The sequence below is a fragment of the Acidobacteriota bacterium genome (assembly GCA_029861955.1).
Taxonomy (GTDB): Bacteria; Acidobacteriota; Polarisedimenticolia; order Polarisedimenticolales; family Polarisedimenticolaceae; genus JAOTYK01.
Genome location: JAOTYK010000015.1, coordinates 57672 through 111556, shown reverse-complemented (window position 1 = coordinate 111556; position 53885 = coordinate 57672). Strand labels below are relative to the sequence as shown.

42 protein-coding genes and 1 pseudogene (1 of these 43 only partly in view) are annotated in these 53885 nt (G+C 63.1%); 5 read left to right on the top strand and 38 right to left on the bottom strand.

Annotated elements, in window-relative coordinates; translation table 11 throughout:
• The 4 genes from OES25_09595 to OES25_09580 form a co-directional block, all read left to right on the top strand.
• The coding region (locus OES25_09595; GenBank protein MDH3627894.1) for a GMP synthase (glutamine-hydrolyzing) at positions 1 to 336 on the top strand (336 nt) is incomplete at its 5' end.
• A 9-nt stretch (positions 337 to 345) separates the two neighbouring features.
• Positions 346 to 3855: a DNA polymerase III subunit alpha gene (gene dnaE, locus OES25_09590; protein ID MDH3627893.1), complete on the top strand. Its 3510-nt coding sequence runs from the start codon at positions 346 to 348 to the stop codon at positions 3853 to 3855.
• A gap of 78 nt (positions 3856 to 3933) precedes the next feature.
• The gene (metK, locus tag OES25_09585; protein MDH3627892.1) at positions 3934 to 5079 is read left to right on the top strand and encodes a methionine adenosyltransferase; all 1146 of its coding nucleotides are present in this window, start codon (positions 3934 to 3936) and stop codon (positions 5077 to 5079) included.
• Between the two features lie 22 nt (positions 5080 to 5101).
• Positions 5102 to 8068, top strand: a complete 2967-nt coding sequence (locus tag OES25_09580; protein MDH3627891.1) for an alkaline phosphatase family protein — start codon at positions 5102 to 5104, stop codon at positions 8066 to 8068.
• Positions 8069 to 8072: 4 nt separating this feature from the next.
• Here the strand turns inward: OES25_09580 and OES25_09575 are convergent, their stop codons facing one another.
• The 16 genes and pseudogenes from OES25_09575 to der form a co-directional block, all read right to left on the bottom strand.
• Positions 8073 to 10541 (bottom strand): LptF/LptG family permease, encoded by a 2469-nt coding sequence (locus OES25_09575; protein MDH3627890.1) that lies wholly within the window; start codon positions 10539 to 10541, stop codon positions 8073 to 8075.
• A gap of 126 nt (positions 10542 to 10667) precedes the next feature.
• Positions 10668 to 11555, bottom strand: a complete 888-nt coding sequence (locus OES25_09570; protein ID MDH3627889.1) for a ParB/RepB/Spo0J family partition protein — start codon at positions 11553 to 11555, stop codon at positions 10668 to 10670.
• Position 11556: 1 nt separating this feature from the next.
• Positions 11557 to 12321: a ParA family protein gene (locus OES25_09565; protein ID MDH3627888.1), complete on the bottom strand. Its 765-nt coding sequence runs from the start codon at positions 12319 to 12321 to the stop codon at positions 11557 to 11559.
• Positions 12322 to 12532: 211 nt separating this feature from the next.
• Entirely contained in the window at positions 12533 to 13021 is a 489-nt protein-coding gene (locus tag OES25_09560; protein MDH3627887.1) for a bifunctional nuclease family protein, read from the bottom strand.
• 67 nt (positions 13022 to 13088) lie between these two features.
• Entirely contained in the window at positions 13089 to 14444 is a 1356-nt protein-coding gene (gene miaB, locus OES25_09555; protein ID MDH3627886.1) for a tRNA (N6-isopentenyl adenosine(37)-C2)-methylthiotransferase MiaB, read from the bottom strand.
• The gene (locus OES25_09550) at positions 14422 to 14745 is read right to left on the bottom strand and encodes an integration host factor subunit beta (protein MDH3627885.1); all 324 of its coding nucleotides are present in this window, start codon (positions 14743 to 14745) and stop codon (positions 14422 to 14424) included. The genes miaB and OES25_09550 overlap by 23 nt, the downstream gene beginning before the upstream one ends.
• A gap of 39 nt (positions 14746 to 14784) precedes the next feature.
• Positions 14785 to 16785, bottom strand: a complete 2001-nt coding sequence (locus OES25_09545) for a 30S ribosomal protein S1 (GenBank protein ID MDH3627884.1) — start codon at positions 16783 to 16785, stop codon at positions 14785 to 14787.
• 70 nt (positions 16786 to 16855) lie between these two features.
• Positions 16856 to 17638 carry an rRNA pseudouridine synthase gene (locus tag OES25_09540; protein MDH3627883.1) on the bottom strand — a complete coding sequence of 261 codons (783 nt, stop codon included), beginning with the start codon at positions 17636 to 17638 and terminating at the stop codon, positions 16856 to 16858.
• 11 nt (positions 17639 to 17649) lie between these two features.
• Positions 17650 to 18300 (bottom strand): SMC-Scp complex subunit ScpB, encoded by a 651-nt coding sequence (scpB, locus tag OES25_09535; GenBank protein ID MDH3627882.1) that lies wholly within the window; start codon positions 18298 to 18300, stop codon positions 17650 to 17652.
• A complete protein-coding gene (locus tag OES25_09530) occupies positions 18297 to 19115 on the bottom strand; it encodes a segregation/condensation protein A (protein ID MDH3627881.1) in 819 nt (272 codons plus the stop codon). Before OES25_09530 ends, scpB begins: the two co-directional genes overlap by 4 nt.
• Positions 19112 to 20110: a tryptophan--tRNA ligase gene (gene trpS, locus OES25_09525; protein MDH3627880.1), complete on the bottom strand. Its 999-nt coding sequence runs from the start codon at positions 20108 to 20110 to the stop codon at positions 19112 to 19114. Before trpS ends, OES25_09530 begins: the two co-directional genes overlap by 4 nt.
• A gap of 63 nt (positions 20111 to 20173) precedes the next feature.
• A complete protein-coding gene (locus OES25_09520; GenBank protein MDH3627879.1) occupies positions 20174 to 20758 on the bottom strand; it encodes a hypothetical protein in 585 nt (194 codons plus the stop codon).
• A complete protein-coding gene (locus OES25_09515) occupies positions 20758 to 21513 on the bottom strand; it encodes a cyclic nucleotide-binding domain-containing protein (GenBank protein MDH3627878.1) in 756 nt (251 codons plus the stop codon). Before OES25_09515 ends, OES25_09520 begins: the two co-directional genes overlap by 1 nt.
• 80 nt (positions 21514 to 21593) lie before the next feature.
• Entirely contained in the window at positions 21594 to 22457 is an 864-nt protein-coding gene (locus tag OES25_09510; protein MDH3627877.1) for a HEAT repeat domain-containing protein, read from the bottom strand.
• Positions 22458 to 23340: 883 nt separating this feature from the next.
• A pseudogene (locus OES25_09505) lies at positions 23341 to 23904 on the bottom strand (GTPase domain-containing protein).
• 91 nt (positions 23905 to 23995) lie between these two features.
• Complete coding sequence (gene der, locus OES25_09500) at positions 23996 to 25348, bottom strand: ribosome biogenesis GTPase Der (protein MDH3627876.1); 1353 nt, start codon at positions 25346 to 25348, stop codon at positions 23996 to 23998.
• A 140-nt stretch (positions 25349 to 25488) separates the two neighbouring features.
• Here der and OES25_09495 point away from each other — a divergent pair, with 140 nt between their 5' ends.
• Positions 25489 to 25773 carry an integration host factor subunit beta gene (locus OES25_09495; protein MDH3627875.1) on the top strand — a complete coding sequence of 95 codons (285 nt, stop codon included), beginning with the start codon at positions 25489 to 25491 and terminating at the stop codon, positions 25771 to 25773.
• 434 nt (positions 25774 to 26207) lie between these two features.
• Here the strand turns inward: OES25_09495 and OES25_09490 are convergent, their stop codons facing one another.
• The 22 genes from OES25_09490 to dnaK all read right to left on the bottom strand — a co-directional run.
• Positions 26208 to 28925 (bottom strand): ComEC/Rec2 family competence protein, encoded by a 2718-nt coding sequence (locus tag OES25_09490; GenBank protein ID MDH3627874.1) that lies wholly within the window; start codon positions 28923 to 28925, stop codon positions 26208 to 26210.
• A gap of 68 nt (positions 28926 to 28993) precedes the next feature.
• The gene (locus tag OES25_09485) at positions 28994 to 32092 is read right to left on the bottom strand and encodes an efflux RND transporter permease subunit (GenBank protein MDH3627873.1); all 3099 of its coding nucleotides are present in this window, start codon (positions 32090 to 32092) and stop codon (positions 28994 to 28996) included.
• Entirely contained in the window at positions 32089 to 35379 is a 3291-nt protein-coding gene (locus OES25_09480; protein ID MDH3627872.1) for an efflux RND transporter permease subunit, read from the bottom strand. The genes OES25_09485 and OES25_09480 overlap by 4 nt, the downstream gene beginning before the upstream one ends.
• Entirely contained in the window at positions 35366 to 36493 is a 1128-nt protein-coding gene (locus OES25_09475; GenBank protein MDH3627871.1) for an efflux RND transporter periplasmic adaptor subunit, read from the bottom strand. Before OES25_09475 ends, OES25_09480 begins: the two co-directional genes overlap by 14 nt.
• 103 nt (positions 36494 to 36596) lie before the next feature.
• On the bottom strand, positions 36597 to 37193 hold the full coding sequence (locus OES25_09470) for a hypothetical protein (GenBank protein ID MDH3627870.1): 597 nt from the start codon (positions 37191 to 37193) through the stop codon (positions 36597 to 36599).
• Entirely contained in the window at positions 37174 to 37653 is a 480-nt protein-coding gene (locus tag OES25_09465) for a hypothetical protein (GenBank protein MDH3627869.1), read from the bottom strand. The genes OES25_09470 and OES25_09465 overlap by 20 nt, the downstream gene beginning before the upstream one ends.
• On the bottom strand, positions 37650 to 38417 hold the full coding sequence (locus OES25_09460; GenBank protein MDH3627868.1) for a type III pantothenate kinase: 768 nt from the start codon (positions 38415 to 38417) through the stop codon (positions 37650 to 37652). Before OES25_09460 ends, OES25_09465 begins: the two co-directional genes overlap by 4 nt.
• A 1-nt stretch (position 38418) precedes the next feature.
• A complete protein-coding gene (locus tag OES25_09455; GenBank protein ID MDH3627867.1) occupies positions 38419 to 39246 on the bottom strand; it encodes a biotin--[acetyl-CoA-carboxylase] ligase in 828 nt (275 codons plus the stop codon).
• A gap of 3 nt (positions 39247 to 39249) precedes the next feature.
• A complete protein-coding gene (gene nadC / locus OES25_09450; protein ID MDH3627866.1) occupies positions 39250 to 40101 on the bottom strand; it encodes a carboxylating nicotinate-nucleotide diphosphorylase in 852 nt (283 codons plus the stop codon).
• Positions 40101 to 42758 carry a valine--tRNA ligase gene (locus OES25_09445; protein ID MDH3627865.1) on the bottom strand — a complete coding sequence of 886 codons (2658 nt, stop codon included), beginning with the start codon at positions 42756 to 42758 and terminating at the stop codon, positions 40101 to 40103. Before OES25_09445 ends, nadC begins: the two co-directional genes overlap by 1 nt.
• A 21-nt stretch (positions 42759 to 42779) precedes the next feature.
• Positions 42780 to 43373, bottom strand: a complete 594-nt coding sequence (locus OES25_09440) for a response regulator (protein MDH3627864.1) — start codon at positions 43371 to 43373, stop codon at positions 42780 to 42782.
• Between the two features lie 15 nt (positions 43374 to 43388).
• On the bottom strand, positions 43389 to 43787 hold the full coding sequence (locus OES25_09435) for a cobalamin B12-binding domain-containing protein (GenBank protein MDH3627863.1): 399 nt from the start codon (positions 43785 to 43787) through the stop codon (positions 43389 to 43391).
• 30 nt (positions 43788 to 43817) lie between these two features.
• Positions 43818 to 45512, bottom strand: coding sequence for a methylmalonyl-CoA mutase family protein (locus tag OES25_09430; protein MDH3627862.1), 1695 nt, complete (start codon positions 45510 to 45512; stop codon positions 43818 to 43820).
• A gap of 132 nt (positions 45513 to 45644) precedes the next feature.
• The gene (gene raiA / locus OES25_09425) at positions 45645 to 46208 is read right to left on the bottom strand and encodes a ribosome-associated translation inhibitor RaiA (GenBank protein ID MDH3627861.1); all 564 of its coding nucleotides are present in this window, start codon (positions 46206 to 46208) and stop codon (positions 45645 to 45647) included.
• Positions 46209 to 46233: 25 nt separating this feature from the next.
• On the bottom strand, positions 46234 to 47673 hold the full coding sequence (gene rpoN, locus OES25_09420) for an RNA polymerase factor sigma-54 (GenBank protein ID MDH3627860.1): 1440 nt from the start codon (positions 47671 to 47673) through the stop codon (positions 46234 to 46236).
• 23 nt (positions 47674 to 47696) lie between these two features.
• Positions 47697 to 48422 (bottom strand): LPS export ABC transporter ATP-binding protein, encoded by a 726-nt coding sequence (gene lptB, locus OES25_09415; GenBank protein MDH3627859.1) that lies wholly within the window; start codon positions 48420 to 48422, stop codon positions 47697 to 47699.
• Positions 48422 to 50380 (bottom strand): hypothetical protein, encoded by a 1959-nt coding sequence (locus OES25_09410; protein ID MDH3627858.1) that lies wholly within the window; start codon positions 50378 to 50380, stop codon positions 48422 to 48424. Before OES25_09410 ends, lptB begins: the two co-directional genes overlap by 1 nt.
• A gap of 3 nt (positions 50381 to 50383) precedes the next feature.
• A complete protein-coding gene (locus OES25_09405) occupies positions 50384 to 51175 on the bottom strand; it encodes an enoyl-CoA hydratase-related protein (GenBank protein ID MDH3627857.1) in 792 nt (263 codons plus the stop codon).
• Complete coding sequence (locus OES25_09400) at positions 51168 to 51860, bottom strand: ATP-binding protein (protein ID MDH3627856.1); 693 nt, start codon at positions 51858 to 51860, stop codon at positions 51168 to 51170. Before OES25_09400 ends, OES25_09405 begins: the two co-directional genes overlap by 8 nt.
• 75 nt (positions 51861 to 51935) lie before the next feature.
• Complete coding sequence (locus OES25_09395) at positions 51936 to 52793, bottom strand: RNA polymerase sigma factor RpoD/SigA (protein MDH3627855.1); 858 nt, start codon at positions 52791 to 52793, stop codon at positions 51936 to 51938.
• 72 nt (positions 52794 to 52865) lie between these two features.
• Positions 52866 to 53312, bottom strand: a complete 447-nt coding sequence (locus OES25_09390; GenBank protein ID MDH3627854.1) for an Hsp20/alpha crystallin family protein — start codon at positions 53310 to 53312, stop codon at positions 52866 to 52868.
• Between the two features lie 122 nt (positions 53313 to 53434).
• Positions 53435 to 53885 carry the end of a molecular chaperone DnaK gene (gene dnaK / locus OES25_09385; protein MDH3627853.1) on the bottom strand. It continues 1469 nt past the right edge of the window, so 451 of the gene's 1920 nt are visible here — the last part of the coding sequence; its start codon lies off the right edge, out of view; it ends in the stop codon at positions 53435 to 53437.

Below are 53885 nucleotides of genomic sequence, written 5' to 3'. Positions count from 1 at the left end.
GAGGTCACGGCAGAGCGCGTTGAACTCCTGCAGGTGGCCGACGCGATCTTCATGGACGAACTCCGCGAGTCCGGATTGTACGAGAAGACGGCGCAGGCGTTCGTCGTCCTGCTGCCGGTCAAGTCGGTCGGGGTCATGGGGGACTTCAGGACGTACGAGAATGTCGTTGCGCTTCGAGCCGTCGAGACTTCCGACTTCATGACCGCCGATTGGGCGCGTCTTCCCCCGGAGTTCCTGTCGAAGGTATCGGGGCGGATCGTCAACGAGGTCAACGGGATCAATCGAGTGGTCTACGACATCACCAGCAAGCCACCCGGAACGATCGAATGGGAGTAGGGGAGCGACGTGGCGGATAACGCGCCGGGTTTTGTGCATCTGCACAACCACACGACCTATTCGTTGCTCGACGGCGCGCAGCGGGTTAGCGAGATGTGTCAACGGGCAGCCGATGACGGGCAGCCGGCGATTGCCATTACCGATCATGGCAATCTCTTCGGCGTTCTGGAGTTCGGCAAGAAGGCCGCCAAGGCGGGCATCAAACCGATCATCGGCGTCGAGGCCTACATCGCCCCCGGGTCGTGCACGGACAAGTCGCCGGTCGCCGTGCCCGGTGTCGGCAAGAAGAACTACTACCACCTTCTGCTCCTGGCCGAAAACTACGTCGGCTACAAGAATCTGATCCAACTCTCCAGCAAGGGGTTCCTGGATGGGTTCTACTATCGCCCGCGCATCGACAAGGAACTGCTGGCTCAGCATTCCGAGGGCATCCTCGGGTTATCGGCGTGTCTCGCGGGGGAGGTCGCGACCTTCCTCCGGCACGGCCAGTACGATCAGGCTCGTGATTCCGCAGGGGAGTTTCGCGAGCTGTTCGGCGAGGATCGCTTCTGGTTGGAGATCCAGGATCATGGCATCCCCGAGCAGCAGCTGGTCAACGACGGACTGTTCAAACTCTCCAAAGAGTTGAACATCCCGCTGGCGGCCAGCAACGATACCCACTACCTCCTGCAGGACGACCATACGGCTCACGACGTCCTGGTCTGTATCCAGACGGGAAAGACGGTCCAGGGTAAGGACCGGATGACCTACACGAAGCAGCACTATCTCAAGTCGCGTGCGGAGATGGCAGGCGTGTTTCCGGACCATCCAGCGGCCCTCGAGAACACCCTCGACATCGCCGAACGCTGCCAGTTTGCGTTCGAGAAGCAGCCGCTTCATCTACCGGAGTTCCCGGTGCCCGCGGGCACGAATCTCGATGACTACTTCGAGAAGATCGCAAGGGACGGCCTGGAGCGCAGGCTTCACGAACGTGCGAACAGTCCCGTCTCTCGTGGTTCCGCCATCCTCCCGGAGGCGTATCGTGAACGACTGCAACGAGAGGTCGGGATCATCCGGCAGATGGGGTTTGCGGGTTACTTCCTGATCACCTGGGACTTCATCCGTTATGCCCGCGAGAGCGACATTCCCGTGGGTCCCGGACGTGGGTCGGCGGCCGGCTCTGTGGTCGCCTGGGCGATGCGGATCACCGATATCGATCCGCTCGAGTACAACTTGCTGTTCGAACGATTCCTCAACCCGGAACGGGTCTCGATGCCGGACATCGACATCGATTTCTGTTTCCGAAAGCGCGAGAAGGTGATCGATTACGTCACCGAGAAATACGGTCGACCCAACGTCGCGCAGATCATCACGTTTGGAACGATGGCGGCACGCGCCGTCATCCGCGACGTCGGCCGTGCCCTCGAGGTGCCGTACTCCGAGGTCGACAAGATTGCGAAACTTGTCCCAGCGCAACCCGGTGCGGACATCACGATCGCCAAGGCGATGGACGAAGTCCCTAAACTCAAGCAGCTCTACAACACCGATGCCCAGGTTCGCGAGTTGCTGGACATCGCGCAGCGACTCGAAGGCCTGACGCGTCACGCATCGACCCATGCGGCCGGTGTCGTCATCACCCCGAAACCGATTGTCGAATTCGCACCGCTGTACCGCGGTACCAAGTCCGGCGACGAGGTGACGACCCAGTGGGCCAAGGACGAGGTCGAGGAGATGGGTCTCCTCAAACTCGATTTCCTGGGTCTGAAGACGCTGACGTTGATCGACGATGCCCTGGATTCGATCGAGGCCGCGACCGGGGAGCGGCCGGATCTGGCGACCCTACCTCTGGACGACCCGAAGGTCTACGAACTGTTCACCGCCGCCGGCACCGGTGGCGTGTTTCAGTTCGAATCCGAGGGGATGAAAGGGATCCTTCGACGCCTCAAGCCCGAGCGTTTCGAGGATCTCATCGCACTGAACGCTCTCTACCGACCGGGGCCGATCGGTGGGGGCCTGATCGACGATTTCATTCAGCGTCGACACGGGAAGGTGCAGGTCGAGTATCCGCACCCGTTGCTCGAGGAGATTCTTCGCGAGACCTATGGCGTCATCGTCTACCAGGAACAGGTGATGCAGATCGCATCGGTGATGGCCGGCTACTCGCTGGGCGAGGCCGACATCCTGCGGCGAGCCATGGGCAAGAAGAAGATCGAGGTGATGGAGCAGGAGGAGAAGAAGTTCCGGGCGCAGGCGGAGGCTCGTGATATCGATCCCGAGACAGCCAAGAAGGTCTTCGAGTTGATGGCTTTCTTCGCCGGTTACGGCTTCAACAAGTCGCACTCCGCCGCCTACGCGTTAGTGGCTTACCACACCGCGTGGCTCAAGACGCACCACCCGGTCCACTTCATGGCCGCCGTTCTTACCAACGACAAGGGCAACACCGACAAACTCGTGCGCTACATCAAGGAATGTCGTGACATGAAGATCGAGGTTTCGCCGCCGACGATCAACGCATCGGATCTGGACTTTACGCCGGACGGTGAGCGGATACGCTTCGGCCTATCGGCCATCAAGAACGTCGGCGAGGGGGCGATCCGGTCGGTCCTCGAGGCCCGCAAGGAGAATGGATCCTTCGAGTCGCTCCACGATCTATGTGGCTCGATCGACGCGAAGAGCGTGAACAAGCGTGTGATCGAGGCCCTGATTCAGGCGGGCGCCGTCGATGAGTTCGGTGGGCGCGCCGCGCTGACCGCAGGGGTCGACGCGGCACTGGAATACGGTCAGAAGATGCGCGCGGATCGCGAGTCCGGGCAGGGCAGCCTGTTCGGAGGCGACGGCGCCGAAGATGCGGAGGATGCCAAGCCATTGCTCCCCGACGTTCCGGAGTGGGACGAGAAGACACGGCTCAGTCACGAGAAGGCCTCGCTGGGTTTCTACGTCTCCGGTCATCCCCTCGAGAGTCACGCCGAGCTACTCGGCGACTTCGCATCCCATCGCGTCGGCATGCTGCAACAGCTACCGTCGGGGACGGAGGTCGCGGTCGGCGGTATCGTCGGGGACCTTCGCAGGCGGAAGTCGAAGCGAGGCGATTGGTGGGCCTCATTGACCCTCGACGACATGGACGGGCAGGTGGACGTCCTGGTCTTTCCGAAGGCCTATCAGGCGGCCCAGGAAGAGATCGATGACGAACGCGCCATCATGGTCTTCGGGCGTTATGAGGTCGACGAAGGTCGCGTGCGAGTGATCGCCGACTCGGTCTGTCCGCTCGAGGACCTACGGGAACGGCGGGTCGAGGCCGTGCAGGTCAAGATCCACGCGGCCGACCTCGACGAGACGACGGTCGCGTCGATTCTGAGCATTGTCGAGGAGCATCGGGGGGAAACGCAACTCTATCTCGAGCTGGCCAGGCCCGGGAGTTACCGGCTCGTGGCCCGCGTCGAGAGCCAACTACGTGTCCAACCGTCCAGGGAGTTTTCGGCGGCAATGGAGCGGATTCTGGGGCCGAACACGGTGCGTTACCGCGCGCGACCCCAGGTGTGACATAGTCGGCGCAACTTCCCTCCGAGTGATAGGATGCCGTCTCCGAAAGACCCCAAGAATTCAGGAGTATTTGCCGATATGGGATCGAACAACCGACACCTCTTTACCTCCGAGTCCGTGACCGAGGGCCATCCAGATAAGGTCGCCGATCAGATCTCCGATGCGATCCTGGACGCGATCCTGACGGTCGACCCCCAGTGTCGCGTGGCCTGCGAGACGTTGGTCACGACGGGTCTCTGTCTCATCGCCGGAGAGATCACGACGACCGGTTATGTCGATCTCCCCAATGTCGCCCGTCGCACCATCGCCGAGATCGGTTACACCGATCCGGGCTACGGATTCGATCACGACACCTGTGCGGTTCTATCCACGATCGACGAGCAGAGTCCGGATATCGCCATGGGCGTGGACCCGGGCGGTGCCGGAGATCAGGGTTTGATGTTCGGCTACGCATGTCGTGAGACGAAAGAGCTGATGCCGCTCCCGATCAGCCTCTCGCATAAACTGGTGCGACAGATGGCCGCCGTTCGCAAGAGTGGCGACGTCAAGTTCCTACGTCCCGACGGCAAGTCGCAGGTGACCGTCGAGTATGACGGCCAGCGGCCGGTCCGCATCGACGCGATCCTCCTATCGACCCAGCACGACGAGGGCGTGACCGGTGCACAGATCACCGAGGCGCTTCGCGAGACGGTGATCGGTCCGGTGATGCCGAAGGACCTGGTGGACGATAAGACCCGCATCCTGGTCAACCCGACCGGCAACTTCGTGGTCGGTGGTCCCAAGGGTGACGCCGGCCTCACGGGTCGCAAGATCATCGTCGATACCTACGGCGGGATGGGGCACCACGGCGGCGGAGCGTTCTCCGGCAAGGACTCGACCAAGGTCGACCGTTCTGCGTCCTACATGGGCCGCTACATTGCGAAGAACATCGTCGCCGCCGGCCTCGCCGATCGTATCGAAGTCCAACTGGCCTACGCCATCGGCATCGCCGATCCGGTTTCCGTGATGGTCGACACCTTTGGCACCGGCACCGTCGACGACGCACGACTGTCCGATCTCGTTCGAGAGCACTTCCCGTTGCAGCCCAAGGGGATCATCGATCATCTGCAGCTGCGTCGACCGGTGTTCCGCCAGACTGCCGCCTACGGCCACTTCGGACGGGACGAAGAAGGCTTCACCTGGGAGAAGACCGACGTCGCCGATCGACTCAAGGACGCCGGTTAGCCGCCAGCGGCTTCGGCTGATCGTGGTCGCCGGCGGATTCGCGCTGGCGCTATTGGCCTGGGCCGGCGCGTTCCGTGTCGACGCCGACGAGTTCGTCGTCGTCGAGTCCCGGGTCGGTCTCGGGCTGCGCAAGGTCGAAACCGGCCTGCGTTGGTCGATCCCGCTCCTGACTCGCCGAGACCGCTATCCGTCCCAGGGGGTCGAGCTTCCGCTTCCCCAGGCGGAGGCGCTGCAGCTTCAGGCGCGGGACGGGTCGCGCTACGGATTTCGAGGTTGGATCACGGTCCGCGCACGCCCCGAGTCGTGGCGGGAACTCCACGCTTCGTCCGGGGGCGAGGGGCTTCCGGGAGTACTGCGGGATGCGATCACGGAGTCTGCGGGGGTCTACACCCTGGGAGAGGGGCGCCCGAGCCTGACCGGGAGTCAGGTGCGCGACTTCGAACGGGAGCTCGGCCGCCAACTCCTCGAACGGGGCGTCGATCTTCGGCGGCTCGAACTCGATTCCATCGATCTGCTCCGAAGCGTCGACAACCAGAGCGTGGCTCGCGACGACGTGAAGGTTCTCGTGATCGGCCTGGACGGCGCGGATTGGGCGGTCATCGATCCCCTCATCGAGCAGGGGAGACTTCCCCATCTGCGGGGGCTGGTCGATCGTGGCGTCCGCGCGAAGCTGCTCTCGATCTCGCCGATGCTGTCGCCGGTGATCTGGACCAGCATCGCCACCGGCGTTGAGCCGAGCCGTCACGGCATCCTGGACTTCCTGGTCGACGACCCATCGGGTGGCGCACGTCAGCCGGTCACGTCGGCCCAGCGATTGTCGCCGGCGGTCTGGGAGCTCCTCTCCGCCGCCGATGTCGAGGTCGGCGTGGTGGGCTGGTGGGCGTCGTGGCCCGCAGACCCGGTACGCGGCTACATGGTCTCGGATCGGATCGCCTACCAACTCTTCGATTGGGAGACGGACCTGGACGACGCCGAGGGAAAGACCTGGCCTCCCGAACTGTACGGCCAATTGCGGGACTCGATGGTGACTCCGGAGAGCGTCGGTTGGGACCAGGTGCAGCCCTATCTTGCCGGCGAGCGGAAGGATGCCTCGGCGTACGACGAACAGGAGCGGGAGCTGCTGGACGAGTTCCGAACCCTGCTGGCCTCCGGGGAGACCTACCGCGGGATTCACAGGGTCCTCCATGCCGATCGTCCGGTGCGACTCCAGATGGTCTATTTCGAGGGCACCGATACGGTCGGCCATCTCTTCATGCCTTATCGAAATCCCCCCTTGCCCGGAGTGGACGCGTCTGGAATCGAGAGCTTCGGGGAGATCGTGGATCGGTACTACGAGACCGTCGACGGTTACATCGGCGAACTCCTCGCCGAACGTGACGAGTCCTGGACCGTGATGGTTGTCTCCGATCATGGCTTCGCCAGCGACAGCACCCGGCCCCAGACCACCGATTCCCGGATCGGGCATGGGGCCGCGGCGGACTGGCATCGGCGCTTCGGGATCCTGCTCCTCTCTGGGGCTCACGTCGATCCGGACGCACGGCTGGAGGAGACCAGCATCTACGACGTCGCGCCGACGTTGATGGCACTCTTCGGTCAACCGATTCCCGAATCGTGGCCCGGTCGAGTCCTGGCCGGCGCCCTGGAGGCGGACTTCTTCTCCCGGCATCCGGTGCTCTATCGCGACGACGAGCCGCGGCGACAGGAACCCCGACACCAGGTGGGTCTCGACCCGTCGGCGCAGGATCTTCTCGTGAAGCTGGAGAGCCTCGGCTATATCTCGGCCGGTGGCGGCGATGCCGGAGATTCGTTGACGGCACGGAACAACGCCGGCGTCGCATTCCTCTCCGAGGGGCGCTACGCCGACGCGGAGGAGGAGTTTCGTCAGGGGCTCGTCGTGCAGCCCTCGGCGCCGATGCTGATCTTCAATCTAGGCCTGGCCCAACGGTTCCAGGGGAAGCTGGATCAGGCGCGACAACAGTTCCGGCAGGCGCAGGGCCACGAGACCACTCGCAGGATCGCGGGCCATCAGTTGGCGATCCTGGACCTGGCCGACGGCGATCTCGAGTCCGCAGAGGCCGAGGCCCGTCGGGTCCTGGAGTTCGAGCCGGACGCCGCGGAGGTACGCAACACCCTTGGTTTGATCCTGGAGCAGGCCGGTCGGATCGACGAGGCGTGGGACGCCTACCTCACCGCGTCCAATCTGGATCCCGACGCCGCGTTGGCTCGCAACAATCTCGGCAACATCTCGAAGCGACGGGGGAGTCTGGACGACGCGGAGCGCTGGTACCTGGCGGCCATCGAGGCGGACCCCTACTTCATGGGGGCGTACAACAATCTGGCGTTGGTCTATCAGGCTCGTGGAGCCGTCGATCGAGCCATCGATCTCTACGGACGCGCCCTGGGCAAGGCACCCAACAACGCGACGGTGTTGAACAACCTGGCCTCACTCTATTATCAGGTCGAGGAGCTGGACCGGGCTCGGGAGATGTGGCGTCGGGCCGTCGACGCGGACCCCGCGTATCCGTCTCCGCTGAACAACCTGGCGAGCCTCGCCATTCGGGACGGGGACCCGCTCACCGCCGAGCGATTGCTTCGACGAGCCCTGGAGCTGGAGCCCGGCTATGGCGATGCGCAGATGAACCTGGCGATCGTGCTTCACGGTCGGGGAGACCGGGCCGGGGCGCTGGATGCGATGCGGAAGGCGACCGAGGATCCACGAACCGGCGCCAACGCATGGCTCCAATACGGCGTACTGCAACTTGATGGTGGCACCCCGGAATCCCATGCGGCCGCCGTCGAGATCCTCGTTCAGGCGTCTGGAATCTATCCGGATCGGGTGGAGCTTCTCAATGCCCTCGGTGGCGCGTATCAGAGATCGGGGCAGGGGCCACAGGCCCTCGAGAGTTGGAGGCGATCGCTGGAGCTCCAACCGCAGCAGCCGCAGCTTCGGCAGTTCGTCGAGCGGCTGGAGGCTGCGGAGACGCCGTAACCGGTCAGCTGGGAACGTAGAGCAACATCCACAGGCCGGTCAGGCTGAAGAGAACGTTGGGTGCCCACGCGGCCAGCACCGGCTCAAGAACCCCCGTGCTACCCAGGGATCGAAAGACCGCGAAGACCGCCCAGTAGACCAGCACCAGGATGAACGCGACGCCGATCCCGTAGAGCGACCCGCGTCTGCCCACGCGAAACGCGAAGGGGAGTGCAAGCACGACCATCACGAACGGTGTGAGGGCCAACGAGAGTTTGACGTGGTAGGCCATCCTTAGCTGCGTGGTGTCATAGCCCGACGCGTCCAGCGCCGTGGACTCGGCCTTCAGTTCCTGCCGGCTCATCTGCTCGCTCATCTCCAGTGATGGGATCGCCGAGAGCGCGCCGGACTCGAAGTTATCGGGAGGGTCCAGCGTGACCCGTAGTCCCGGTTCGTGTGCGGTGAAGCGCTCGCCTCCATGCTCGTCGAAGACCCTCAGCCAACCGCCCTCGATCTCCCACTGCTCGCCGTTCCAGCGGGCGCTCTCGGCGAAGCGATGCTCGCGGATCGTCAGGGTCTTTCGATCGAGGCCGAACACCCGCAGGCCCTGGAACTCCTCGGCCCGAGCGTCATAGACCCGGTAGTGGTAGAGCCGTTTTCCCTCGGAGCCGAAGGCCCAGCTGCCATGGGCTCGCAGCTGTCCGATCTTCTGTTGACGCCCGCTGATCTCGGCCTTGATGGCGCCGGCGCGACGGTTGGCCTGAGGACTGATGTAGTCCTGAACCAGGAACGAAGCCAGGCAGGAAAGCAACGTCAGCCCAAGGACCGGCATCGTCGCCCGACGCATGCTGATCCCCACCGACTTCATGGCCGTCAACTCGCCGGTGCGGGCGAGGAGCGTGAAGGTGACGACGGCGGCGCAGAGACTGCCGATGGGGAGGACCAGCGAGAGCCGGCCGGCGAGAAACAGCGGGAAGTACTCGATCATCGGTGCGAAGGAGAGGTTTCTCCGCATCAATCCTTCCGCCAGAGTCTTGAACTCCACCAGTCCGAAGATCAAATAGGCCGACGCCAGGGTGAGGCCCAGGACCTTCAGGTACTGGACGGCGACATACTGATCGGTCCGCCGGACGAAGCGACTGGAGGTCCCACCCAGGTTGGTCAACTCGACGAGCTCGGTCTCGGCACGTCCGACGATCGACTTGGCGGCCTCGGTCCGACGGGCTTCGGCCCGACGCTGCAGGAAGGCGCGGAACTTCCGTGCGAGCCGTCGCAACAGACCGACGTTCTGCCCCCCGGGCCAGCGTAGGCGCCAGAGACCCCAGCTACACCAGATCAGGATCACGCCGTTGGCGATCCAGATCAGGGAGGGATCGATCTGACCCCGCAGGGCCGCATTCCGTAACGATGTGTAGATCGTCCAGTAGATGAGGATCACCATCAGGCTCATGGCAAACCCGGCACCTTTCCCGGATCGGATACGACGGACCCCGAGGGGGACGGCCAACAGCGCGAAGAAGAACGAGGCGAAGGGGAGGGCCAGCCGACTATGAAACTCGACGTTGAAGTCCCGGAACCGTTTTCCCGCTTCCAGGTAGGGGAGTGACGGGGGAGCCGGCGCGATGTCACCGAACTTGGCTCTCACCTCCCGCCAGCGCTCGGAGGCCTCCCGGGCGCCGCTCCACAGCTCTCTCGTGTCGTAGTTGGCGATGGCCTTCTCGGTGGGCTGTTCGTAGATCTTCTGCACCACGGAGGGTTCGATCTTCTCCCGAAGGGACGCGAAGGCCCGGATCCGCCGGATCGACTCGGGCTGCCGGTCGTCATAGAGCTGCCCCACGCCGTCGAACAGATCGAGGATCAGTCCGCCGCTGCCGTCAGGTGAGGGGTAGACATCGCCCCCACGGGCGAGGAGCAGTTGGTGTCTTTGGGTATTGGGCTCGGTGGAGATCACCAACACGTCCTGCAGCCGACCTTCCCCGTCGGTCTTGATCTCATCCACGAACAGGACGAAATTGGGGATCCGGGTGAAGAAGACCCTCGGCGTGAGATTGGACGCCAGGTTGGAGCTCCGCAGGGTCATCCGTTGCAGCTCTCGGACCTTGAAGCTGGAGGCCGGATAGAGCTCGGCCAGGACGTAGGCACCTGCGAGGCTGGCCAGCAACCCGAAGATCGCCAGCGGAAACATGAGCGCCCCCGGGCCGCGACCGGCGCCCTGGAGGGCGATGTACTCGTGATCGCTGGAGAGCCGACCGACGGCGATCAAGCCGCCTAGAAGCGTCGCCATCGGGATACAGAGCGCCAGGACCTTGGGGATCCCCAGCGCGACCATCTTGAGGGCCACCAGGAAACCGAAGTCCAACCGGAGGGCCTGCTCGGCAACCTGGAAGAAATGATTGGTCAGCAGCAGGAACAGATAAACCATCAGCGCCAGGAGCGTCGGGGTCCAGAGCTCCATCAAGACGTAGCGACTAACTCGGCCGGGATAGGGGCGCATCAGAGGGGCAGTCTAGGCAGTGTGGGAGATCGAGGCAAGACCGTCCCTACGTCCGATAATGCATATTATGTCAACTAGACTGTGGAAAAGTTCCCAGGATCCTGTGGATAACGACTCTGAGCGACTCTAGTGGTCCTGGGGCCCGGCGGCTGCCTTGTCGCCTCTCTGTCGGCCTGTCGACGCCGGCTGGACCAATGCGTCGGGTTCGTTGGACAGCTGCTCCAGAAGCCCCTGAAGCGCTGCGATCATCTCGTCCCTCTGAACCTCGGGCTTCTTGAAGGTCAGCGTGAACTGAAAGTCACGACCCTCGGGTTTGTAACGATAGGTGAAGTTCCGTGGCCGTCGAGCCGAGCTCTCTTCACGCTTGTACTGTCTGGCGTCCTCTCGAGTGAGACCCTCGCCGGCGATCTTGTCGATCAGTCGGTGCATCTCCTCGGCGGTCTCCATCCGTACGATCTGCAGCAGCATCGACTTGCTCGTAATGTCGGCCTGCCGACATCGGTCTTGAATCTCCTCCGGCAGCCGATTGAGGCTGAGGATCTCCGTCACGACCGTCCGGGACTTGCCCAGCTTGCGGGCGATCTCTTCGTGGGTGTAACGGAACTGCTCGCATAGCCGTTGGATGGCGGCGGCCTCCTCAAACGCGGTCAGGTCTCGTCGTTGAAGATTCTCGATCAGCGAAATCTCGAGCATGCCCCGGCTGTCTACGTCGACCTCGATACAGGGCACCCGCTGGAGCCCCGACAGCTTGGCCGCCTGGTAGCGTCGCTCGCCGGCGATGATCTGGTATTTGCCCTCGTGCTGGCGGACAAGGATCGGTTCCAGGATGCCCTTCTCTTTGACCGACGCTACCATCTCCGAAAGGTCGCCGAACTCTTTTCGCGGCTGATGGGGGTTCGGTTCGACCCGGCGGATGTCGATCATCCGTCCGATGGACTCGCTTCTTTGAGAGGTGATCTCCTCGACGAAGTGGCTGTCATGCCGCATGCGTCGAGCTTCCGGAAGGCCAGTCATCTTAGACACGTTTAATAACCTCCTCCGACAGGCTGTAGTACTCCACAGCGCCGGACGACTGGGGGGCGAAGCTGAAGATGCTTTGCTTGTATGCGGGGCTCTCCTCGAGACGCACGCTCTTGGAGATGGTGGTCGCGAAGACCTTCTCGCCGAAGACATCCTGGATCTGACTGCGGACGTCTTTGGCCAGGTTGGTCCGCTTGTCGTGGAGGGTGATGACGACCCCCAGAAACTTCAGCTCCGGATTGGGGCGTGCTCGAATCTTCTCGAAGGTGTCCAGGAGGTCGTCGGTCCCCTCCAGCGCGTAATACGAAGACTGAATCGGAACCAGGAGATGGGTCCCGGCGACCATGGCGTTGACGGTCAGGATGCCCAGGGTCGGTGGGGTGTCGATGACGATGTAGTCATAGAGATCCCGGACCGATGCCAGCTTGTCCTTGAGGCGGAAGTGGCTGTCGAACTCCCCCACCAATTTCGCCTCGGCCTTGGCCAGTGAGATGTTGGAGCCCAACACATCCAGGGCGTCATACTCCGAAACCTGGACGATGTTCTCCACGGTCACCGCGGGATCCACCAAGAGGTCGTAGACCGTCTGCTCCATCTTGTGAGGATCGATGAAGGAGATCGTCGCATTGCCCTGAGGATCCAGATCGACGATCAGCGTCTTCTTTCCCTTTTGGGCCATCGCCGCGGCGAGGTTGATGGACGTCGTGGTCTTGCCGACGCCGCCTTTCTGGTTAGCGACGATGATCGTCATGCAGGCCATGTTGCCTCCGTCTTCGGGGTCGATGAGGTCAATGTGTGGATAGCTGGCGACACCACAGGATATTGGGGTAGGACGGACCCTCACCGCAGTATCTCGCAGGGAAACCGCAGCGGCGTCGAGTCTAACGACGGGAGGGACGAGTGTCAATAACGGAGGAAGCTGTAGAGGCGAAAGTAAGGCGCAGGCGCGATCGGAATCGAACGGGGCGAGACTACATCTCGTACTTGCCCAACTCCTCCGGGTCGACGGTCTCCAGCCAGCGGCGAAGCCGCTCGGTCTCCTGGGCGCTGGTGCTGTCGTCGGTCGTGGACTTGTCTAGGACCGTCTCCTCGACCTGGATGACCGCGTTCGCGCGCAGGGCCAGGGCCATCGCATCCGAGGGGCGGGCGTCGACAAGCAGCGACCCCTCACCGTTCCGGTTGCGGATGTGGATGGTCGCGTAGAAGGTGTTTTCCTTCAGGTCGGTGATGACCACCCGCTCGATCTCCGCATCCAGGCCGTCGATCACGTTCTTCAGGAGATCGTGGGTCATCGGTCGCGGGGAAACGATGTTCTCCATCTGGATCGCGATGGCGTTGGCCTCGAAAATCCCGACCCAGATTGGCAGGACCGTGTTCCCGTCCTCGCTCCGGAGAACGATGATGGGCATGTTGGAGACCGGGTCAATCATCAGACCCTTGATTTTCATCTCGATCGACATCGTTTTGTTTCCTCTGAGGGGCCCGTGCACCCGATAACTAGACTATAGCGAGGGCGGTTCGCCCCGGTCAAGCGCCGCCAGGCGCTGCGACCCCATAAAGTGAAAACGCCGTGGCTCGTTGGATCTCCACCGGGCGGATCGATCCTTCCTGTCCGGCACCGGTGAAGTTCACCACACGATGCTGTTCCGTGCGACCCGTCCAGCGATCCGAGAATCGTCGGCTACGACCCTCGATGAGGACGGGCTGGGTCGTGCCGACCCAATCCTGGTTCCGTTGCTCCTGAATCTGGTTCTGCATCGATTGAAGTCGATGCAACCGTTCCATCTTTTCGCCCAGTGGGACCGGGTCGCCGAACTCCAGGGCACGGGTTCCCGGCCGCTCCGAATAGGTGAATGAGTAGACCGTGTCGAAGGGAACCGTCTGCATCAGCGAGAGGGTCTCCTGGAACTGCGCCTCGGTCTCACCGGGGAAGCCCACGATGATGTCGGTACCGAATCGCATGTCGGGGATCCGTCGACGGATGGCCGCGATCTTCTCGAGATAGGTCTCGCGGTCATAGCCGCGTTTCATCTGCTTCAGGACATCGCTGCTACCGGACTGCACGGGAAGATGCAGGTAGCGACAGAGGGACGGTCGAGCTTCCCCCATCGCGTCCATCAGACGATCCGTCATCTGCGCCGGGTGCGAGGTGGTGAATCGAATACGGTGGATGCCCGTTCTGCGGGCCGTCGCGATCAGGAGTTCCGCTAGCGTGTTCCCTTCCGCGTCCCGATAGGCGTTGACCGTCTGACCGAGAAATTCGATCTCGTGGACGCCCTGGTCGGCGAGCATCGAGACCTCCGCGATCACCTCGCTCATCGGTCGGCAGATCTCGCGGCCGCGGGTCGTGGGGACGATGCAGTAAGTACAGCGATGGTTACAACCCTCGATCACCGTGACATAGGCTTTCGAGCGAGTCAGCCCCTCCCGTCGGATGGCGTCGTAGGGAAACTGTATCGAGTCTTTTCGGTACTCGGTATCGACGACGCGTGGTTTCAGGGTCGCCTTGCCGTGGTCGGCCAGGACTCGATCCAACGTCGACGTGGCCCGCGGTCCCAGGACGAAGTCGACGTACGGCGCACGGCCGAAGATCTTCTCGCCCTCCTGCTGGGCCACACAACCGCAGACCCCCAGCAACAGGTTGGGGTTGCCGTCCTTGAGTTGCTTGAGTCGACCCAGTTCGGAGAAGACCTTCTCGGCGGCCTTCTCCCGGATCGAGCAGGTGTTCAGCAGGATGACGTCGGCATCCTCGGCCGAGCCGGCCCGCACATAGCCGTTCCGCTCGAGAGCGCCGGCCAGCTTCTCCGAGTCGTGGAGGTTCATCTGACACCCCCACGTCTCGATGTGGTACCGACCGGAGTCAGCTCTGTGGAGAGTCGTCATGTTCCGTCGCCACTGCGGCGTCCTCATCGTGATTGATGAGATCCTTCAGTTCCTTACCGGGCTTGAAGTACGGAATCCGCTTCTCCGGAACTTCCACCCGATCCCCGGTCTTGGGATTCCGGCCCTGTCGAGAACGACGCCGTCGCACCCGAAAGCTACCGAAGCCACGCAGCTCGATCTTGTCTTCCCGGTGGAGCGCTTCCACGATGGAAGAGAAGACGGTGTTGACGATAATCTCGGCGTGTTTCTTACTGACCCGGGATACCCGGACCACCTCGTCCACAAGGTCCGCCTTCGTCATGCAACCCTCTCAAAGCTCAACGGATCTAGACCGTTCGAATCAGGCGTCACCCTCGGCGGGAGTCTTTGTTTTCTTGTCGTCGTCGTCGCCGTCGTCGCCGTCGTCGCTGGGCGTCTCGTCCGCAGCGTCGTCGGTCGTCTCCGCGGGTGTCTCCGCCGTCTCCCCGCTCTTGGCGAAGAGGGTCGGATCCATCAGGTCACCCAGGGTGGCGCTGCCGTCGCTCGGCTGAGCCTCGAAGTAGGCCTGGACCGATTCCGTCTCGGGCTCGCCGACGGCTGCCTTCACGGAGAGACCGATCTTCTTCTCGACGGGATCCAGCTTGATGACCTTGACCCGTACTTCCTGGCCGACCGAGAAGCTGTCCTCGGGGTTCTCGACACGCTCCGTCGAAAGCTCCGACACGTGGACCAGCCCCTCGACCCCTTCGAAGACTTCGACGAACGCGCCGAATTCTGCGAGCCGGGTGACCTTGCCGCGCAGGATGCTACCGATCCCGTGGTGCTGGAAGAACTCGTCCAGGACGTTGGGCTGGGTCTGCTTGACCCCCAGGGAGAGCCGTTGGTTCTCGGAGTCGATCTTGAGGACGACGGCATCGACGCTGTCGCCCTTGTTGAGGACCTCGCTGGGATGCTTGACGCGTGTGGTCCACGACAGGTCGGAGATATGCACCAGCCCGTCGATGCCATCCTCGACCTCGATGAATGCGCCGAAGTCGGTGATGTTGCGAACCGTGCCGGTGATCCGATCGCCGATGCGGTACTTGGAGCCGATGAGATCCCACGGGTTGGGTTCCGTCTGCTTGAGGCCGAGGGAGAGACGACGTCCCTCCTGATCGATTTCCAGGACGACACACTCGACCCAGTCGCTGATGTTCAGGACCTTCGACGGATGCTTGACCCGCTTGGTCCAGGACATCTCGGAGACATGGATCAGACCCTCGATCCCCTCTTCGACCTCGACGAAAGCGCCGTAGTCCGTGAGGCTGACAACCTTGCCGCGGATTCGGGACCGCGGCGGGTAGTTCATCGGTGCGTTCTCCCAGGGATCTTCCTGGAGCTGCTTGAAGCCAAGCGAGACGCGTTCTTTCTCGCGATCGAATTTAAGGACGATGACGTCCAACTCGTCGCCGATCTGGAACTTCTCCGACGGGTGATTGATACGACCCCAGGAGATGTCGGTGATGTGAAGGAGTCCGTCGATCCCGCCGAGGTCGATGAAGGCACCGTACTCGGTCAGGTTCTTGACGACGCCACGAAGGATCTTGCCCTCTTCGAGATCCTCGAGGGTCTTCTTCTTCTTCGAAGCGTTCTCGACCTCCAGGACCGCCTTGCGGGAGAGGACGATGTTGCCACGTCGTTTGTTGACCTTGATGACCTTCATCGGGTAGGTGTTCCCGATCATGGACTCGAGGTTGCGGACCGGGCGAACGTCGACCAGCGAGCCCGGCAGGAATGCCGGCAAGCCGATGTCGACCTTGAGGCCGCCCTTGATGCGATCGATGACCCGTCCATCGACAGGTTCGTCTTTCTCGTACGCCTTCTCGACGGCATCCCAGACCTTGAGCTTCTCGGCCTTCTCCTTCGAGAGGACCACGTAGCCGTCGTTGTTCTCCGTCTTCTCGAGGAGGACGTCGACCTTGTCTCCGATGTCGACTTTGATGCTGCCATCGACCTGCCGGAACTCGTCGAGATCGATGACCCCTTCCGACTTGTAGCCGACATCGACCACGACTTCTTTCTCAAGGACGCGGAGCACGGTGCCGATCACCACGTCCCCTTCCTTGACCGCCTTGGCGCCTGCCTCGAACTCGGCAAGGACGGCGGCGAAGTCGTCGATCTCCTCGACGTGGATGCCGTGGGCACCCTCGGGGTTTTCGGGCTCGGCCGCAGGGGCCTCGGCCGCTTCGACGATCTCGGTGGGTTTCAATTCAGAATCGTTCGGTGTTTCCATGACGCTTACTTCAGCCTCCACGTGGACCATGACCCGCAGACACGGGCTCTGGATCCCGTCCCCATCGGTTTCTTCTGGGGTGCTGGACACGACGATGGCGCCAGCGAACCGTCACTCTAGAGAAGGGCGGCGAGACTGTCAAGAAGCTCCGCGCTGTCAGTCAATTACGGCGATGCGGGGTATCTCTGGGCGGCTTCCCGGAGGGCTGCTTGGACGCCCCCTTGGGGACGACGGATCGGCGCAGTCGGGAGACCTCGGCCGCGGACAGCTCTCTGAAGGCTCCCGTGGGCAAATCCCCCAGACGGACCCCACCCAGAGCGATCCGCGTGAGCCTGGAAATGGGGTGGCCGATGCTGGCCATCATCCGACGCAGCTGTCGGTTTCGACCCTCATGAAGCACGATTTCCAGCCAGCTGTTCCGTTCCTTGCGGAGTAGGCGGACCGCCGCAGGGAGTGTCCGCCGACCGTCCAGGATCATCCCCTTCTGGATCCGATCCAGATCTTGCTGCTGCGGCACGCCGCGTACCTTGATCCGATAGACCTTGGGGACCGACGAGCGGGGGTGCATGAGATCCCGGGCCAGCTCACCGTCGTCGGTCATCAGGATCAAGCCGTCCGAGTGGTAGTCCAGGCGACCCACGGGGTAGACCCGACGTCCGACCCCGCGCATCAGATCCGCGACCGTCCGACGACCCTCGGGATCCGACAGGCTGGTCACGACCTCTCGGGGTTTGTTGAGGATCAGGTAGAGCGGCGTCGATGGCGCCGCTCCGATCCGTCGTCCATCGACCTTCACCGCGTCGGTGTCCAGGTCGACCTGTCGTCCGAGGTCTTGCACGACCTCGCCGTTGACGGTGACTCGACCCTCGTCGATCAGCCGATCGGCGCCGCGGCGGGAACTCAGCCCGGCATGGGCCAGCGCCTTATTCAATCGTTGTTTCAACGTCGACCGAATCAGTGAGATGTCGGTTGGCCGGGCTCTTCCTCAGGGGCAGGAAGTGCCTCGGCTTCGCCGGATGTGGAGACCTGGAACGGACCGAGAGCCCCTTCGTCGAACACGCCGACGAACTCTTCGAAGTCCGCCAACTCCGGAAGCTCCTTGAGCGAGTCCAGCCCGAAGTGCAGCAGGAACGTCCGGGACGTTCCGTAGAGCAGCGGATTGCCGACGACCTTCTTCTTGCCCAGGACGCGCAACATCTTCTTGTCCAGCAGGCTCTTCAGCGCCGCCGACGGATCCTTGCCGCGGATGCTCTGAATCTCCGGCGCCGTGACGGGTTGTCGGTAGGCGACGATGGCGAGGGTCTCGAGGGCGGCGGGGGTCAGGCGGGCACGGTTCCGTTGGCGGAAGAAGGTACGCACCCATTCGCCGACGGAGGACTCCGTGGCCAGCTGGTAGCCGCCGGCAATCTTCTCCACACGTAACCCGAGACCGGCGATCTTCAAGGCCTTCGAGAGCTCGTCGAGGGCGGTCTCGACATCCCGTTTCTCGTCGGCTCCGAGAGCGTCCGTCAGCTCGCCGAGGGAGACCGGCTCCCCGGATGCAAACAGGACGGCACCGATGGTCGCGGGCCACTGATCCTTGGCCGGGTGTTTGGTCTCACTCACGAGTCGTCTCCCAGGTCGGTGTCCGTGGTCTCCGAGAACTCCGTCTGCGCACGATCGCGAGGATCCACCGCAACGATGCGGATCTCCCCGGAGATCGATCGTTGGAACGCGGCGGCCAACTGTAACCGGAGCATTTCGAGGAGCGCAAGGAACGCTGCGATGCGGTCGAGTCGGGTCGGAAGATCGGCGATCAGTTCCAGCAGATTGATCGATGAACGTCGCTCCAAGAGATCGGTGAGCCACTGGATCTTGTCGGCCACGGAAACCGTGTCGCGGCGAAGCTGTAGGCGGGCCTCGTCTCCGAGGCGACCCAGGAGCGAGCGAAACGCGGTGAGCAGATCGAACATCTCGACCGACAGCATCTCCTCGTCGGCGAATTCCTCGGCGACACGGTCTCGGGTCCAGATCAACTGACGTCGGCTATCCATCGCCTGGAGTGTCTCGGCGGCTTGCTTGAAGCGCTGGTACTCGAGGAGCTGTTGGGCCAGTTCGGCGCGGGGATCCTCGGCGCCCTCCTCCCCTTCCGCCTCGGGGTCGGGAGGCAGCAGCATCCGCGACTTGATGTGCATCAGCGTCGCCGCCATCACGAGGTACTCGCCGGCAACTTCGAGATTGAAGTCCCGCATCATCTCCAGATGGGCGTTGTACTGCTCTGTGATCTCTACGACCGGCAGGTCGACGATCTCGACCTCGTTGATTCGCACGAGATGAAGTAGCAAGTCGAGGGGACCGTCGAACGAGCCCACGTGGACACGATGGCCGTGATAGGCAGAGGCCTTCGTGTTCTCGCCGGTCGTGGGTTCGACGTCGCTCATCGGTGCACCTTCATCGCCTTGCGGACCGACACCATGGTACTACCCGCCACCCGTCGAGCGGTCTCGGCGCCTGCGGCGAGGATCTCATCGACTTGTTCGGGGTGGTCGGCCAGCTCCCGCCGACGCTCTCCAATGGGGCCGACCCGTTCGAGGATCCGATCCCGCAGCCGACCCTTGCAGTCGACACAGCCGATCTCGGCGCTCCGACAGCCGGCATCGGCCCACGCCAGGGTCTCGTCACTGGAGAACACCTTGTGGGTATCGAAGACCGGGCAGACATCGGGGTTCCCCGGCAAATGACGATGGGTCCGTTGGGGGTCGGTCAGCATCCCGGCCAACTTCTTGCCGATCTGCTTTGGCGTATCGCCGAGGAAGATCGCGTTCCCGTAGGACTTCGACATCTTCCGCCCGTCGGTCCCCGGCAGTCGAGGCGAGCGGGTCAACTTCGGTTGGGGTTCGGGGAAGGTCTTCTTGTAAAGATGGTTGAAGCGTCGGGCGATCTCACGGGTCAGTTCCAGATGGGGCACCTGGTCCTCGCCCACGGGGACCTGGTTCGCTCGATAGATCAGGATGTCCGCCGCCTGAAGGAGTGGGTAACCGAGAAAGCCGTAGGTGTTCAGTTCTCGTTCCCGCAGGGCCTCCTGTTGTTCCTTGTACGTCGGGACGCGCTCGAGCCACGAGATCGGCACGATCATCGACAACAGCAGATGGAGTTCGGCATGTTCGGGGACGTCGGATTGCACGAAGATCTGGCAGCGTTCCGGGTCCAGGCCGGCGGCTAACCAGTCCAGAGCGATCTCTCGTGTGTTCTGTCGGATCTGGGACGGGTCGGCGTAGTCCGTCGTCAACGCGTGCCAATCGACGATCGCGAAGAAACAGTCGTGGTCGTCCTGCATCTCGACCCAGTTATCCAGCGCACCGACCAGATGGCCGAGATGCAACGGTCCGGTGGGACGCATTCCGGAGAGAACCCGGGGTCGACGTTTCTGGGACATGGGCGTTAAGGACTCTCGGCAGGTGTAGACCGGCCAGACTCTATCACGCGCCCGACAACCGGATCAACGCGCGTCGGGGCTGCCGAGGGCCTTGGTGATGGTCTTTTCGAGCTTCGCAGGAGACACCCTGCAGAGCCACAGACGGGTGCGTCGCCCGACCTCGCGCACCATCTCCTCCCGGCTCACCTCCCGCGCATCTTCCGTGATGATCGGTCGGTGGGAGGTGACGATGCGTCGCCGTTCGTAACGGAGCATCGTCTCGGTCGCGTCATCGAACAGGTTCAAGCCGATGTCGAGTTCTTGACGCGCCCCCATTCGCCTCTCGTCGACCGGAGGTGCGGTCGGATCGAAACGCTCGGCGATGGAGTAGTCGTAGCTGACCTCGTCATCGAAGTAGCCGAGCACGATCTGAAGCCGCAGTTGGCCGTCCTCGATCGGCTCGTCGTCTCGTTCCCGGATGGATTCGAAACAGCCACCCTTGGCGAGTTCCGTCCGTACCCAGTGAACCGCGTCGGAACGAAACCGCTCGTTCCCCGAGCCGTCGGCGTAGACGACCTCGTAGACCAGAGTGCGTGGACTCGTTCCGCCCGCGAACGATGTCGTGCATACGAACATCAAGATCGCGAAACGAATCCAGCGGGAGACCATCAGGTGCGGAACACGAGTTGCACCATGCCGACGGCAAGGCTGTCGCCGTCGGCAATCGGATGCGGGTGTCCGGGCTCGAGTTTCTCGCCCTTGACGAAGGTCCCGTTCAGCGCTCCGACCTCCTCGACCAACGCGTAGCCGTCGTCGGTTCGGACAACACGCGCGTGTCGTCGGGACACGCTTCGTTTGAGATCGCACTCCGTCAGGTCGACGTCGGGTGTCAATTCCGTGACCGGATCGAATCGACCGATCAGGGTCTCGTCCTGCTTGAGCGCGAACGCGATCGTCTCGTCTTCGGTGACGAGACGGATGCCGGTCGTGACGCTCACCGCCGGCGACGATGCCGGCGTTGCGGCGATCTGGACGGCCGCCGCGGTTCCTGCGACCCGCAGCTCATCCAGTTGGCGCTCGGACTCTCGCAGTCGGATCGAGAGCTTGCGGAGAAGACGGACGGCGATCTCGATGTTCCCCTTGATCATCTTGTCGAAAGTGGAACTGCTGATCTCGATCAGGTCGGCGGGCTCGACGGCCTCGGCCACCGAATTTCTTGGCAGACCCTCGAGGATGGACATCTCGCCAAAAAAGTCACCCTTCTCCATCTCGCCGAGGACGCGCCGATCGCCTTTCGACTCTCGGAATAGCTGGACCCGTCCGGTCTGGACGATGTACATCGTCGCGCCGATATCGCCCTCGTCGTAGATCCGTTGTCCCGGCTCAAAGCGGACGACGAAATTCTGGAACGGGTTCTTACCCACGGATGGAAACCTCGGAAAGGAAGGCCCAGACTCTCCTAGAAATCATAGGAACGAGGGGCTGCGAAGTCAATTGACGGCATTTACGACCCAGGACGCCGCTCAATCAGCGCTTTCTGAGCGATGTAGCGGACCATCTGTTCCGGATCGGTCTCGGCGATCTCTCGGAGAATATCGTCGATCACCGAGCCGTCGAAGACGCTGAGCGCCTCCGTCGCCGCGGCGCGGACGTCGATGGCGGGATCTCGACGGGCGGTCGAGACCAGTTCATTTCGCACGCTGGCTCCGTCCTCCAGGTTTTGCGCCCCGGTCCTCTTGACGATCAGACGGATGATCTCGGCCGTGCGGCGCCGGATGTCGGCCTCCGGATGCTCCAGTAAGGGACGGACCACGTCCAGGTGATCGGCCCGCACGCGGGAGAACTTGATGGACTGCGCCAGCGACGTCTCGATCAGCAGCGGCGAATCCTCCTCGAACAACCGCCACATCTCATCCCAGCGGCGACCGTCGTCGTCGAGGTCCTGGATCGCGGCGAGAACCTGAAGCGGCTGCACCACCGCGTCGGCGCCCTCCAGCGGAAGCTCCCTGGCGCCCGCAACGCCACGTACCACGCGATACGAATGTTTTCGCGACTTGTGCTCCGGCGAAGGACTGAGCAACAGGAGGAACGAGTCTCCCTCAAGCAGTCGGAGCCCGCGAGGGTTCACGGTGCGGGATCGGTTTCGATTGGTGTGCTTGACGTCGATGCTGAGCATCGCGCCGACCTTCACGTCGCCGCGGATTCGATGGGTGATCTCGATCTCGACGAACTTTCCGTTCTCGCCCAGACTCGTCGCACCAACGACGATCGGGGCCACCGCCATCCACTCGTAGTGATCCAGGGGGGCTTGCCGCGCCTCCACACCGAGGGCGGTCTGGAGGAGTGCGAGGACCACGACAATCATCATTAATCCAGCTTGCCCGATCCCCCGCCGCGATGCCAGTGGGAATCCGGGATCAGCCCTGAGGGTCCTCAACAGGATCCAGTCGTAGGGAGAGACTCAACTTGAATCGTCGCGTCTCGCCATCGGGACCCTTCATCTCCACGGGAACCACGATGGCTCTCTCGTCACCCGGCTGGAGCCGCGCGATATCGAGATCAGGATCCTGAAAGAGATCGTTGTCGGTTGCCAGTTCGGTCAACTCAACCGCCGTTGCAGGGGCCGGCATGGGCACGGGTACGCCGTCCGGCGTCTCGAGTGCATCGAAGCTGTCATCGAGGCTCAGGTCATCGACCGATGCCGACTCGGCGGGCATCTCGGGCTCGACCATCGGGATGGCGTCCGTGTCGATGGATTCGACTTCCAGTTGCGGGGTCGCAAGCGGAATCTCTTCGACCTCCTCCGGCGCCTCCGTCTCGGACGTGGGCTCCTCGAGCGCGATGCCGCTGGCGTCGATCTCGAATCCCGGTGTCGCCTGCTGGACCGCCGGTGTGGCGGCCACAGGCTCCCCGGCAGCCACCGCTTGAGGCTGGCTCTCTTCGACCTCGTCCATCAGTCCATCGATCTCGGATTCGTCAAACTCGGGCGAGCCGTTCTCTGGATCCGCGACGACGGCTGCGGGGGGCACCGGCGTGACGGGCATCGCGGCCATCGGCGTGGCCACGTCGGCTTCGGCAGCCATCCCCGGCATTTCCGTCGGCACGGCCAGCGGAATGCTGTCGGTACTGGACGTCGGTGAGGGTGCCGATGGCGTGGTGGACACCGACGGAATCGATCCGGCCGCCGGTGCGGCCGGCACCGCGTCCTTCTTTCCTGTGGTGCGCGGATCGTATTTCTTGGTCAGATGAAGAAGGACCAGTTTCGTGATCGCCTTCAACGTGTCCTGGACGCCGATCCCTGTCGTCGCGACGGTCTCGTAGAACGGGGCGTTGAACTTGTTGACCCCGGTGTTCATCTCTTCGATGCTTGCAAGACCGGGAAGGTCGCGCTTGTTGAACTGAATCACGTGGGGCATTTCGGCCAAGATCATGCCGTGGCCCTTGAGGTTCTCTTCGAGGTTCTTGAAGGACTCCGCGTTGGCGGCCAGCATCTGTTGCTGAGAGTCCGCCACGAAGACGATCCCATCCGCTCCCTTCAGGACCAGTTTCCGAGTCTCGTTGTAGAAGACCTGACCGGGAACGGTGTAGAGCTGGACGCGGGTCTTCATCCCACGGATCTGCCCCAGATCGATGGGAAGGAAATCGAAGAACAGGGTCCGGTCCGTCTTGGTCGCCAGGGACAGCATCTTGCCCTTGACGGTTTCCGGCAGGTTCCCGTGGATGAACTGGAGATTGGTGGTCTTGCCGCACAGTCCTGGACCGTAATAGACGATCTTGGCGGTAAGTTCCTTCGTCGAGTAGTTGAAAAGCACCATGCGTGCGGTCCCCTGTTTGCCCGAAAAACCAGCCTTCTCGGTCGGCTGCCCCTCGCGGAACATATAGTCAGGATTTTGGAGCGTCAAGCGACTACTCGGTGGGTGTCTCCCGCCGTCGCTTATAGTCGATTCTCAAAGGAACGCCCGAAAATCCGAAGGTTTCGCGAAGTCCGTTCTCTAACTGCCTCTGGGTGGAGAAATGAATCTTCCGTGGATCATTACAGAAGATACGGAATCTAGGTGGGCGGATGCCGGTCTGAGTCGCGTAATAGAACCGGGCGCCAAGGGACCCCGATCGTCCGCCAAAATGGGGTCCTGCCGCAACTTGGAGCCAGCGGTTCAACTTAACCGTCGTGACCTCCTTTCCGCCGGTCTGGTGCAACCGGTCTGCCATTTCCAGAAGACGAAAGACCCGTTGTCCGCTGAGCGCGCTGATGAAGCAGCTCGGTGCCCCCTTTAAGAATTTCAGTCGCGTCTCGAGCGTGTCTTCCCAGGTCTTGACCGCCTGCTCACGCTCCGAAATAAGATCCCACTTGTTCACCGCCAGGATCACCGGCCGGAACGCATCCCGAACGTACCCCGCGATATGGGCATCCTGCGAACCGAACCCCGCGTCGGCATCCAGGACCAGGATCGTCACATCGCAACGCTCGATGTTGTTCTGCGCGCGACCGACGGAATGACGCTCGATCCCTCGTTCGACACGCCCCCGCCGTCGCATGCCGGCGGTGTCAACCAGCAGGTAGCGACGGTCCCCCACCGTGAGTAGGGTGTCGATGGCGTCGCGGGTCGTGCCGGGGATCTCACTGACTACCACCCGTTGCTCCCCCACCAATCGGTTCAGGAGCGAGGACTTGCCGACGTTTGGCCGACCGACGATCGCGAGTCGTAACGGTCTGTCTTCCGCTTCGTCGTCGGACGGGTCGTCTTCCGGCTTCTGCGGGAGCTGTCGAAGCTCGTCCAGAACGTGATCCAGCAGCGCCGAGATCCCCTCGCCGTGTTCGGCGGAGATGGAGATCGGATCGCCGAGGCCCAGTTCATGAAACTCCAGCAGGTTGGCGTCCCGCTTGGCCGACTCGGTCTTGTTGGCCACGAGGAGCAGCGGCACCTGAATCCGACGCAGCCGAGAAGCGATCTCCTGATCGACGGCGTTGATCCCGCATCGCGCATCCACCAGGAACAGGACGACATCCGCCTCATCGATGGCGACGCGGGCCTGATGCCCGATCTCCGCAGCGAAGCCCTCCTCCGAGCCGGGGGTCATGCCGCCGGTGTCCACCACGCGGAAGCGGACGTCGCCCTCCTCGACCTCGCGATACTGACGATCGCGAGTGACACCGGGTTGGTCCGTCACGATCGCCTCGCGACCCCGCACCAACCGGTTAAACAGGGTGCTCTTGCCCACATTGGGCGCACCGACGATGGCTACGAGGGGTAACGACACGTGGCGAAGCTACCACGATCATCGGTCCTAGGCCAGACCCTCTGCCGATCTAAGTCCCGTCATTCCTTGGGTTTAGCCCTCGGGAGACGCTTGACAGGGTCCCGGGCCGTGCCTAAACTGGACGACGTTTAGCAGCGTTTGTGGAGACGGGCTCGATGATCAAAGCGGATATCATCAACGAAGTGGCCGAAGGTGCCAAGATCACCAAGGTCAAGGCGGTCGAAGCCGTCGAGGCGGTCTTCGACGCGATGAAGTCCGCGATGAAACGGGGCGAGCGCATCGAACTCCGCGGGTTCGGCGTCTTCCAGGTCAAGCCACGCAAGAAGGGTATCGGCCGCAACCCGCGAACGGGGCGCGAGGTCCGTATCCCACCCGGTAAGACGATCCGCTTCAAGCCCGGCAAGAACCTCAGGGACCTGGGCTAATCGGTCGCTCCGTGCCTGCGGCGGCGCCCCGTCGGGGCTGGCTGCATCTTGGGCTATTCCTGGCGACGTTTGCGTCCCTGACCATCGCCGGTGGCACGTTCTGGAATCCTGATCCGGTCTCCCCCCTCAGCGGAACCTCGATCGTCCACAACGGGCTCCTGTTCGCCATCCTCACCGCCCTGATCATCGGCGGGCACGAGATGGGACATTACATTGCCTGTCGGCTCCACGGTCTCCATGCCTCGCTGCCCTACTTCATTCCCAGCATCCCACCCCTTGGCACGTTCGGAGCGGTGATCCGAATACGCAGTCGGATCCCCCACCGCAACGCACTGTTCGATGTCGCCATCGCAGGACCGATCACGGGGTTCGTGATCGCCGTTCCGGTTCTTGCGGTGGGCTATCTGGTGGCCGAGCCCGCCCCCCCGTCGCTTCTATCCGACGATCTGGGGATCACGATGGGTGCGTCGGTCTACGGCATGGGGGTGCAGTGGTTGCTTGGGATCGATAACACGATCCTGGCCAACCCATGGATCGGCGCCGGCTGGATCGGCATGTTGGTCACCGCGTTGAACCTGTTCCCCGTCGGGCAACTGGACGGCGGTCATCTGGCCTACGCCATCTCTCGTCGCTTCCATCGGGTCGTTAGCTACGGGTCCATCGTCGGTCTGTTCCTGTTCATCATGCTTCAGATCTTCTGGTGGAAACTGATGCCCGGTTACGTCGTCTGGCTGGTGCTGCTCCTGGTGTTCCGCGATCGCCATCCCCCGCTGATCCGGGAGCGAGACCCGCTCTCGCCCGGTCGTCGGAGACTGGCCTGGCTTGGCGTCGTCATCTTCGTGTTGGCGTTCATCCCGACACCCCTGGTGGTGACCCTCGCCGAGTTTCGTGGCGAGACCGAGACGGTAGCGGAGAGTGCCCTCGAGGTCGGTCCGTCGAACCTGAGCGCCGACGAGCGCTGCGCGGTCCAGGAACGCCGGATGGGGATGGCCGAACCGGTTGTTGCGCCCGCAGGAGACGGCGATCTCCGTAGGCTTCAGGGCGCTCAGCCAACGGTCGCCGCTGGAGTGGCGGCTTCCGTGATGGCCCGCGATCAGGAGCTGGACGTTCTTTACGTTCCCCCGATCCAGGAGCGTCTCCTCGGTGGGTAGTCCGAAGTCTCCCGGGATCAGCATGCCGCCGCATTTGCCCGCGAGATGAAGTCCCAGGGATCCTTCGTTGTGATCGACGTCGACGATCCCACCGTGCAGGCCACGCCAGCGCATCGTTCCAAGCTGAGCAACGCTCCCGTCCCGCATCAGACGTAACGCCCCGCCACGCTCCTGGAGATAGATGGCGGCCTCTCGAAGTGCGGGAGACCGATGCCAGCCCGGTGGCAGCCAGAGCTGGCCGACTACGAACCGTTGGTACAGATACGGTAGCCCTGCGGCATGATCGATGTCCGCGTGACTGATGGCGATCGCATCGAGATGACGGATCCCCCGTTGGCGGAACCACGGGAGGACGACCCTGGCGCTGGCACCGGCGGAAAAGCGACCCGACGGAACCCCGCCCGGCGCGTCGACCAGCAGATGTCTTCCCGAGAGGTCGGAGACGACCACCGCTTGCCCCTGACCGACATCCAGCACGTGGACGGTGGTTCCGTCGGAGCTCCATGGAATCGGGCCCAGATGAAGAAGGGCCAGACTCGCAAGCACTCCCACCCTCACCGAACCGGCGTGGCGTGGTGCTCCCAACGCCCACAGCAGGAGCAACGCGAGAGCAACGAGCAGCAGCATCCGTGGCGGCGTCGAGACCTCGACAGCCCCGTAAGGCAACGAGGCCATGAATCGCGCCAGCGTCACGAGTGCGTGGGCGATGGCACCGGCCACCTCGCCTGAGACCGCCCCGACAGCGGTCGGAAGGAGCGATAGGTATCCGGTCAGCGTCGCCAGCATCGCCAGCGGGACCGCCAGGAGATTGGTGACGATCGACGACGGAGGCAGACGCGCAAAGTGGAGCGCCGCCAGGGGCGCGGTCGAGAGATAGGAGAGCAGGCTGACCGAGAGCGGCAGGCGGAGGATGTCGGGGCCGGGAAGGACGGCGGAGACACGCTGGACGCCCGCGACGATCGCCCCCGTCGCGATGAACGTGAACTGGAAACCCAGGTTCGTCAGCACCCATGGATCCCACACGACGAACAGCCAGGCCCAGACCGCCAGGGTGTTGAGTGCGTCGCCCCGGCGCCCGATCGAGACCAGGGTGGTGTGACAGACGCATCCCACCGCCGCTCGCTGGACCGATGGGGAGCCGCCGACGAGCGTCATGAAACCAACGACCGTCGTCGCCACGATCGTCCATCGCAGCCAGCGCGGGAGTCGTGGGCGGACGACGAATAACATCAACGCTCCCGCCACCCAGCCCACGTGGAGGCCGCTGATCGCCAACAGGTGTCCGACCCCCGCGCGCCTGAGAGACTCGACCGCCTGCCGTCCTTCGGGGCCTCCCCTCTCGCGCTGTCCCAGCAACAGCGCCGCCAGCAGTTCCCGCGCCACCGGATCCTCGCCATACCGCGACTCCAGGCGTTGACCCAACGACCGCTGGGCCTGGGTGAGCCATCGTCCCGGGCGTGGCTTCCCGACGGCCGTGCGGGTGGTCAGTCCGGCGTTCTTCAGGTAGGCCCTGGCGTCTGCGTTCCGCGGGCGCGATCGCGTGCGGACGGTCAGCCAGGCGGAGACACGATCGCCGGGAAGGTATCGCTCGAGATCCGCACGATAGATCGATCGCGCGCCGGACAGGTGAACCTGCAAGATCGCTTGGGTCCTTTGATCCCGGAGACCGAACGTCAGCGAGCCGTCCGCGTAGGCCTGAACACGCCCGACGATCGTTCCGTGGAAGACGCCGCTCCCGCCGGCATCGGCCGCGTCCATCACGTGTTGCGCGCGCTGCTGCCAACGAGCCGTGTCGCGTGAGGCGTGCCAGCCTCCCGCCGTCAACGCCAGGAGACAGGCGATCAGATACGGGCGAGGCCGCGGACAACAGAACGCGACCAGAAGCGACAGGAGCCCCGTCACGATGAGCCAGTCCGGCCAACTGCCGCGGTAGAGGATCAGGCCGCTCCCGCTCAGCCATGCCAGCGTGGGCAGGACCAGGGGGCGACGTCGCGGTTTCATGGCACCGCCAGCCTAGTCGACGCGGGGTCGATCCCGGGCGCTGGAACCCGAGTGGGAGGTTGCGGATCCTAGACGTCGGCGACGGACTTCCTCTGGCCCGGTCGTACGTTCAACAGCTCACGGAAGAAGCGCAAGAGCCCCGCACCGAAGTCCTCGACCACCGTGTACCAGACCGGCAACGCGACCAGGGTCATCAGGCTCGACGAGACAAGCCCCCCGATCATGGCGACGGCCATCGACTGAACGAAGACACCGGCGACGGTGAACTGGGACAGGGCCAGCGGGATCAATCCGGTGACCGTCGTGATCGCCGTCATCAGGATCGGGCGAAGACGATCCCCGCAACCTTCGACCAGGGCATCGGTTCGGGAACGTCCTTCGCGTCGCAGCGAGTTGACGTGATCCACCATGACAATCCCGTTGTTCACGACGATACCGATCAACAGGATGATGCCGATGAACGCCACGACCTCCAGGGTGTAGCCCAGCAACCAGAGGGTCCAGAAGGCGCCGAAGAACGCCAGGGGAAGGGTGATCAGGATGGCCGACGCCTGGGAGAACGATTCGAACAACGCGGTCATCAACAGCAACACGACGAACAACGAGATCGAGACGCCGCGGACCATGATTCCCAGGGCTTCATCGTCATCATGCATCCGTTGGCTCCAGCCCCAGCTGTAGCCCTGTGGAAGCGAGAGGCTGGCCATCCGTTCGTCCACACGGGCACGTCCCTCTTCGGTCGTGACCGCTTCTTCGTCGAACTGCACGGTTACCCATTGGCTTGTCTCGCGGTCCTCGCGATTGAGATGGGCGGGGGTTCGAGCGAGATCGACGGTGGCGATGTTATGAAGATCGACGGCCTTGCCTTCCCGGGTCGGAATCGGCAGATCCTCGATGGCGGAAAGTCCCGGTCGCGCATCCTCCGGGAGCCCCAGGAGGATCTCCACCTCTCCATCGGGATGTTGCATCCGACGGAGTCGCTGACCGCGGAAGTTGAAGCCCACCGCGCCTGCGGCGACGTCGGGGTCGACGCCGAGCTGCCGGGCCCGCTCGACATCCAGACGGACACGCACCTCTTGCTGGCCGTTCAGCGTGGGTCCATAGACCTCATGGACATCGTCCAACTCGCGTAGCGCGTTCTCGACATCCAACGCAACGGTCTCCAGATACTCCGGGTCCTCTCCGCGGACGACCACGGAGACCGCCGATTTGCGACGTGGCCCCCCATGGCGACCACGACGCTCGCCGATCTCAAGATCGATGCCCGCCATCGTCGGGATCAGAGCCTCCAGTCCATCGCGAAGCGCCGTGTAGGTCTCTTCGCTCAGCTGATCCGGCGGTAGGTAGACGCGGGTGACGGCCGAGTTGGGCTCGGAGTACCACGAGTAGATGTTCTCGTAGCCCAGTTGCTCCTTGTTCTGCTCCAGGAGTGTCTCGACCTCATCGACGCGGATCTCCAACTCCTCCTTGGTGTAGGCGTCGTGGATCCGGTAGTTGATCGAGATCTCTTTCTTCTGCTCCACGGGCTCGCCGCTCTTCTCGATCAGCGCAATGGGAATCCCGGCGGACGCGCCAATCAGAAACATCAGTCCCAGGAGGAGGAGACGTCGTCCGTTCCCCGCCAGCGACCAGCCCAACAATTGGCGATAGCGCGGAACGAGCCGACGCATGACGAAGCCGGGCTTCGGTTGCGATCGTGGCGAGATGCGGGCCGCGGCAAGCGGGATGAAGGTCAGCGAGATCAGGAGCGAGCAGGCCACCGAGAGGCAGATGGTCAGAGCGACCTGTCCGATGTAGATCGTCATCTGCCCGGCTTCGGTCACAAAAAGCCAGGACCAGACGATGATCGTCGTGCTGGTGGCGGCGAACACCGCCAACGACACCTGACGGGCGCCCCGGCGGGCCGCCTCCACTGCGGGGATCCCCTTCCCCTGGAGCCGGTAGATGTTCTCGATGACGACGACGGCGTTATCGACCAGCATCCCGACGCCCAGCATCAACCCCAGCATCGAGAGAACGTTCAGTTCCGCCCCCAACAGCAGCATCACGCCGCAGGTCACGAGGAGCGAGAACGGGATCGACACGCCGACGATGGCGGTGGTCGAGAATCGCTTGAGGAATCCGAACAACACCAGGATCGCCAGGCAACCACCGAAGATGCCCGCGTTCCGCAGCCCGTTCAGCGAGTTCATGATCTCTTCGCCCTGATCCTGCCAGACGAGGACCTCGATCCCCTGCAGCTCCGGATCCTGGCGGATCTCGTCGAGTCGCGCATGAAGACGGGCGACCGTCTCGACGGTGTTGGCGGACGACTCCTTCATCACGTCGAAGCCGACGGCGAAGTTGGTATTCAGATGACGGCCGTAGTTCAAGACGGGCTCGCGTAACGAGACGGTGGCCACATCACGAAGGCGCAGGCCCTCGGTCCTGAGTGGCAGGTTGCGGATGGTGGCGACGTCCTCGAAGCGGGCCTCACTGCGGACGTCGTAACGAACGCTGGCCCCGCGGATGGCTCCGAGGTCGAGATCGAGGTTGGCGTCGTTGATTGTCGAGATCAACTCACCGACACGGATCTGATGCCGCTCGAGGGAGGCCAGATCAAGATCGATTCGGACCTGCTGCGCCTCGACGCCATAGAGACTGATCGAGGCCACACCGCGGACACGCTCGAGCGGACGACGGATCCGCCGGTCGAGGAGGGCCCAGGACTCGGAGAGGTCGCGATTGGCGGAGATCCGGCCACCGAGGATCTCGGAGTCGGGTCCTCCGGTGTCCCCCTCGATGCGGATGTGCCCCGTACCCTCGGGGAGTTGCGGTCGCACACGCTCGACCGCCTCACGAACCTCCATCCGCTTCAGATCGACGTTGATGCCCCAGTCGAAGGAGGCCTCGATGCGCACGTCGCCGCGACCGGCGTTGGCCCAGATCCGACGGACGTCGGGGATGGTCGCAATCTCCGCCTCGATGGGGCGGATGACGTCGTTTAACGCCTCCAGAGGATGACTACCCTCGAAAGGGATGGTGACATCGATCTCGGGCTCCAGAACCACCGGCATGAACGCCAGCGGCAGCCGGGTAACCGCGACGGAACCGAGGACCGTGATGCAGATCAGGAGCATCCCGATGGCGACGGGACGATCGATGGGTAGATCCGAGAGTCGCATCATCCCTCTCCCTGCGGCGCCGCTCTGAGGTCCGCGGCGACGGGTTCTGTCTTCGAGGCGTCGGGGGACATGGACCGGTAGAGACACGGAATCACGATCAGCGTCAGCACGGTGGCGACGGAAAGCCCGCCGATGACCGTGAGCGCAAGCGGACGACGGAGTTCGTCGCCGGCTCCCAGCCCGAGCGCCATGGGCAGCAAGGCCAGGACGGTCGTGGTTGTCGTCATGATAATTGGGCGAAAACGCTCGGCGCCTGCCTCGACGATCGCCGTGTCCATCGGTTCGCCTTCCTGGCGACGCCGACGGATGGCATCGACCAACACGATGGCGTTATTGACGACGATCCCCGCCAGCATGACCGCGCCGATGAGTGCCAGGACGCTGATCGGTGTGCCGGTGATACCGAGTGCGGCCACGACACCGACGATGCCCAGTGGTACGGACAGGAGAATCACAAGCGGATAGCGGAACGATTCGAACTGGACCGCCATGACGACGTAGACCATGAAGATTGCCAGCAACAGGGCCATCCGCAGGCTGTCGAACGAGACCTTCAGGTCCTCGTCCTGCCCACCCATCTCCGCCACCACCGTATGGGGTAGCGGAACCTCCGCGACGGCATCGCGAACACTTTGCAGGACGGCGCCGACGTCCGCCTGCCGGACCTGCGCGGTCACCTCGGTGACACGGGTCCCCCGATAGCGATGGATCGCGGCGGGACCGCGATCGAACTGGACGTCTGCCACCGCGGCTACGGGCACCGTCGTTCCGTTCTCCAGCCGGATCCGAAGATCCTCCACCGCCGAGGCTCGATCACGGGCGTTCTCGACCGCGCGGAGACGGATGTCGATCCGGTCCTCCCGCTCACGAAACGGGCCGATCACCTCGCCACGGATCTGCTGCTGAAGGGTGCGACCGAGATCGGAGACACGAATGCCATACGATGCCGCCCGTTCACGGTCGAGGACGACCGTGATCTCCGGGTTCCCCGGTTGCGAACTGGTGCGAATGTCCTCGACACCGTCGAGGCGGGACAACGCGGCAGCGACCTGCTCGGATCCCCGATCCAACTCCTCGAGGTCGTCCCCGAACAGTTGGACCGCGATGGCGGGACGCATCGATAGGACCGACGGGCGGATCAACTCCGCCTCGACATCGGGGAACCGATCGAGCGCGCGACGGACCGCCTGAATCGATCGAGTCTCATCCTGCGGGTCCCCGCTGGCACCGCGATCCGACAGAACAAAGTTCATCTGAGCGAGATTCTCGCCGACGGTCTGCTGTCCGGATGCCGAAGACGGGAGGCTACCGACGACGGAGAACATCCGTTCCATGTTGGGGTCGTTAACGATCGAGGACTCGATCCTGGCGACGACGGAGTCGCTGGATTCCAGCGTGCTTCCCTCCGGCATTCGCATGCGGAAGGCGAACTCGCCCTGCGAGAGATCCGGTACTAGCTGGGTGCCGAGTCGCGGGACGGCCAGCAGGGCGACGACGAAGAGGGCGAAGGCCAGCGGCAACCAGAGCCAGCGGTAACGCAGCGCCGAGCGCAGGCCGCTGGGATAGACCCGCGTCAGTGCTCCGAGCGCCCAACGAAACGGTGCCGTCGCGATCCGGAAGATCCGATCGAGGATCCAGAACACGCCGAACACGACGGCCACCACCGGCCGGAGGATCGCCAGCAGCAGACGGATCACGGTGACACCGAGAAACAGAAACGGTCGCGCGAGCCTGCGACTGAGGTGCGGACTCGGGGCGGGCCAGCCGGGCCATGCGGGCCACGGCCAACGCCCGCCCTGGCGTCCCTCGACACGAAGGGTCTCCATGAGCGATGCCAGGACTGCATAGAGGGCCGGGATCAGCGTCAGAGACACCACCAGGGATGCCAGCAACGAGAGGCAGACCGTGACCGCCAGGTCATAGAACAGTTGCCCGGCGATGCCCTGTACGAAGACGATGGGAAGAAACACCGAGATGGTCGTCAGGGTGGCTGCGATCACGGCGCCGGTAACCTGTCGCGCACCGTCGATGGCCGACTCCCGGCGGGACTTCCCCTGACCGTGGTGTCGGTCGATGGACTCGAGCACGACGATCGAGTTATCGACCAGCATGCCGACGCCAAGCGCCAGGCCGCCGAGGGACATGATGTTCAGGCTGACACCCGTCTTCAGCATCGGCAGAAACGTCGCCACGACCGATAGCGGGATGGTGATTCCGACAATCAATGTCGAGATGGCATCTCTTAGAAAGAAGTACAGGACAAGAATTGCCAGGAGACCGCCGAACAACGCGGCAGACTTGACCTGCGCAAGCGCATCCCGAACATAGATCGACTGGTCGGTGAGGATTCGCAGTTCGAGCCCTTCGGCCAACTCGGCCTGGATGGAAGCCAGTCGTTCCTGGATTTCGTCCGATACGACGATCGTGTTCGATGAGCCTTCCTTGTGAAGGGAGATCTCGACGATCTCCTCGCCGGAGGCGCGGGTGATCTCCACGCGGTCCTTGTGCCCGCGATGAACGACCGCCACATCCTCGACCCGCACCCGGCCTCCCTCGCCGTCACGGACGATGGTCTTGCGCAGCTGATCGAGATCCTCGAACTCGTTGAGGGTCCGAACGAGGTAGACGGAGCCCCAGTCCTTGAGGACGCCGCCGGGACGATTGACGTTGTCGGCCCGCAAGGCCGTCGCCAGTTCGTCCAGGGTCAGCCCCAGGGCTGCAAGGCGTGCCGTATCGACGTCGACCTGGATCTCCGGTGCAAGTCCTCCGCGGACCTTGGCCGCCGCCACGCCGGGGATCGACTCCAGTCGAGGCTTGAGCCAGCGATCCGCGATCTGGCGGACCTCGTCCAGGGGGCGATCGCCATGGAACGCCAGACGCACAATGGGGTCGAGGGTCGGATCGAACCTCAGGACGCGAGGACGGTCCGCCTCGCGAGGGAGTTCGACAAGATTGACCTTCTCTCGCGCGTCCATCGCGGCAAAATCCATCTCCTCATCCCACTCGAACTCCAGGATCACTTCCGATATCCCGGCGCGTGAAACGGAGCGCAGCGAGCGAAGCCCGGGAATGACGCCGACGGTCTCCTCCAGCGGTCGGCTGACGAACTGCTCCACCGATGTCGGAGCGGCATCGGCGTAGCCGGTCTGCACCGTCAGCGTGGGATAGGAGAGATCTGGAAGCAGTTCCAGCGGGAGCTGGTTGAACGCAAGCGAGCCGAACAGCGTGATCGCGACTGAGATCGTCAGGATCGCGACCGGTCGGCGGACCGAGAACTCAGCTAGCGACACGGTCGCTCTCGTCCGCATCCGAGGCGATAACCTCAACAACCGCCCCATCGCTCAGGGCAGGCGCCCCGACGGAGACGATCACGTCGCCGGCGACGATCGGAGAGCCGTCACCGACGCGTCGCACGCCGACCCAGTCACCTTCCTCGTAGCCGCGGGTGACCTCGATACGTTCCACCGTTGTCTGATCGTCGTTGACACGATAGAGATGCCAGCGACGCCCCTCGGCGACAAGGGCGTTTCGCGGGACAACGATGGCGTCTGCGTGGGTGTCGGTGACGATCTGCAGGCGGATGAAACCGCCCGGCCGCAATCCGGCACGACGATGAACGCTAAGCGTCACCTTGACGGTGCCGGTGTCGGGATCGACGACCGGAGAGATCCGCTCGATCCTGGCCTCGTCGACCGTGTCGCCCTCTCCGGCAAACAGACGAACCTGCTGCCCGGTCTCCAGACGGGAGACCTGTCTCTCGGGCACATTGACGTCGGCGTAGAGCGGATCGAGGTCCGCCAGGTCGTACACGGCTGTCCCGTTCGAGACACTGGCGCCGGGGTCCAGATGACGGAGCACGATCGTCCCCGCGAACGGAGACCGGACACGCGTCCGGGTCAGCGTCAGTTCCAGCAACGACGCGGACTGTCGTGCCTCTTCGGATTCGCGGCGACGGGTGTCGAACTCCTCGTCGCTCATCAATCCCTGGGCGTGCAGCCTCTCGGCACGTTCGAATTCGATCTTCTTCGTCTGGTAGGTGGTATTCGCGCGCTCGTACTCGATCCTCTGCTCGTCATCCTCGAGAAGCGCCAACTCCTGTCCTTCGCGGACACGGTCCCCTTCCTCCACCAGGAGCCGGCGGATGACGCCGGCCGTGCGCGCGACCACCGTCGCGTGACGATCCGCTCGCAGCGTGGCGCTGGTTGTGTAGAGGTTGGATAACGGTCTCTGGAGCGCCGGAATCGCCTCGACGGCGATCCCCTCCACGATCTCCTCGGCGACGGCGCTCGGCGCGGGTGTGGCCGCGCCTGCCGAGGAGTTTCCACCGGCGGAGCCACAACCCGTCCCCCACAGCACCGCCAACAGCGAAACGCAGGCCAGAGTTGCGGCACGGAGTCTTCGCATCGATTCCCCCTCAGCTACCTCGGGACGGTGCTGCCCATTAGCTTGAACGCACGACGGATCCGTAAGGTTTCACTGGAATGCAGAGATTCTAGCGGGCATTGCGCTAGAGGTCGACGTGGCGCAAGATCCCCTCGACCCGTTCCCGCTCCCATTGACGCCTGAACTCCTCGATCGAGAGGCGGGAACGATGGGGCTCGATCCGTTGGGAGGCCTCGGTCTCGATGGCGACGATCGTCTGTTTCGGGAGGGATCCGAGAAGCGTCTCGGCGACACGAGCGCGAAACGATGCCTCGCCCTCCTCGCTCGGCGTCTCCGTCAGCATTCGCTCCACGGTGGCGCGAATCTCTGGGGGGATCGACTCCCCGTCTATCCGTCGTTGCCAACGCGTGCGCCACGAAGGTGCATCCTCGGAGACGACCCGCTCCGTGCTTCGCACGCCGTCGATGGTCGCCGCCCAACCATCCTCGACGGCAGAGGCGATATAGGACAGTCGCCCCGGGGGGCGGGGAACTCCCTTCAGCCGCTTGCGGGCCTCTTCGATCACTTCCAGGATCAACGGGAGGGAGACTCCACGTCGAAACCAGTCCTCTACCAGATCCCAGTCCCGCGGCGAGAGAACGACCGCCCGGCCTTGAAGCTCGACCCACGCGGTCTCGATGGACTGCGCATAGCGTGAAAGATCAGATTCGTCGGTCGTCATACTTGAGATACAGGAAAAGGTGGTCGACACAACGAGAGAGGATCGGGATCTGCTTCTGGTAAAAGGACTCGGACCTGCCGATGGGATCGTCGAGGTCCGGGGCCACGGTCGAGGGCTGACTCCCCTTCTCGAACGCGCGCAGCTTGTGAAGCTCGGCGATGGAGCCCTCGAAGCGTGCCGTGATCTCGTCCACATGGTCGTCCGTCATCACGACCACGAGGTCGCTCGATCGCAACTCTCGCGCCGTCAACCCCGTCGAACGGTGGGCATCCAGGTCGATGCCGATCTCGCGCATCGCACGAACCGACTCCAGTGAGGCCGGTGCGTCGTCGATTCCGAGCAGACCGGCAGAGCCGACGACCACATGACTTAGCCCCGCACCCGGCGCTCGCTGCCTGAAGTACTCGGCCGCCATCGGGCTGCGGCAGATATTCCCACTGCAGACGAATAGAACCTTCACGGGCGATTCTGCTCCCAGACCCGTCGCAGGCCGTCGAGGGTCAGGGTCGGAACGAAATGGTCGACGCCCTCGATCGCGTTGCGGAACAGAACGGCGACGCCGCCGGTCGCGACCACCGGGACCTCGCCCTCGATCTCGGAGCGGATCCGTCGTAGGAGCCCCTCGACGAGCGCAACGTAGCCGAAGAACAATCCCGACCGGACACATTGCTCCGTGTTCTTGCCGATCACCGTTTCCGGCGCGTGGATGTCGACGGGGTGAAGTCGGGCGGCCTTGTTGAACAACGCTTCTGCAGAGAGATTGACGCCGGGAGCGATCACGCCGCCGATGTAGGCGCCACTCGTGCCGACGACATCGAAATTAGTGGTCGTACCGAAATCGACCACGACCACCGGAGCCCCGAACCGCTCGCGGGCAGCGACGGCGTTGACGATCCGATCCGCGCCAACCTCGTGGGGGTTCTCGCAGTGGATCGGTACGCCGGTCTTGACCCCGGGTCCGATGAAGACGGCCTCGTGACCGAAGTACCGTCGGCACATCTCGGTAAGCGGCATGGACAGGTCGGGAACCACCGAGGCGATCACGATGCCGTCTACGCTCTCGAAGTCGATCCCCGCCTCGCGGAACAGGCCTTTCAGCGTGACACCCAACTCATCGGCGGTCGACGCGAGACCCGTCGTGATGCGCCAATCGATGCGGAGCGTCTCCCCGTCGTACAGGCCGAACACCGAGTGGGTATTTCCGACATCCACCGCCAAGAGCACGCTATTCCTCCCGCAACCGGACACTATCGGCCTGGGTGATCACGAGTTCGGCGCCGTCGGCACTCTCGATCCGGAGCGCACCCACGTCGTCGACTCCCAACAGTCTCCCGCTTATCGACTCTCCGCAGTCTAACCGGCCATCGGGAAAGACGTCGACCTCCGACCCCGCGGGCCATATCGATAGACTACTCCAACGAGCACGGATCGCCTCCCAGCCGTCTCCAGCGAGCGCATCGCAGACCTTCGACCAGCGGTTCAAGAACTCGGCGGCAACTTGCTCCCGTGTAGGAGGGGTCCTCTCGCCGAGAAGGATGCGTAACGATACGGCCCTGTCCTGCAGCTCCGCCGGCAGATCGTCAGGATGGTGATCCACGTTGATCCCGACGCCGACGAAGATCTCGGACCGACCGTCCGGTCGACGATGCATCTCGATGAGGATCCCGCCGAGTTTGCGTCCGTCGTAGCTCAAGTCGTTGGGCCACTTGAGGCCGACGGGTATCGCGGTCAGACTGCGACAGGCCTCCGCGGCTGCGACACCGGCGCCGAGGGTCCAGCGAGTCACGAGTCGAGGCCGATCGGCGATCGACTCGGCGACCGAGAGGTAGAGGCCCAGGCCTGCAGCGCCGAACCACGGACGCTGTTGACGTCCGCGTCCAGCAGTCTGTCGATCGGCGATGACGACGCGACACTCCGGTCCCCCGGAGCGGGCACGCTCTTTCAGCCGATCGTTGGTCGACTCCACGGACGGCAGGCATTCGATGGTGTAGCGACCCGAGTCCAGGAGTTCCAGCAACCGCCCGACATCCAGCGATGAGGACGGCTCCTCCAAGATCTATCGTCCCATCGATAAGCGCATCGAGAGATCCGCAGCGCCGGCGGAGTGGGTCAGATACCCGAGACTCATGCAATCGACGCCCGTCTCCGCGACATCCCGCAGTCGACCCGGCATCAGACCTCCGGAGGCCTCGAGGACGATGAGACCGCGCGCGGCCTCCACCGACGCGCGTAACGCGTCGAGCCCCATGTTGTCGAGAAGAGCCCTCCCGGCACCGGAGGCGATCGCCTCTTGAAGCTGGTCGAGGTCACGAACCTCGACGGTGATCCGGTCCTTCGTGACGCCACTCGCCAGGGCGGCCGCGACCCACTCCATGATCGGGCGTCCCGTCGCGAGGTGGGTGTCCTTGATCATGACAGCGTCGTACAGTCCCATTCGGTGATTCGTTCCCCCGCCGATACGGACCGCGTACTTGTCGAGGACACGCCATCCGGGGATCGTCTTTCGGGTGTCCAGGATCTGCACGCCCGTGCCCGCGACCTCGTGGACGGCCTCCGCGGTCGCCGTCGCGACACCGCTCATCCGCATCACGAAGTTCAACGCCGTTCGCTCGCCCTGAAGCATCGGGGCGGCGCTGCCCTTGAGGGTTGCCACGACCGTCTCGTCCCGAACAGGGTCGCCCTCCCGGTGTCTCAGGCAGACCTCCAGCAACGGATCCAATTGCGCAAAGACGGCCACGACCAGTGGGAGCCCCGCCACAACCAGGTCCTGTCGCGCGACGATCTCGGCTTCCGCCTGCAGCGAGGCTAGAATCGCCGGATCGGTCGTCAGGTCCCCCCCGTGGCCGAGGTCCTCGGCCAACGCACGCCGAACGACGTCCTCCACAAGTTCGGGAGGCAGCGTCGGCATCACGACCCCTCGTCGTCGCCCAATGCGGCCAGCATCTCGTCCAGTCGTCCGAGGCGCTCCGCCAATTCCGACTGCAATTCCCGCTCCTTGGCGACGACATCTTCGGGTGCCTTGGCGAGGAACGACCGGTTCGAGAGTTTGCGCTTGCGGGACTCCAGCTCCTTGACCACCTTGCCCTGTTCCTTCCGGAGCCTCGACCGTTCCGCGTCGAGGTCCAGGAGTCCTTCGAGCGGGATGGCGATCTGAACGTCGCCGGCGATCCCCCGGGCCGCGATCGTCGTGCGATCTACGATGTCGGCGATGCGAATCCCCGACGCACGAACGAGTGTTGCCATTCTCTTGCGTTCCTGACGCAAGACCTCCCGGGACGCCGCGTCTCCGGTGTAGAGAACGACCTCGATCGGTTTGCCGGGGGGGATCTGGCTCTCGGCTCGGAGATTTCGAATTCGAGCCACGACGTCGCGCATCAGCTCGATCTCTTTCTCGGCGGTCGTGTCGGCTTGATACGCGTCGGCAGTCGGCCAGGAGGCGACGGCGAGGAGGCCATCGTGATGAGGCAGTCGTTCCCAGAGTTCCTCGGTGACGAACGGAATGAACGGGTGCAGAAGACGCAACGTCGTCGCGGAGACATGCAGTAGGACGCCGCGAGCCGCGGCACGCCGCTGGGGCTCGACGTCGTCGCCGAGATCCGGCTTGAGAAACTCGATGTACCAGTCGCAGAAGTTGCCCCACACGAAGTGGTAGAGAAGGTCGGCGGCGCGATCGAATCGATACTCGGCCAGCGCTGCATCCACGCCTTCGATGGTCTCTCGTAGCCGCGAGAGGATCCAGCGATCCACCCGAGTCAACGAGTCCTGATCGAAGCTGGCGGGTGGATCGTCGCCGAGCCGCATGAGGACGAATCGTGTCGCGTTCCAGAGTTTGTTGACGAACGCCCGATAACCTTCCATTCGCTCGGGAGCCAGCGGGATGTCGTTACCTGGGGCGGCGAGGATGGCCATGGTGAAGCGAACGGCATCCGTTCCGTATTTCTCCTGGACCACCGCCGGCTCGATTGTGTTGCCCTTCGATTTGGACATCTTCTGTCCCTGGGCGTCTCGCACCAACCCATGGATGTAGACATCACCGAAGGGAACGTCGTCCTGGAACTTGAGTCCCATCATGATCATTCTGGCGACCCAGAAGAAGATGATGTCGTGCCCTGTGATCAGGAGTGACGTCGGGTAGTAGTGCTGAAGGTCCGTCGTCTCGTGTGGCCAGCCCAATGTCGAGAACGGCCACAACGCGGACGAGAACCAGGTGTCCAGGACGTCTTCGTCCTGACGAAGGGCTCCCGCGCACTTGTCGCATTGTTTTGGCTCATCGACCGACACGATCGTCGTCTCGCACGCATCGCAGTACCAGGCAGGGATTCGATGCCCCCACCACAGCTGCCGGGAGATGCACCAGTCGTGGATATTCCTCATCCACTCGAAGTAAGTCTTGGACCAAGCGTCGGGAATGAATTTTGTTCGACCGGATTCGACCGCGGAGATTGCGGGACGCGCCAGGTCGTCGATGCGGACAAACCACTGCGTCGAGACGAGCGGTTCGACCATCGTGTGGCAACGCTGGCAGTGACCTACCGCGTGCTCGTGCTCGTCAACGCCTACCAGGAGGCCCTTGGCGTCGAGGTCAGCGACAATCTTCTTCCTGGCTTCTAACCGATCGAGACCGGCATATTCGCCTGCCGCATCGGTCATTCGAGCGTCGGGCCCGATTACCACGCGTTCCTGAAGCCCCAGGCGTCGCCCGGCCGCAAAGTCATTCGGATCATGGGCCGGCGTGATCTTGACCGCTCCGGTTCCGAAGGCCGGATCGACGAACGTATCGGCAAGCACGGGCACATCGCGACCGGTCAGGGGTACTTCGACTCTCTGGCCGACCAGAGCCGCGAATCGCGAATCCTCCGGATGCACCGCGACACCGGTGTCGCCCAGGAGGGTTTCCGGCCGTGTCGTCGCGACGCGAATCTCGCCGTCGCCGCCGTCGGCCGCGGGGTATCGAATGGTGTAGAGACGACCCGCGGTCGCGTGGTGGTCGGTCTCGAGATCCGAGAGGGCGGTACTACAACGGGGACACCAGTTAACGATGTAGCGGTCCCGATAAATCAGGTCCTCGTTGTAGAGTCGAACGAAGACCTCGCGAACCGCCTCCGAGAGTCCCTCGTCCAGGGTGAACCGCTCGCGAGACCAGTCACAGGAGGAACCGAGTCGTCGCAACGCGTCGGTGATTCGATTGCCGTAGGTCTCTTTCCAGTCCCAGACCCGTTTCTGGAAAGCCTCGCGGCCCAGTTCATGCCGCGTGGTGCCTTCCTTTTCCAGTTCGCGCTCGACGACCATCTGGGTCGCGATGCCGGCGTGATCCGTGCCGGGCAGCCAGAGCACGTCACGGCCCCTCATCCGCTGATACCTCACGACGACATCGTGAAGCGTATAGACCAGGACATGACCGATGTGCAGGTTGCCGGTGACGTTCGGCGGCGGGATGACGATGCAGAACGGTGCCTTTCCGCCGGCCGGATCCCCGCGAAAGGCGTCCGCCTTCTCCCAGCGCTTGATCCAGGTCTCCTCGACCGTCTCCGGACGGTATTCCCGATCCAGCTCCCGACTCATCAAGGCCCCCCGGTAGCGTATTGGCTACGCGTCGTCTTCCAATTCCTGGATCCGTCTCCGGATGAGATCCGGCGCAAGCTCGCGAACGGCTTCGCGAGTTGCCTCGTGTACGATCTCGCGCACGCCGTCGGCCGAGAGTCGCTCGATGACCCGATCGACGACCTGCTCGATCCATTCGGGCGTCGGTTCGTCGACGGTGGTCTCGATCGCGTCTGCTGTCGCATCCAGCGAATCGGAGACAGGCTCGGGCTCCGCGACGGCCCGCTCCAGGGCATCCAGGACGGCCGACCGCAAGGCCTCCGCATCGAAAGGTTTGACGAGGGCTCCATCGGCTCCGCATTGCTCGGCGAGGGTCTCGTCGAGGGGCTCGAATGCTCCGGCAAGCAGAAGAACCGGAACCTCGCGTAGCTCCTTCACCTTCCGGCACAGGTCGTAGCCGGCCACGCCGGGCATATTCAGATCGGCGAGGACCAGATCGGCTTCCCCGTGGACCACGCGTTCGAGAAGTGTCTCGCCGTCTTCGAAACTCTCGACGCGAAACTCGGTGTCGACGTAGGTCAGCTCGACGATTCTGCGAATCGTGCTGCTGTCATCTGCCAGAAGAAGTGTTTTTGCCATCGAATTCTCGGTCGATCACCCAAGGTCGCGGGGCTGAACGTTCTGCCGCACCCAGTCGATGATCTCGGTTGTCGTCGCGCCGGGAGTGAAGATCTCCAGGACACCCTTTTCCTTCAGACCGGGGATGTCCTCGTCGGGAACAATGCCTCCACCGAATACCGCGATGTCCGAAACCCCTTGCTCACGAAGGAGTTCGATGACCCGCGGGAACAGATGATTGTGGGCTCCGGAGAGGATGGACAACGAGATGGCGTCCACATCTTCCTGGATCGCCGTCTGCACGACCATCTCCGGGGACTGGTGGAGTCCCGTGTAGATAACTTCGAACCCCGCATCACGCAGCGCACGCGCGATGATCTTCGCGCCGCGGTCGTGTCCATCAAGCCCCACCTTGCCAACCAGCAGGCGCAGCATACGCTCGCTACTCACGATGAATCCCCCGGATCAGATTACGGATGTTTCTCGATAGCGACCAAAGACCGGCACCAGTGCGTCACTCACCTCTTGAACCGTCGCGTAAGCCCGTACGGCGTCGAGCATCCTCGGAAGCAGATTCTCGTCACCCTCCGCGGCCTTGCGGAGTGCGGAGAGCGTCTCGTCGACGCGCTCGTTGTCCCGCTCGCGCTTCAGTTCCTTCAGGCGCGAAACCTGTCGTTCCTCGACCTCCGGGCCGATACGGAGCAGCTCCGGTTTGTAGGTCTCGTCCATGCAGTACTTGTTCACGCCGACGATGGTCTTGGTGCCGACTTCAATCTGTCGCTGGTACTGGTAGGACGCTTCCGCAATCTCTCGTTGCTGGAAACCCGTCTCGATGGCGGCGATGACGCCGCCCATCTCGTCGATTCGACGGATGTAGTCCATCGCATCGGCCTCCATGCGATCCGTCAGCGACTCGACGAAGTACGAGCCGCCGAGAGGATCGACGGCGTGAGTCACTCCCGACTCCTCGGCGATGATCTGTTGGGTGCGGAGGGCGACGGTGACCGCCTCATCGGACGGCAACGCCAGCGCCTCGTCGTAGGAGTCGGTGTGGAGGGACTGCGTTCCGCCGAGGACCGCAGCCAGGGCCTGGATAGTGACCCGCACGATGTTGTTGTGGGGCTGCTGGGCCGTCAACGAACAACCGGCCGTCTGCGTGTGGAACCGACAGAGCAGGGATTTCGGATTCTTCGCGCCGAAGCGTTCCTTCATCTCGCGGGCCCAGATTCGTCGGGCCGCCCGCATCTTGCAGACTTCCTCAAAGAAGTCGTTGTGAGAATTGAAGAAGAACGATAGCCGCGGAGCAAACGAATCGACCTCCAGTCCCCTGTCGATGCCCGCCTGCACATACGCCAGACCATCGGAGAGAGTGAATGCCAGTTCCTGGACCGCTGTCGAGCCCGCCTCGCGAATGTGATAGCCGGAGATCGAGATCGTGTTCCACTGCGGCACGTGCCGTGTGCAGAACTCCATCATGTCGGTGATGATGCGCATGCTCGGGTGGGGCGGATAGATCCACTCCTTCTGCGCGATATATTCCTTGAGGATATCGTTCTGGAGTGTGCCGCGGAGTTTCTCGAACGACACACCCTGCTTCTCTGCCACGCCGAGATACATCGCGAAGATGACCGCAGCCGGCGCGTTGATGGTCATCGAGGTCGAGACCTCGTCCAGCGGGATGCCGTCGAACAACCGTTCCATGTCCTGGAGCGAGTCGATGGCGACCCCCTCCCTGCCGACCTCGCCACAGGCCAGGGCGTCGTCGCTGTCCCGCCCCATGAGCGTCGGCAGGTCGAAGGCGACGGAAAGCCCCCCCTGTCCGTGATCGAGGAGGTACTTGAATCGTTCGTTGGTCTCCCCTGCCGAGCCGAACCCGGCGAACTGCCGCATCGTCCAGAGGCGGCCTCGATGCATCGTGGGATGGATCCCGCGGGTGTACGGGTACTCCCCGGGGAAGCCCAGTCGATCCGTGGGGTCCCAGTCGTCGCCGAGATCTTCCTGGGTGTAGAGCCGCTCGATGGGGAGGCTGGAGACGGTCGAGAACTCGATGTCCCGTTCTCCGCCTCGTTTCAGAGCCGGGTCGAGGGTTTTCCGATCCCACTCCGCGCGACTGCGGCTTCGTTGAGAGCCTGCAGGCGGTTTCTTTCCGTCGTCGCTCATCGTCACGTCTCGGATCGGTCATTGACCGGACAGACCTTCGCGCACCGATCTCCCCGGATTGGGTCACAGTTCGCATAAGTCGTTTGATTCCCGAACGTTATCAGTGCTCAGGGGGAGGGTCAAGAACGACCGTTACCGCTCCGTCTCGATGAGGCCGAAGTTTCCATCGTCCCGACGATGAAGGACAGAGATCCGGTCGGAGTCCAGATCGCGGAAGACCACGATCTCCTCCTCTCCGGACTCCAGCAACACGGCCGCATCCTCCGCGGACATCGGGCGGGTCCGATACGGTGCGCCGGGCACGATTCGAGACAGCCGAGCGGCCGGCTCAGGCTCCGCCGAGGCCTCTGCGCCGGCGTTGGCCTCGATGGTTGCCGCGATATCGGGGTCACGATGCCCCCTGCGATGCTTATGATCCGTCAGCTTTTCCTTGTACTTGCGTGCTTGCCGCTCGAGCTTCTCCACGACGTCTGCAATGGCGGCATGGGGATCGTCGGTTTCAGCGCTGCCGGCAAGGAACGCGTGTCCGGAGCGCACGTGGATCTCGGCCGTGTGACGATGTTTTTCAGCGCCGAGGACGAGATGGACATCCAGCGATTCCTCGAGGAGACGTGTAAGGCGGCGCAGCTTTTCTTCTGTGAACTCGCGAATGCCCTTGTCGATCTGGATATGGCGACCGGTGATTTCCAACTGCATGCGGTAATCCTCCCCCGAGGCGTCCCTAGCGGAACGCCCGTTTTCGTTGGCTGGACGACGGAATTCTCAGCTCCTCACGATACTTGGCGACGGTGCGCCGTGCGATCTGCAATCCCTCTTCCTTTAGCAGCTTGACGACCGCCGAATCCGATAGCGGCTTCAACTCATCTTCGGCGGCGATGATCTTCCGGATCTTCTCTTTCACGCTGAGCGACGAAATGTCATCGCCGCCATGTCGGCTGGAGATGCCGCTGTGAAAGAAGAATCTCATCTCGAACACGCCCCGGTGGGTATGCATGTACTTGCTGTTGACGACACGCGAGACGGTCGACTCGTGCATGCCGATTTCATCGGCCACATCCTTGAGCACCAGCGGCCGCATACGATCGATGCCATAGTCGAGGAATTCCTTCTGGAACTTCACGATCGCCGTTGCCACCTTGAAGATCGTTCGCTGCCGCTCCTCGATACTCTTGATGAGTCGGAAGGCGGAGCGGAGCTTGTTGCGAACGTACTCCTTCGTCTCCGTGCTGGCCTTCTCGGCCGAGCCGGCAGCCACCATTTTCCGATAGACCGGGCTGACCCGCAACCTTGGAAGACCATCCTCGTTGACCAGGATTTGATACTCGTCATCGATCTTCACGACGTAGACGTCCGGCACCACGTAACGACTGTCTTCGGAGCTGTACTTCTGGCCTGGTTTGGGATCCAACCCACGAACGATCTCCAGTTCCGCCTGCAGATCCTCCATGTCGATTTCCAGGGCCGCCGCCAGCTCCTTGAATCGGCGATTCTGCACCTTGTCCAGATGCTCGCGAACGATGGTCTCGGCGGCGGTTCCTTCCTGGCCGAGATGATGAAGTTGCAGGACCAGGCATTCAATAAGATTGCGGGCGGCGACGCCGACGGGATCGAACGCTTGAATCAGCTGGAGGGTCGCCTCGACCTCTTCCGAAGAGCTGTCGGTTAGCTGCTCGATCTCATCGACGCTTGCCCGTAGAAGACCGTCCTCGTTGATATTGCCGATGATGGCTCGCCCGATCTCCTTCTCGGTCTCGGAGGAGGTCGAGAGATCAAGTTGCCAGGTCAGGTGTTCCGAGAGACTCGGCTTCTCGCTGAGGGTGTTCTCGAAGGTCGGAAGATCGTCACGGGTCTCGAGGGGCGCCTTCGGGACGTAGTCGCGATCTATCTCCTGGAAGTAGGACTCGTAATCGATCTCCGAGTACGGGTCGTCGGCGGATCCATCCTCGGCACGGTTGTCTTCGGCGGGAGTCTCCGGAGCGGTCTCTCCGGTACCGGCATCCAGTTGCGCCTCCTCGAGAACCGGATTCTCAAGGAGCTCCTGCTGGACCTCGTCGACAAGCTCCAGCTTGGACATCTGGAGTAGCTTGATCGCCTGCTGCAACGACGGTGTCATCACCAGTCGCTGGCTCATCTTGACGCTAAGTTTTTGCTCGAGGGCCATCGCGTGCGTCACTCAGGCTTGCACTAGTGCAGCTTGAAGTTGTCTCCGAGATATACCCTACGGACCTCTGCATCGGAGGCCAATTCCGCGGGGGTTCCGTGCCTAAAAATCTTTCCCTGACTGATAATATAGGCGCGTTCCGTGATCTGTAAAGTCTCACGCACGTTGTGATCCGTAATGAGGACTCCGAGCCCTTTTTCTTTCAATTGCACCACGATGCGTTGCAAATCTGAAACTGCGATAGGGTCGATTCCCGCGAACGGTTCATCCAGCATCATGTAATCGGGGTCGCTGGCCAACGCCCGTGCAATCTCGGCACGTCGACGTTCGCCGCCGGACAATGCATAGCCGGGCGAGCGGGCGATTCGTTCCAGCCCGAATTCCTGAAGCAGCGAGTCGCAGCGGGCCCGTCGTTCTTCCCGTGAGAGAGGGCCCATCTCCAGAACGGCGAGTAGGTTCTCCTCGACGGACATACGACGAAAGATGGATGCCTCCTGGGGGAGGTAGCCGACGCCGCGACGTGCACGCAGATACATCGGCAGGGTCGTGATGTCCTTGCCGTTCAGGGTGACCCGACCTCCGTTTGGCGGAACGAGTCCCAGGATCAAATGAAATGACGTCGTCTTGCCGGCGCCGTTCGGACCCAACAGGCCCACCACTTCACCCTTACGGATCTCGATCGAGACGCCATCGACGACCTTGCGACCGCCGAAACTCTTTTCGAGGTCGTGGGCCGAGAGACCCTCCATTAACCTGGCTCCCCTGTTCGGATACTGCCGTGATCCGAGTCGCCCGAGTCGACCTCGAGCTGACCGGAGTCCAATCGATAGCGTAACACCCGTGCACGGCTTTCCCCGGCCCCAACCTGCGTGACCGTTGCCGGCGTCGTATCGCCGTAAAGGACGATCGTCTCATCGGCCGGAACGTAGACCAGCCGGTCGGCATTTCCGTGGATCCACTCCTCGTCTTCCCCTTCGTCCGATGGACGTCGAAACTCGAGGCGGACCGCGCCGAGCCCTCGAATCTCCTCGATGCCCCCATCCTCCAGTAGGTCGGCCTCCAGTCGTGTCGTCTCCACCCAGCCCTCGGTGAGCCGGACACGGACGTGACCCTCGTACACCGCACGACGTTGCGCGTCGCTGAAATTCAGCGTGTCGGCCACGATCTGGATGAAGTCCTCGGCGGCGGTGCCCGGCTGATCCTCCCGGCGAGGGAATCGACTCGAGACCCGCTCGCTTGCGTGCAGTGTGCGCGCATCTCGCTGAAGCGTGACCGTCTCTGCTGACAGGTTTCGTTCGCCCTGCCACGCGCGAACGGTCCCGCGGAACGTTGTCACGCGGCCGTGGTCCTTCCCCTCCATCGTCTCCGAGACGAAGTGGATCGCTTCTGCGGTGTGAAACATCCCCTGCAGTGGACCTGCCTCCTCGCCCGCAGCGGTCGGGAGTACGGTTGCTTCGACCTTGCCGCTTGCATCCAGGAAGCTACCGGTCGAATCGGTTCGAATCTGCACCGCCGCGACTTCCAATCGTTCGCGGGTCAATCTTGCCTTGCGACGGGGGGTACCCCACAGAATGATCTGCATCCGATCATCGCCATCGCGTAGGGTCGCACGGGACGCGGAAGCCTCCGCGCCACCGCCCTTGAATCGAACTTCCCCGCTGGCCTCGGCACCCAGCAGGCCACCCTCTGCGTCGGCCTCGGCCTGGAATCGATTGCAGCGCAACCAACCCCGCCCATCGGCCAACGCGCCCTGAACGACTACGGTGCCGGTCGCGCCGAGGGCCCAGCGGATCCCCTGGTCGGTGTCGGTTCGTCGAATCGTTTCGATGTCGTCTCCGTGGATCGAGTGCGCACCCAGCGTCAGCTCTGCGCTGCCACGCATATGCACCCGCTCAGGCGCACCGCTGCGGTCCCAGTCCGCCTCGAGCTCGTCCCCGGCGGTTCGCATCGGAGCATCGTTCTCCTTGGAGAACTCGGCCTGGACGGCGCCCTGGGCCCGGATCCAACTCAGGCGTCCGTCCTTGCGCAGAAATCTGGCGCGGTCGGCCTCGAAGCGGTCACCGCTGGGACCCTCGATCCGGACGTCACCGACCAACTCCGCATCGTCGAGCCCATCGAAGAGCAACGCCTGTCGTGCCTGCAGTCGGGTGCCGTCGTCTCCGGTGAGATCGAGATTCTCGAATCGTGTGGGCTGACCCTCCAGGCCGTAGACCAGAGCGCCGGCACTCCCGCCGACGTTGCCCGCTTCGATCACGACGGCATCGTCGGCCCACGCCTCGCCCGCCGCCTCATCCACTCGGAGGTCCGGAATCCGCAGTGTCAATCCGTCCCGAAGGTCACGGAACACAACCCGCCCCTCGAAATCGATCCGTCGTGCACCCGGCGGGCCGCTCAGGACACCTCGGTCGGCATCGATCTCGACCGGCTGCTGCTGATCGCGACGATAGAAGGTGAAGTTTCGGATCTGGACGAAGTGCAGACGACCCTCATCCGCCTCGACAAGCTCTCCGACGAAGGCGCTGAGTTTTCGGGTGCCGCCCACGGTCTCGACCCATTCGACGCCGGTGATGACTCTCTCGTCGGAGTTGTCGCGTTCAATCTCGGGCTTGGTCGCATCGTCGACCGCCCGAAACTCGACCACGAGCCACACCACAAAGAGCACGAGGAGGGCGGGTAGGACGAACTGTAGGATCCTGAGACGACGCAAGGGTCAGCGACCCTTGAAAGAGGCCTTCCGCTTTTCGAGAAACGCGGTGGTCCCCTCCTGCATGTCCTCGGTGGCGAAACATAGACCAAACAGGCTGGACTCGAGCCGCATCGCCTCGTCCTGCGAAGTCTCGGCGCCCGAGATCACCGCCTCGAGGCAACGAGAGACCGCCTGGGGGCCCATCTTCAACAGCCCCTTGGCGTACTGCTCGACCGTCTCGGTGAGCTCCGCCGCGGGCACGACCCGATTGGCGAGGCCGATCCGGTGGGCCTCGGTGGCGTCGATCATCTGCCCACGGAGAATCAGGTCCAGCGCATGACCGCGACCCACGATGCGTGGAAGTCGAATGGTTCCACCGGCGCCGGGCATCAGACCGAGGCCGACTTCCGGTTGTCCGAAGCGTGCGTTCTCCGCCGCGATGCGGAGATGACAGGCCAGCGCCAGCTCACAACCGCCGCCCAACGCAAATCCGTTAACCGCGGCGATCACCGGCTTCGGGGAACGCTCGATCCTCGCGAGGACTCGCTGAAGGAACCCGGAGAATCGCTGCGCCTCCGCCGGATCCATCGACGCCATCTCGGCGATGTCGGCACCGGCCACGAACGCCTTCTCACCACTTCCGGTGATCACGAGGACGCCGACACTGCCGTCGTCGATGGCATCAGCGACGGCCGCGTCGATCTCTTCCATCACCCGCCGATTTAAGGCGTTGAGCTTCTTTGGGCGGTCGATTGTTAACCAGCCGATGTGTGAATCAATCTGAATCTTGAGGAATTCGAAGGCGGCTTCAGACATCGTGTTTTCCGTCCGCACGGTTTGGATACTTCTTCTCGTGAGCACGATAATCGCGCCCTTTCAATTTAAGGATCTCACACATCTCGCTGAGTCGCGAAAGAAGCGGATCGCCGAGCCGATCTTGTAGCGATGTCGGAAGGTCTCTTCGGTCCGAACTGGGAACCGAATGTTCCTTCGCCCATGTGAGGTTTGTCGTGATTATTACCAGGCGTTCGTCGTTGTAACGCTGCGCGATTATGTCGTGCAGTACGTCTTTGCCCCAATGGGTGGTCCGGCCGGCACCCAGATCGTCAAGGACTAACAGGTCGCAATCCAAAACCGGACGCAAGACCTCTGCCTCCTTAACCCCGCCATCGTCAAATGTCGCCTGGAGTGCTTTGAAGAGTGCACGCTGTTCATAAAAAAGAACCGTTTGCTTGTAGCGCTCAACAACCTCACGCGCCATGGACACGGCTAGATGCGTCTTGCCAGTTCCGGGAGGCCCCATCAACAGCATTCCCTGCTTCTGCGAGAGGAATCCATCGACCCAACCTTGGCAAAGATGGAGCGCAGGCGCGAGCGTTTCGTTGGAAGGCTCGAACGAATCAAACCTGCAATGCGCGTAGCGCTTCGGGATTTTTGCGCGCCGCAGGAGCTTATCGGCGAGACGCTCCTTCTCACACTCGCAGCGCACCGAGTTGATCACGCCGCCATCCGCGGTGCTCAGCGCGAATCCCGTTCCGTTGCAGATGGGGCACTCGGACGCCAAAACTGCCTCGTCCTAGTTCAGGTAACCACGTAGCTGCTGACACTTGTGCGATCGATGCAATTTCTCGAGGGCCTGCGCCTCGATCTGCCGGATCCGCTCTCGGGAGAGATTCAACATCTCGCCGATCTCCTTGAGCGTCTTGGGATCCGAGCCGTCCAGCCCGAATCGTTGGCGGACCACCCGTTCCTCTTTGGGGTCCAATTCGGTCAGGGCATTACGCAGGAGTGTCTTCAGTGAATTGCGGAGAAGGACGAAGTCTGCCGAGGGCATCGTCTCTTGCTCGATCTTGTCGGAGAGATGGAAATCGTGTTCCTCGTCGATCACCGCCGAGAGCGAGATATTCTCGTCCGCGACCAGCAGCAGGTTGGTGACATCCTTGACCGGAACTTCCATCCGCTCGGCGATCTCTTCGGTCGATGGGATGCGCTTCAACTCGATCCGCATCTGCGACTGCGCCTTGCCGATCCGGTAGAGCAGGTTGGCCTGTTTCTGCGGGAGACGGAAGGCGCCGCTCTGATCGGAGAGGGCGTGGATGATCGCCTGCCGGACCCACCAGACGGCGTAGGTGATGAACTTCACACCCTTGTCCGGATCGAAACGCTTGGCCGCCTCGATCAGGCCGATATTGCCTTCATTGATCAGATCCAGGAAGGAGAGGCCGCAACCTCGATAACGTTTTGCGTACGACACCACAAACCGCAGATTGGCCTCGACCAACCGACGCAGGGCCTTGGCGTCGCCCTTGGCGATCTTGCGGCCGAGATCCTTTTCCTCCTGGGGAGTGATCCGCGTAAGCCGCGAAATCTCCTTGAGGTACTTCTTCAGGGACTCGGAACTCGCAACCCGCGGTTCTTCGCGTTTCTCTTCCATGGTTCCTTGCTGAAAGCGAGCGGCAGTATAACACCTGCCGCAACGTGGAACGGGAGCCACCCGAGAGGGTGACTAGCGGATTTTCACCCGGATGGGGCCCGGTTTTGGGTTGCGTGTGCGCGGAAGCGTGACCTGGAGCAGGCCGTTCTCGAAAGCGGCGTCGATCTGGTCGCGATCGGCGTCGGCGGGAAGGTCGATCCGTCGCATGAATCGTCCGGATGAGCGCTCGACCCGATGGAAACGTCGGCCGTCGGCCTCTCGCTCGGCCCGACGCTCTCCCTCGACGACCAGCTGCTCGCCATCGATGCGGAGTTCGATCTGGTCCTGCTGTAGGCCGGGAAGCTCCAGGAAGACCTGGAACGTGTCGTCGGCGGCGAAGATGTCGGCCACAGGCGTCCAGTACTCGAGGCCGCCGTGGGCCTCGAACTCGGTCCTGGTCAGGGCATTCTCGAAGAGGTTGTTGAGCCGCTTTTGCACGCCGAGCATTTCGTCCAGCGGGTCGCGTTCCTTTTGAGCCATCCGTCGTCCCCATCCGACCCGTCTATCGACGGGGCAGCGATCTATCACCGGGCCCAACCGGGCGAGGCGAGCCCATGATAACGGAAAAGAGGCGGGCCTGCGGCCCGCCTCCCTTCGAAAGATCAGTTCTTCGACGATTCGGTGTCCACGACCTCCGCATCGATGACGTCATCGTCGTTGGATCCGTCGGTCGTCGCCCCGGCGTCACCGGAGGCCTCGGGGCCTGCGGCACCGGCGGCCGCTGCCTGGCTCTTGTACATCTGCTCGGCAAGACGATGGGACGCCTTCTCGAGAGCCTCGGATGTCTGAAGGATCTCGTCGGCATCCCCCTTCTCGAGCGCGGCCTTGGCGGCCGTGAGGGCGGTGTCGACTTCCGTCCGCTCGGCCTCGTCCAGTTGATCCCCGGCCTCACCGAGGCTCTTCTCGACGGAGTAGACCAGCTGGTCCGCCTTGTTGCGGGCATCGGCGACCTCGCGTGCCGTCTTGTCCTCCTCGGCGTGACTCTCGGCATCCTGAACCATCTGCTCGATCGAGTCCTTGTCGAGACCCGAGGATGCCGTGATCGTGATCTTC

Coding starts and splice junctions, on each gene's coding strand:
- OES25_09550 (MDH3627885.1), bottom strand. CDS start 14,745: ATGACGAAGGCGGACCTTGTGGACGAGGTGGTCCGGGTATCCCGGGTC.
- lptB (MDH3627859.1), bottom strand. CDS start 48,422: ATGGAGGGTCTCTCGGCCCACGACCTCGAAAAGAGTTTCGGCGGTCGC.
- OES25_09510 (MDH3627877.1), bottom strand. CDS start 22,457: ATGATGATTGTCGTGGTCCTCGCACTCCTCCAGACCGCCCTCGGTGTG.
- trpS (MDH3627880.1), bottom strand. CDS start 20,110: ATGTCCCAGAAACGTCGACCCCGGGTTCTCTCCGGAATGCGTCCCACC.
- OES25_09435 (MDH3627863.1), bottom strand. CDS start 43,787: ATGCTGCGCCTGCTGGTTGGCAAGGTGGGGCTTGATGGACACGACCGC.
- OES25_09565 (MDH3627888.1), bottom strand. CDS start 12,321: ATGGCCTGCATGACGATCATCGTCGCTAACCAGAAAGGCGGCGTCGGC.
- miaB (MDH3627886.1), bottom strand. CDS start 14,444: ATGACGACTCTCCACAGAGCTGACTCCGGTCGGTACCACATCGAGACG.
- OES25_09530 (MDH3627881.1), bottom strand. CDS start 19,115: ATGAGCGACGTCGAACCCACGACCGGCGAGAACACGAAGGCCTCTGCC.
- OES25_09440 (MDH3627864.1), bottom strand. CDS start 43,373: ATGGCAAAAACACTTCTTCTGGCAGATGACAGCAGCACGATTCGCAGA.
- nadC (MDH3627866.1), bottom strand. CDS start 40,101: ATGCCGACGCTGCCTCCCGAACTTGTGGAGGACGTCGTTCGGCGTGCG.
- OES25_09570 (MDH3627889.1), bottom strand. CDS start 11,555: ATGACTGGCCTTCCGGAAGCTCGACGCATGCGGCATGACAGCCACTTC.
- OES25_09560 (MDH3627887.1), bottom strand. CDS start 13,021: ATGTCGATCGAGATGAAAATCAAGGGTCTGATGATTGACCCGGTCTCC.
- OES25_09470 (MDH3627870.1), bottom strand. CDS start 37,193: ATGACGACCGACGAATCTGATCTTTCACGCTATGCGCAGTCCATCGAG.
- OES25_09475 (MDH3627871.1), bottom strand. CDS start 36,493: ATGCGAAGACTCCGTGCCGCAACTCTGGCCTGCGTTTCGCTGTTGGCG.
- OES25_09395 (MDH3627855.1), bottom strand. CDS start 52,793: ATGGAAGAGAAACGCGAAGAACCGCGGGTTGCGAGTTCCGAGTCCCTG.
- OES25_09405 (MDH3627857.1), bottom strand. CDS start 51,175: ATGTCTGAAGCCGCCTTCGAATTCCTCAAGATTCAGATTGATTCACAC.
- OES25_09390 (MDH3627854.1), bottom strand. CDS start 53,312: ATGGCTCAAAAGGAACGCGACCCGCTGGACGAAATGCTCGGCGTGCAA.
- raiA (MDH3627861.1), bottom strand. CDS start 46,208: ATGCAGTTGGAAATCACCGGTCGCCATATCCAGATCGACAAGGGCATT.
- rpoN (MDH3627860.1), bottom strand. CDS start 47,673: ATGGCCCTCGAGCAAAAACTTAGCGTCAAGATGAGCCAGCGACTGGTG.
- metK (MDH3627892.1), top strand. CDS start 3,934: ATGGGATCGAACAACCGACACCTCTTTACCTCCGAGTCCGTGACCGAG.
- OES25_09520 (MDH3627879.1), bottom strand. CDS start 20,758: ATGGTCTCCCGCTGGATTCGTTTCGCGATCTTGATGTTCGTATGCACG.
- OES25_09490 (MDH3627874.1), bottom strand. CDS start 28,925: ATGAAACCGCGACGTCGCCCCCTGGTCCTGCCCACGCTGGCATGGCTG.
- OES25_09575 (MDH3627890.1), bottom strand. CDS start 10,541: ATGCGCCCCTATCCCGGCCGAGTTAGTCGCTACGTCTTGATGGAGCTC.
- OES25_09485 (MDH3627873.1), bottom strand. CDS start 32,092: ATGATGCGACTCTCGGATCTACCCATCGATCGTCCCGTCGCCATCGGG.
- OES25_09430 (MDH3627862.1), bottom strand. CDS start 45,512: ATGAGCGACGACGGAAAGAAACCGCCTGCAGGCTCTCAACGAAGCCGC.